General features: G+C 66.0%; 55 protein-coding genes and 4 pseudogenes (1 of these 59 cut by a window edge). 33 read left to right on the top strand and 26 right to left on the bottom strand.

Annotated elements, in window-relative coordinates; genetic code table 11:
* Positions 1-314 precede the first annotated feature (314 nt).
* The 3 genes from ACWEKS_RS31560 to ACWEKS_RS31550 all read left to right on the top strand — a co-directional run bounded on the left by ACWEKS_RS31560 (position 315) and on the right by ACWEKS_RS31550 (position 2,417).
* A complete protein-coding gene (locus ACWEKS_RS31560; protein WP_452343460.1) occupies positions 315-1,070 on the top strand; it encodes a hypothetical protein in 756 nt (251 codons plus the stop codon).
* 449 nt (positions 1,071-1,519) lie between these two features.
* Complete coding sequence (locus ACWEKS_RS31555) at positions 1,520-2,278, top strand: hypothetical protein (protein WP_452343459.1); 759 nt, start codon at positions 1,520-1,522, stop codon at positions 2,276-2,278.
* A gap of 4 nt (positions 2,279-2,282) precedes the next feature.
* Positions 2,283-2,417, top strand: coding sequence for a hypothetical protein (locus ACWEKS_RS31550; protein ID WP_452343458.1), 135 nt, complete (start codon positions 2,283-2,285; stop codon positions 2,415-2,417).
* 44 nt (positions 2,418-2,461) lie between these two features.
* Here ACWEKS_RS31550 and ACWEKS_RS31545 read toward each other — a convergent pair whose 3' ends face one another.
* The 8 genes and pseudogenes from ACWEKS_RS31545 to ACWEKS_RS31510 form a co-directional block, all read right to left on the bottom strand.
* Positions 2,462-2,797 carry a hypothetical protein gene (locus ACWEKS_RS31545; RefSeq protein WP_452343457.1) on the bottom strand — a complete coding sequence of 112 codons (336 nt, stop codon included), beginning with the start codon at positions 2,795-2,797 and terminating at the stop codon, positions 2,462-2,464.
* Between the two features lie 170 nt (positions 2,798-2,967).
* The gene (locus ACWEKS_RS31540) at positions 2,968-3,345 is read right to left on the bottom strand and encodes a hypothetical protein (RefSeq protein ID WP_452343456.1); all 378 of its coding nucleotides are present in this window, start codon (positions 3,343-3,345) and stop codon (positions 2,968-2,970) included.
* Positions 3,346-3,927: 582 nt separating this feature from the next.
* A pseudogene (locus ACWEKS_RS31535) lies at positions 3,928-4,146 on the bottom strand (hypothetical protein); the annotation flags it as partial.
* Positions 4,147-4,559: 413 nt separating this feature from the next.
* Positions 4,560-4,742: a hypothetical protein gene (locus ACWEKS_RS31530; protein ID WP_452343455.1), complete on the bottom strand. Its 183-nt coding sequence runs from the start codon at positions 4,740-4,742 to the stop codon at positions 4,560-4,562.
* Positions 4,739-5,170 carry a PIN domain-containing protein gene (locus tag ACWEKS_RS31525; RefSeq protein ID WP_452343454.1) on the bottom strand — a complete coding sequence of 144 codons (432 nt, stop codon included), beginning with the start codon at positions 5,168-5,170 and terminating at the stop codon, positions 4,739-4,741. Before ACWEKS_RS31525 ends, ACWEKS_RS31530 begins: the two co-directional genes overlap by 4 nt.
* Entirely contained in the window at positions 5,170-5,427 is a 258-nt protein-coding gene (locus ACWEKS_RS31520; RefSeq protein WP_452343453.1) for a FitA-like ribbon-helix-helix domain-containing protein, read from the bottom strand. The genes ACWEKS_RS31525 and ACWEKS_RS31520 overlap by 1 nt, the downstream gene beginning before the upstream one ends.
* A gap of 157 nt (positions 5,428-5,584) precedes the next feature.
* The gene (locus ACWEKS_RS31515; RefSeq protein WP_452343466.1) at positions 5,585-6,106 is read right to left on the bottom strand and encodes a transposase; all 522 of its coding nucleotides are present in this window, start codon (positions 6,104-6,106) and stop codon (positions 5,585-5,587) included.
* Positions 6,007-7,041 (bottom strand): hypothetical protein, encoded by a 1,035-nt coding sequence (locus ACWEKS_RS31510; RefSeq protein ID WP_452343467.1) that lies wholly within the window; start codon positions 7,039-7,041, stop codon positions 6,007-6,009. The genes ACWEKS_RS31515 and ACWEKS_RS31510 overlap by 100 nt, the downstream gene beginning before the upstream one ends.
* A 335-nt stretch (positions 7,042-7,376) precedes the next feature.
* On the opposite strand from ACWEKS_RS31510, the gene ACWEKS_RS31505 reads away from it, so the two are divergent.
* Positions 7,377-7,706: a hypothetical protein gene (locus tag ACWEKS_RS31505; RefSeq protein WP_452343452.1), complete on the top strand. Its 330-nt coding sequence runs from the start codon at positions 7,377-7,379 to the stop codon at positions 7,704-7,706.
* Between the two features lie 717 nt (positions 7,707-8,423).
* Here the strand turns inward: ACWEKS_RS31505 and ACWEKS_RS31500 are convergent.
* From ACWEKS_RS31500 to ACWEKS_RS31490, 3 genes and pseudogenes are all read right to left on the bottom strand, one after another.
* Positions 8,424-8,549, bottom strand: coding sequence for a hypothetical protein (locus ACWEKS_RS31500; RefSeq protein ID WP_452343451.1), 126 nt, complete (start codon positions 8,547-8,549; stop codon positions 8,424-8,426).
* A 416-nt stretch (positions 8,550-8,965) separates the two neighbouring features.
* Positions 8,966-9,357 (bottom strand): annotated as a pseudogene (locus ACWEKS_RS31495) (DDE-type integrase/transposase/recombinase); the annotation flags it as partial.
* Positions 9,358-9,374: 17 nt separating this feature from the next.
* Positions 9,375-9,848, bottom strand: a complete 474-nt coding sequence (locus ACWEKS_RS31490; RefSeq protein ID WP_452343450.1) for a hypothetical protein — start codon at positions 9,846-9,848, stop codon at positions 9,375-9,377.
* A 200-nt stretch (positions 9,849-10,048) separates the two neighbouring features.
* Between ACWEKS_RS31490 and ACWEKS_RS31485 the strand changes: the two genes are divergently transcribed.
* Positions 10,049-10,657, top strand: a complete 609-nt coding sequence (locus ACWEKS_RS31485) for a GNAT family N-acetyltransferase (RefSeq protein ID WP_452343449.1) — start codon at positions 10,049-10,051, stop codon at positions 10,655-10,657.
* Between the two features lie 187 nt (positions 10,658-10,844).
* Positions 10,845-11,009 (top strand): annotated as a pseudogene (locus ACWEKS_RS31480) (transposase); the annotation flags it as partial.
* 143 nt (positions 11,010-11,152) lie between these two features.
* Here ACWEKS_RS31480 and ACWEKS_RS31475 read toward each other — a convergent pair.
* Positions 11,153-12,016, bottom strand: a complete 864-nt coding sequence (locus ACWEKS_RS31475; protein WP_452343448.1) for a LysR substrate-binding domain-containing protein — start codon at positions 12,014-12,016, stop codon at positions 11,153-11,155.
* Positions 12,017-12,375: 359 nt separating this feature from the next.
* Here ACWEKS_RS31475 and ACWEKS_RS31470 point away from each other — a divergent pair, with 359 nt between their 5' ends.
* The 10 genes and pseudogenes from ACWEKS_RS31470 to ACWEKS_RS31425 form a co-directional block, all read left to right on the top strand.
* Positions 12,376-13,905 (top strand): ABC transporter substrate-binding protein, encoded by a 1,530-nt coding sequence (locus ACWEKS_RS31470; RefSeq protein WP_452343447.1) that lies wholly within the window; start codon positions 12,376-12,378, stop codon positions 13,903-13,905.
* A 76-nt stretch (positions 13,906-13,981) separates the two neighbouring features.
* Positions 13,982-14,929, top strand: a complete 948-nt coding sequence (locus tag ACWEKS_RS31465; RefSeq protein WP_452343446.1) for an ABC transporter permease — start codon at positions 13,982-13,984, stop codon at positions 14,927-14,929.
* The gene (locus ACWEKS_RS31460; RefSeq protein ID WP_452343445.1) at positions 14,926-15,804 is read left to right on the top strand and encodes an ABC transporter permease; all 879 of its coding nucleotides are present in this window, start codon (positions 14,926-14,928) and stop codon (positions 15,802-15,804) included. The genes ACWEKS_RS31465 and ACWEKS_RS31460 overlap by 4 nt, the downstream gene beginning before the upstream one ends.
* Before the next feature lie 107 nt (positions 15,805-15,911).
* Positions 15,912-16,658 (top strand): ABC transporter ATP-binding protein, encoded by a 747-nt coding sequence (locus ACWEKS_RS31455; protein WP_452343444.1) that lies wholly within the window; start codon positions 15,912-15,914, stop codon positions 16,656-16,658.
* Positions 16,655-17,470, top strand: coding sequence for an ABC transporter ATP-binding protein (locus tag ACWEKS_RS31450; RefSeq protein ID WP_452343443.1), 816 nt, complete (start codon positions 16,655-16,657; stop codon positions 17,468-17,470). The genes ACWEKS_RS31455 and ACWEKS_RS31450 overlap by 4 nt, the downstream gene beginning before the upstream one ends.
* 13 nt (positions 17,471-17,483) lie before the next feature.
* Complete coding sequence (locus tag ACWEKS_RS31445; protein WP_452343442.1) at positions 17,484-18,824, top strand: NtaA/DmoA family FMN-dependent monooxygenase; 1,341 nt, start codon at positions 17,484-17,486, stop codon at positions 18,822-18,824.
* The gene (locus ACWEKS_RS31440) at positions 18,824-20,530 is read left to right on the top strand and encodes an FAD-dependent oxidoreductase (protein WP_452343441.1); all 1,707 of its coding nucleotides are present in this window, start codon (positions 18,824-18,826) and stop codon (positions 20,528-20,530) included. The genes ACWEKS_RS31445 and ACWEKS_RS31440 overlap by 1 nt, the downstream gene beginning before the upstream one ends.
* Positions 20,531-20,616: 86 nt before the next feature.
* Positions 20,617-21,372 (top strand): alpha/beta hydrolase, encoded by a 756-nt coding sequence (locus ACWEKS_RS31435; RefSeq protein ID WP_452343440.1) that lies wholly within the window; start codon positions 20,617-20,619, stop codon positions 21,370-21,372.
* A 15-nt stretch (positions 21,373-21,387) separates the two neighbouring features.
* Positions 21,388-21,816 carry a cupin domain-containing protein gene (locus tag ACWEKS_RS31430; RefSeq protein WP_452343439.1) on the top strand — a complete coding sequence of 143 codons (429 nt, stop codon included), beginning with the start codon at positions 21,388-21,390 and terminating at the stop codon, positions 21,814-21,816.
* A 323-nt stretch (positions 21,817-22,139) separates the two neighbouring features.
* Positions 22,140-22,633, top strand: a pseudogene (locus ACWEKS_RS31425) (IS701 family transposase); the annotation flags it as partial.
* 355 nt (positions 22,634-22,988) lie between these two features.
* Here ACWEKS_RS31425 and ACWEKS_RS31420 read toward each other — a convergent pair.
* The 11 genes from ACWEKS_RS31420 to phnG form a co-directional block, all read right to left on the bottom strand.
* Entirely contained in the window at positions 22,989-23,690 is a 702-nt protein-coding gene (locus ACWEKS_RS31420) for a hypothetical protein (RefSeq protein ID WP_452343465.1), read from the bottom strand.
* Positions 23,691-23,992: 302 nt separating this feature from the next.
* Positions 23,993-24,562 (bottom strand): hypothetical protein, encoded by a 570-nt coding sequence (locus ACWEKS_RS31415; protein WP_452343438.1) that lies wholly within the window; start codon positions 24,560-24,562, stop codon positions 23,993-23,995.
* 652 nt (positions 24,563-25,214) lie between these two features.
* Positions 25,215-25,760 carry a phosphonate metabolism protein/1,5-bisphosphokinase (PRPP-forming) PhnN gene (gene phnN, locus ACWEKS_RS31410; protein WP_452343437.1) on the bottom strand — a complete coding sequence of 182 codons (546 nt, stop codon included), beginning with the start codon at positions 25,758-25,760 and terminating at the stop codon, positions 25,215-25,217.
* Complete coding sequence (locus tag ACWEKS_RS31405) at positions 25,757-26,923, bottom strand: alpha-D-ribose 1-methylphosphonate 5-triphosphate diphosphatase (protein ID WP_452343436.1); 1,167 nt, start codon at positions 26,921-26,923, stop codon at positions 25,757-25,759. Before ACWEKS_RS31405 ends, phnN begins: the two co-directional genes overlap by 4 nt.
* Entirely contained in the window at positions 26,920-27,591 is a 672-nt protein-coding gene (locus ACWEKS_RS31400) for a DUF1045 domain-containing protein (RefSeq protein WP_452343435.1), read from the bottom strand. Before ACWEKS_RS31400 ends, ACWEKS_RS31405 begins: the two co-directional genes overlap by 4 nt.
* Positions 27,588-28,316 (bottom strand): phosphonate C-P lyase system protein PhnL, encoded by a 729-nt coding sequence (gene phnL, locus ACWEKS_RS31395; RefSeq protein WP_452343434.1) that lies wholly within the window; start codon positions 28,314-28,316, stop codon positions 27,588-27,590. Before phnL ends, ACWEKS_RS31400 begins: the two co-directional genes overlap by 4 nt.
* A 3-nt stretch (positions 28,317-28,319) precedes the next feature.
* Positions 28,320-29,096 carry a phosphonate C-P lyase system protein PhnK gene (gene phnK, locus ACWEKS_RS31390; RefSeq protein WP_452343433.1) on the bottom strand — a complete coding sequence of 259 codons (777 nt, stop codon included), beginning with the start codon at positions 29,094-29,096 and terminating at the stop codon, positions 28,320-28,322.
* Positions 29,093-29,950, bottom strand: coding sequence for an alpha-D-ribose 1-methylphosphonate 5-phosphate C-P-lyase PhnJ (locus ACWEKS_RS31385; RefSeq protein ID WP_452343432.1), 858 nt, complete (start codon positions 29,948-29,950; stop codon positions 29,093-29,095). The genes phnK and ACWEKS_RS31385 overlap by 4 nt, the downstream gene beginning before the upstream one ends.
* Positions 29,947-31,110 carry a carbon-phosphorus lyase complex subunit PhnI gene (locus tag ACWEKS_RS31380; protein WP_452343431.1) on the bottom strand — a complete coding sequence of 388 codons (1,164 nt, stop codon included), beginning with the start codon at positions 31,108-31,110 and terminating at the stop codon, positions 29,947-29,949. Before ACWEKS_RS31380 ends, ACWEKS_RS31385 begins: the two co-directional genes overlap by 4 nt.
* Positions 31,111-31,728, bottom strand: coding sequence for a phosphonate C-P lyase system protein PhnH (gene phnH, locus ACWEKS_RS31375; protein ID WP_452343430.1), 618 nt, complete (start codon positions 31,726-31,728; stop codon positions 31,111-31,113).
* Complete coding sequence (gene phnG / locus ACWEKS_RS31370; RefSeq protein WP_452343429.1) at positions 31,725-32,195, bottom strand: phosphonate C-P lyase system protein PhnG; 471 nt, start codon at positions 32,193-32,195, stop codon at positions 31,725-31,727. Before phnG ends, phnH (ACWEKS_RS31375) begins: the two co-directional genes overlap by 4 nt.
* A gap of 289 nt (positions 32,196-32,484) precedes the next feature.
* On the opposite strand from phnG, the gene ACWEKS_RS31365 reads away from it, so the two are divergent.
* The 6 genes from ACWEKS_RS31365 (at position 32,485) to ACWEKS_RS31340 (ending at position 38,645) form a co-directional block, all read left to right on the top strand.
* Positions 32,485-33,354 carry a MurR/RpiR family transcriptional regulator gene (locus ACWEKS_RS31365; protein ID WP_452343428.1) on the top strand — a complete coding sequence of 290 codons (870 nt, stop codon included), beginning with the start codon at positions 32,485-32,487 and terminating at the stop codon, positions 33,352-33,354.
* A gap of 175 nt (positions 33,355-33,529) precedes the next feature.
* The gene (locus ACWEKS_RS31360; RefSeq protein ID WP_452343427.1) at positions 33,530-34,807 is read left to right on the top strand and encodes an ABC transporter substrate-binding protein; all 1,278 of its coding nucleotides are present in this window, start codon (positions 33,530-33,532) and stop codon (positions 34,805-34,807) included.
* Positions 34,804-35,754: a carbohydrate ABC transporter permease gene (locus ACWEKS_RS31355; protein WP_452343426.1), complete on the top strand. Its 951-nt coding sequence runs from the start codon at positions 34,804-34,806 to the stop codon at positions 35,752-35,754. Before ACWEKS_RS31360 ends, ACWEKS_RS31355 begins: the two co-directional genes overlap by 4 nt.
* Positions 35,744-36,595, top strand: a complete 852-nt coding sequence (locus ACWEKS_RS31350; RefSeq protein WP_452343425.1) for a carbohydrate ABC transporter permease — start codon at positions 35,744-35,746, stop codon at positions 36,593-36,595. Before ACWEKS_RS31355 ends, ACWEKS_RS31350 begins: the two co-directional genes overlap by 11 nt.
* 10 nt (positions 36,596-36,605) lie before the next feature.
* Positions 36,606-37,532 carry a CehA/McbA family metallohydrolase gene (locus ACWEKS_RS31345; RefSeq protein WP_452343424.1) on the top strand — a complete coding sequence of 309 codons (927 nt, stop codon included), beginning with the start codon at positions 36,606-36,608 and terminating at the stop codon, positions 37,530-37,532.
* Between the two features lie 36 nt (positions 37,533-37,568).
* Positions 37,569-38,645 (top strand): ABC transporter ATP-binding protein, encoded by a 1,077-nt coding sequence (locus tag ACWEKS_RS31340; RefSeq protein WP_452343423.1) that lies wholly within the window; start codon positions 37,569-37,571, stop codon positions 38,643-38,645.
* Positions 38,646-38,960: 315 nt separating this feature from the next.
* Here the strand turns inward: ACWEKS_RS31340 and ACWEKS_RS31335 are convergent, their stop codons facing one another.
* The 3 genes from ACWEKS_RS31335 to ACWEKS_RS31325 form a co-directional block, all read right to left on the bottom strand.
* Positions 38,961-39,686 carry a hypothetical protein gene (locus ACWEKS_RS31335; protein ID WP_452343422.1) on the bottom strand — a complete coding sequence of 242 codons (726 nt, stop codon included), beginning with the start codon at positions 39,684-39,686 and terminating at the stop codon, positions 38,961-38,963.
* A 497-nt stretch (positions 39,687-40,183) separates the two neighbouring features.
* Entirely contained in the window at positions 40,184-40,426 is a 243-nt protein-coding gene (locus ACWEKS_RS31330) for a hypothetical protein (protein WP_452343421.1), read from the bottom strand.
* Positions 40,387-41,157, bottom strand: coding sequence for a Gfo/Idh/MocA family protein (locus ACWEKS_RS31325; protein WP_452343420.1), 771 nt, complete (start codon positions 41,155-41,157; stop codon positions 40,387-40,389). The genes ACWEKS_RS31330 and ACWEKS_RS31325 overlap by 40 nt, the downstream gene beginning before the upstream one ends.
* A 484-nt stretch (positions 41,158-41,641) precedes the next feature.
* Here ACWEKS_RS31325 and ACWEKS_RS31320 point away from each other — a divergent pair, with 484 nt between their 5' ends.
* From ACWEKS_RS31320 to ACWEKS_RS31270, 11 genes are all read left to right on the top strand, one after another.
* Entirely contained in the window at positions 41,642-42,715 is a 1,074-nt protein-coding gene (locus ACWEKS_RS31320) for an ABC transporter ATP-binding protein (RefSeq protein ID WP_452343419.1), read from the top strand.
* Positions 42,715-43,431, top strand: a complete 717-nt coding sequence (locus ACWEKS_RS31315; protein ID WP_452343464.1) for a GntR family transcriptional regulator — start codon at positions 42,715-42,717, stop codon at positions 43,429-43,431. Before ACWEKS_RS31320 ends, ACWEKS_RS31315 begins: the two co-directional genes overlap by 1 nt.
* On the top strand, positions 43,428-43,859 hold the full coding sequence (locus tag ACWEKS_RS31310) for a phosphonate C-P lyase system protein PhnG (protein ID WP_452343418.1): 432 nt from the start codon (positions 43,428-43,430) through the stop codon (positions 43,857-43,859). The genes ACWEKS_RS31315 and ACWEKS_RS31310 overlap by 4 nt, the downstream gene beginning before the upstream one ends.
* Positions 43,859-44,434, top strand: coding sequence for a phosphonate C-P lyase system protein PhnH (phnH, locus tag ACWEKS_RS31305; protein ID WP_452343417.1), 576 nt, complete (start codon positions 43,859-43,861; stop codon positions 44,432-44,434). Before ACWEKS_RS31310 ends, phnH (ACWEKS_RS31305) begins: the two co-directional genes overlap by 1 nt.
* Entirely contained in the window at positions 44,434-45,549 is a 1,116-nt protein-coding gene (locus ACWEKS_RS31300) for a carbon-phosphorus lyase complex subunit PhnI (RefSeq protein WP_452343416.1), read from the top strand. The genes phnH (ACWEKS_RS31305) and ACWEKS_RS31300 overlap by 1 nt, the downstream gene beginning before the upstream one ends.
* Positions 45,536-46,429 (top strand): alpha-D-ribose 1-methylphosphonate 5-phosphate C-P-lyase PhnJ, encoded by an 894-nt coding sequence (locus ACWEKS_RS31295; protein ID WP_452343415.1) that lies wholly within the window; start codon positions 45,536-45,538, stop codon positions 46,427-46,429. The genes ACWEKS_RS31300 and ACWEKS_RS31295 overlap by 14 nt, the downstream gene beginning before the upstream one ends.
* On the top strand, positions 46,426-47,211 hold the full coding sequence (locus ACWEKS_RS31290; protein ID WP_452343414.1) for an ATP-binding cassette domain-containing protein: 786 nt from the start codon (positions 46,426-46,428) through the stop codon (positions 47,209-47,211). The genes ACWEKS_RS31295 and ACWEKS_RS31290 overlap by 4 nt, the downstream gene beginning before the upstream one ends.
* A gap of 2 nt (positions 47,212-47,213) precedes the next feature.
* Positions 47,214-47,921: an ATP-binding cassette domain-containing protein gene (locus ACWEKS_RS31285; protein WP_452343413.1), complete on the top strand. Its 708-nt coding sequence runs from the start codon at positions 47,214-47,216 to the stop codon at positions 47,919-47,921.
* Positions 47,918-49,087 carry an alpha-D-ribose 1-methylphosphonate 5-triphosphate diphosphatase gene (locus ACWEKS_RS31280; RefSeq protein ID WP_452343412.1) on the top strand — a complete coding sequence of 390 codons (1,170 nt, stop codon included), beginning with the start codon at positions 47,918-47,920 and terminating at the stop codon, positions 49,085-49,087. The genes ACWEKS_RS31285 and ACWEKS_RS31280 overlap by 4 nt, the downstream gene beginning before the upstream one ends.
* 289 nt (positions 49,088-49,376) lie before the next feature.
* Positions 49,377-50,207, top strand: a complete 831-nt coding sequence (locus ACWEKS_RS31275) for a carbohydrate ABC transporter permease (protein ID WP_452343411.1) — start codon at positions 49,377-49,379, stop codon at positions 50,205-50,207.
* Positions 50,204-50,949 carry the 5' portion of a carbohydrate ABC transporter permease gene (locus tag ACWEKS_RS31270; RefSeq protein ID WP_452343410.1) on the top strand. Its footprint extends 88 nt past the window's final position, so the window shows 746 of its 834 coding nt (coding positions 1-746); the start codon lies at positions 50,204-50,206; its stop codon lies beyond the right edge, outside the window. The genes ACWEKS_RS31275 and ACWEKS_RS31270 overlap by 4 nt, the downstream gene beginning before the upstream one ends.

Here is a 50,949-nt window from a genome sequence, read left to right as displayed (position 1 = left end):
GCAATGAGGTGCAAGTCACTGTCAGGAATCCACGACTGGACTCACTACGGTTACGAATGGTTCGCTGAGCCGTCACCATTCGAAGGTTGGAGGCGGCCCGCCACGCGCCGACCCGGGGCGGGGGATGCGACGGTGGGGCGTGCTGGTTGTTCCCTCCGCTCGGGCGCCGCGGAATTGGTTGCGCTGCGTCTTCTCGAATTCCGGTGTTCGGCTGGAATCCGAATACGATGGCGCTGTTTGTTTTCAGGAATTCGGTTCCCCGGGCTTGTCTGCAGGCTCGAGCGGGGCCCGGGAACGAAGGAGCGCGCCCGCTCATGACCGCGGATGTGGTGACGACGGTGACGACCAAGCAGATGCAAAAGCAGTTCTCGCCGTTGTCCAAGCACGCCGCCAGCCACGGGTTCGTGGTCGTGACGTGGGACGGGGCACCAGGCGCGGTGATGATGTCGCCGGAGGCATGGGCGAGCGCGCAACGCGAGGACGAGCACCTGGTGGTTCCCGACACCGAGTGTGAGCAGTGGGCGGCCACCGACGTCCCGGCCAAGCTCGCGGCCTTGCACGAGACGCTGACCGCCGGGCGGCATGTGGCGGCGTCGGCGCGGGGCCGGTTGCGGGCGATGATCGCGCCCGCGCGGTGGGCGCGGCAAGCGTTCCCGCTGCTGGGATTGCCCGATCCGGACGCATCGGAGCCTGCGGCCGCCGATCAGGTGCTGGTCATGTACCGCAGCCGCCGGGCGGTGCAGGCGTGGCGGGACGAATTCGCCGCGTCACCGGATCCGGACTGGGAGATGGATCGTCGCCTGTCCGCGGGCCCGACCGCGATCCCGCTGCCCCGGCGCGCGCAGCTGCGCGCGGTGGTCTACGTACTCGAAGGCGAGGTGGTGCGGGTTCGTGCGTTGGACCCGGCCGGGGAATGGGTCGAGCTGCCCGGCGGCACGCTCAGCCTCGCTCCGGTCTCGGATGCGTTGAGCCGCAGTGAGATCGATGCGCTCGTTCCAGGCCTTGGCCTGTATCCCGGGCAGGCGCGGCCGCCCGCGCCGGGCGTGCGCCGCGAGTTCATCGACATCTGAGCCGGGCTGCGGGCAACACTCGCTGGCAGTCGGTGCCCTGGTGTGGTCTGGCACTGACACTGCGGGTGTGGCCACCTTCGGCGCATGCTGGCTGTGAGGTGAGCCTGCGGGAGCTGCGGGTCGGCGGGAGGGCTCGGTGTCGCGGCAGCTCAAGGCATTTGTGGTTGAAGCCGTGCTGGGCACGGGCCCGCTCGCTGGGCCGCCGGTCCTGGTCTGCCGCGGATTCGCCGAACATACGACCGGTTTCGGCATGCCCGTGTTCTCGGATGCGTGGATAACGCCGGGGATTCGCTGCATCGACAAATGTCGATGTCGGCTGCCCGCGGCGCTGTCCCGTTCATGGTGGCAGCGTTGCACGCAGCGGGCGTTCATGACGCTGGCTGACTCGCGGACGGTGGTTGGATTCCGTGCTGGCCAGCGTGGTGCACATACAGCGGTAGCGCCCGGTTGTGGACGCGTTCGGCTCGGTGAGTGCTCGGGTTTCGGAGATCGCCCGCTCGGAGATCTCCCGGATCGGGTTGCCCGGCGATTATCTGCACGCGATGGCCAACGAGATTCTCAGTCGTCGCCGGACCGAGGCCGGCTGGTGGTTGTCCGATTTCGTGGATCCGGACCAGCCCAGTCTGCTCGCCGGTCTGGATGAGCGCCTTGATGCGGATCGTCATCGGTGGCTGGCGGCCGCGGCGGTGCGCTCCAGGGATTGGGTGCTGGCGTTGGTGTGTGAGCGTCGGCATGATGCGGGGAGCTCGGAGTCTGCCGGCCAGTTGTTCGTCGCCCTCGGCCGCCCGACGCGTGGCCCGAATTTCCGCAGTTCGACCTTGATTTCCTGTCGAACTGCGGGATTGGTGCGCCTGAAACTGTTGTGCCGCACGCTATCCCGCGCTGACGCGCTGGAAGGATTAGCGTGGGACATTATCTTTCTCCTGATGCCAAGTCCCGAGTGCTTGGTGTTCGTGTTCGTGATGATGTCGCTGCCGGTGGCGACGCTGGCGTACGCGGTGCTGCTGGTGTCGCTGTTCGCCGCGCCCGACCGCGCCGTGCATGCCCGGCGGGTGCTGGGTGACGTGCTGGCGGCGTTGCTGAAGTGGGGTCGCCGGTGGGGGCGTGGGCAGGCCGATGCTGTGTCCGCCCGAGGTGCTGGCGCGCGTGGTGGCCCTGGATGTCGCGGGGCACTCCGATTCGGTGATCAGTGCCGTTTTCAATCGTGAGGGGGTGCCGACGCCGGCGGGTGGGTCGCGGTGGCAGCGCTGTCACGTGTGGCGGCTGCGCAAGACGGCGGGCGCGACGCGGCTGCTCATGTTCGAGGGCGTGGCGGGTGGGTGCGGGTGGCCTGATCTGGGCTGGTAGGCCCAGGGTGGCGGGGCCCCGCCTTAACAACCGGTGTAGTGCAGTTATTTGATCGGTGCGGTATTCACCTGGTCTTGGGCTGGGGTGGCGACGTGGTCGAGCCAGTTGCGTTTGGCCCAGTTTGTCGACTCGACGGCGTTGCTGATGCTTGTGCCGGTGAGGTCGGCCAGGACCGAGGCGGGGAGTTGGCTGGCCAGGGCGTAGCGGGCGCTGTTGCGGGCGTCACGGACGGTGATGCCGTGCTGGGCGAGCATGCCGCGGAAGTTGGTCTGTGCCATCGGCCGCGAGGGGTAGGGGCCGGGAAACAGCCGGGTCGACGTGCCGGCTGCGCGGTTGAGTGGCCAGTAGCTGGTGGGTTGGTGGCGTAGGTCGCGGAGCATGTCGGCGAGTTTGGGTGGGCGTTCGAGCTGGTGGTCCTCGATTGCGAGGGTGACGTGGTTGCCGTCGTTGTGGGGGTTGGCGCGGGTGAGGTGAGCGATGCGGGTTTCCCTGGAGTCTGAACAGCAGGGTCAGTGCGTCGCCGATGCGGATCGGCGAGGGCAGGGTGGTGTCAAGTGAGGCAGCGTCGCAGTTGGTCTCGTCTGTCGGCGTCCAGGAGGGCGCGGGCTGGTTCGCGGCTCCGGCGCCGGGGGACGCTGATGTCGGCGAGCAGGCTGCGGGTGTTGGCCCGGTTGACGAAGGCGTCGATGTGGTGGCGGGTGGTGGCGCCTTCGGATAGCCATTGCTCGAAGTCGTCCTGGGTGAGGGTGTCGATGGTGAGGTGGTGTTCGTCGGTCCGGGCGAGCAGTTCCATGGCCCGCCGGAGGCGGGAGCGGAGGTGATCGGCGGAACTTCGGCTGTGGCTGCCGCGGCGGCGGGCCCGACGTAGCAGATACCGGTGGACGAACGGCGGGAGCAGCTGCTGGTGGTGCGCTGGGGTGTTGGCCAATAGGGGTCTGCCCAAGTGGGGATGGCGTCGATGTATTCGTTGTGGATCGGCAGGATGCCCGCGGTGATCAGCAGTTCGCGAATGTGGTCGCTGGCCGGTGTTGCCGCGCGGGTGTCGAGCCAGTGGTGGGTGATCGGTTCGTCGGCGGCCGCCGAACGGGTTCGATGTGCGTGGGGATCGTCGCGTCCGGCTTTGCGAGGAGAGCGTCGACTGGGCGGTCAACACGCAGCGGGCGCATTGCTGGTCGTGGAAAGCTCGCCGGTGTTGCCGCAGCTACGGCAGGTGTAGGTGATTTCGACGCCAGCTCAGGTCCACTGATCGGTGTGGCGTCGTCGCGCGGCCACGTGCATGCCAGCCATACCTCCCATCCGCTATCCCACCGGACCACTGAAGTTCCACTGCGAACCAAGCAAATGGGCAGTGCCATTGCGCCCGGAAGGACCTACTCGCCGTTGAGTGGCGCGGGGTATTCGAGCCGGTGGATGGCCGCGCCCGCCTCGAAAAGAATCGGCGCGGCCACCCGGTACACCGCGGTGCGTTTCGGATGACGCTGATTGGCTTACTCGGGAGAACTCGCCGGGAAGGGCTGGTGAGGATGGTGAAATACTGGACAGCGGCGATTACCGTTACCGGTGCGGTCACCAATAGTTGCCCGGCCAGGGCTCCCACGGCAACGATGCTACCCAGGCAGCCGACGACGGCGGCGGGAACGAAGGGCCCGAACATGCCCACGATCGTGGCGGCGGCGGTGGCGTCGGCGATGCCACCGAGAGCGCACCCGACCGCGCCACCCGCCACTCCGCGCGGTGACGGCCTGTTCGTGGACATCGCGGCGCAGTGAGCCGCCGCGTCGGAGCTGATCCCGCCAGCGGCGGTGAATGGGTCGGCGAGACATCGAGCAGGCTGGCGTGTTGTAAGATCTCACGGACTTGGCGGCTGTCGTACTGCAGATCCTCGAGCGAGTCGATGGCGACCAGGTCGCGGCCATCGGCATCACGGACCGCTAAGGCGAGCTGAATCATCATCTGGCATTGGGACTTCCATGGCCTGCTGTAGCGGCGCTCTCGTCGCGCGGCGGGAGCATTCGCGCCGGCCCAGATCACCGCCTGATAGATCGCCACGGTATCCATGCCACGGTCCTCGAGCACCACCGCCGGAGTCGAGCGCAGCCCAGCTCAGATCCAGCGCGAGCCCGGCCCCGCCGGTCGGGGTGCTCATTTGGTGATCTTCTGCAACGCGATGGTGCGGGCAGCGGCGGGTCGCTCGATCGGGCTCGCTGGCGGCTCCCACTCGCGATTTAGCCAGTTGAGTGCTTCGGCCATCGCACCTATGCGGGCATCGTGGAGGCTGGCAGCAGCGTTCATGAAACAGCTGTCTTGGGGTGGTCGGTACATCATCGCTGGAATCCTTCCGTCTGCCACGGGTTGATGACGGGCACGCCGGTGGCTTCGAATGCGGCGTCACGGGTGGCGATGCTCATTCCGGCGGCTTTGGCGGCGGCGGCTATGTAGCCGTGGGATCGGCCGATGGTGATTCCGGTGGCGCGGGCGGTCGCCATGAGTTCGGCGTAGGCGTCGGCGTCGGCCAGGTCGAATGCCAGCACGCGCCCGGCGAACAGTGGCAGGATTCGGGTTTCGAACCGTTCGCGCATTCGGTCGCGTCGCGCACCGGCGGGCATGATTGCCAGGCCGTATCGGAGCTCGGCGACGGTGATTGCCGAAATGTACAGGGTGCGAAAGGGGTTGGCGTCAAGCCATGCGGCCACGTGCGGGCTCGGGGCCTTGCGCATGGTCTCGGATATGACGTTGGTGTCGAGAACGATCACTAGTCGAACTCCAAGGGTGTGGCGTCGTCGTGGTCGCGGGTGTTGATCAACTCGTATTCCTCGTCGGTGAGTTCGAAATCGCGCCCGATCTCCACCAGCAACGAACCGAGTTTGATGTCATCGGGTAGCGCGGGTGTAACGGCCTCGGTCAGGATCGCACGTACCTCGGCCTCGGTGCTGCGGCCGTTGGCGGCCGCGCGCAAGCGCAGTCGCTCGCGTACGTCGTCGGGTAGATCGCGCACAGTCAGTCTCGCCATAGTGGTTCACCACCTCTCAAAATGACGCTATTGGCGTCAATGACTCCATTGATGTCAAGCGTATGGCGAACTTCGCAGCCTGGCCACCTCGGCGAGTCCGGCCCCCTACAACGATGCTTCCAGCTTGACTCTGTCGGTGATCTTGGAAACTGCGAGATCAACTGCCGGCAGCTCGCCAGGACCGTGGTCGGGGAATTCGCTTGTGGTCCAAGTAGTTTTGGAAGGCCGTTGGTGGTCGGGGCGGAAACGGCTCGTCCGGTAGTAGTCCTGCGCTGAGGCGTTCGATGTTCACGGCGATGGCGGTGAGGACGTGCTGGACGTGGGTCTTGGTCTGGCCGCGGTAGCGGCATTGCCGCGTGCCGTGCCCGTTCGCGAATTCGCAGACGGTGCCCTCGATGCCGGAACGCACGGCATACCGCTGCCGCCAGGCCGGGCTCTGTTGCTCGTCGCGGGTTCGAACGTGCAGGTCGAGTAGTTCTCGCGGGGGAAATCCCACGTTGCGTGCGCTGTCGCGGGAGGTGGTGCATTGGCTGCGGGCCGGGCATGGCTGGCACTGGGGGTTGGTGAACCGGGCCACGATCAGTGGGGCGGCGGTCGGAGACGACGTCGGGTAGGGGCCGTGCCAGCCCTGGCTGGCCTGGCCGCGAGGACAGGTGACCTGTCGGCGGTCGAAGTCGATGTGGGGAGTCGTCTCGGCCGAAGCCGTCGTTGTCGCGGTGGGGGGCGGGTGGGGTTGCCCGGCAGTGGGCCGGTGACGGTGACCTTGTGTTCGCGGTCCGCCCGCGCGACGTGGACCAGGGAGGTGTAGCCGCCGTCGACCAGGTGCTCGGCCGGCAGCAGCCCGCGGCGCCGCAGGCGGGTGTGGATTCCGGGAAGGGCCTGGGCTTCGTTGGTGGTGGTAGCCGGGGTGGTGACCACATCGGTGATCACGTTGGCGCCCTCGGCCGCGCAGGTTTCGGTCAGATGGACCAAGAACCCCTTCCACCGGGTGACCTGGCCTCGACGCGCGTAACGGGCCGAGGTGTCGTAGGGAGAGACGATCGCCACCGACGAGGACGGCAGACCGCCGTCATCGTCGGTGCGCCAGCGCAGACGCCCCTTCTCGTCGCGGTAGTAGTTCTGCACAACGATCTGTCGCAGGGCCTGGACCCGAGGACCGGACAGGTGGTCGAGTCCGTGTTCTCGCAGGTGCTCGAGTAGCTTGCCAGTGTCCCCGCCGGCGGTGAGGATCCTGGTCTTGGGCCGAGTTGGGTTCTTGCCCAGGCGAACTGGACGGCCGTAGCGGCGTCCCCATTCCTCGTCGACCAGGCCGGCTGCCAGATACGGAGCAGTGCGGGCGAGTTCTTCGAGTGCGGCGCGGACGGCCTCGGTGATCAGTTCGAGCCGGGTCAGGTCGCGCACTGCGGCCAGGATGTGGGTGGAGTCGGTGCGCGCGGTGGTGCGTTCGCGCACCAGCCCGGCCTCGGTGAGTCGGGCCAGAGCCAGATCGAGCAGCCGGTCGGCGCGGTCGTCTTCGGTGAGCCAGCACGTACTGCAGCAGGCACACGGTGGCCAGCTGGGCCGGGGACAGACCGGGCCGGCCGTCGCGCGGATACCAGTCGGCGAAATCCTCATTGCTCCACAGGCTTTCGAGCCGATCACGTATCCACATCGCCGTGGTGCCGCGGGGATTGCTGGCGCGGGCCACCCGCGCCGTCAGCGGCGGGACCGTCGTGGCCGGTCCTGCTCCGAGTGACATTCACCTGATCCTTCGAGGGCGCAGCGCTTTTCACGCCTCGCAGTGTGGCAACCCGCCAGCCGCGACATGCCGAATTCCAACATCACCGACAGAGTCAAGCTAGGCGGGCTCAGCCACGTGGGCAATAGGGGCGCTACCCGTCCTGTGTTGTTGTCGCGTCGCCCTGTGTTGCGACCCTTCGATGTGGAAGGTTCCGCCGTATGTTGGGAGGATGGCTGAACCCGCTGCATATGTGTACCTGTCCGAGACTGCGCTACCGTTGACGAAATCCGCTCACGGCCGCGCCATCACATCCGCCGCCCGCAATTGCATCGCGGTGGAGACGTTCACTATTCGCCAGGACGGTTGGTTGCTCGCTCGCGCGATTCTGTCTCCGGCCGAGGCGGATGCCGAAGGCACGGCGGATATCTGGCTGCCTCCGCACACGGTCGCGGGGATTGTTGACGCCAAGGCGCAAACCACGGACGGCAGCGTGCCCGAGGTATGGGTTCTGTACATGAGGCCCAGCAGTCTCGAATTCGTCACCGGTCTGACGATCTGATACGGCTACCCGTCGTGAATGCACTGCCCATCCGGATCGGGCGACGCTCACCAGCTAGATGGTCGGTCTGAAAACTGGCATTGAGCTGCGGTAGCAGTCGGCCTACCGGCGATTACCCTGCGCGGCAAGCGGATTCGTCGAACTGCTGCGGGGTGGCCGTAGTGCGGCGGGCGGGCTGAGTGATGTGGGGCAGGGGTGACAGCGTGAGATTGCTTCCGCCGGTGCCTGTACGGTCAAGGCTCGGTTTGCCTGCGCGGGCATGGATTCGGGTTCGTCTGCGGGCGGCGGGGTGGCCGTGGACGCGGTAGAGCCTTATGCGCGTTTGTGCCCATTTCCAGCGGTCGGCGACGGTTTCGGGTTGCGGCCACATCTGGGCTACTCGGGTGCTCATGCCCTGGGTGGACGGTGGGGCAGGATCGGTTCCGTGCGTGGGCAAATTCGGCCGCCGCCGCGCGTCCGGTTGGGTGGCGTGGCGGTCGGGCCACCGTATTGGGATGGGTCGGGCACGCGGGCGGGGTACGGCCGGTGGCTGCCCTCCGAGGAAAACTCAGCATGGAGCGCAGCGGATTTCCGTTTCCGCCGCTCGCGCGCTGGTCGGACTCGGTTCGGGCGGGTCTGGCGCGGGGCAAGGCGGTCACCAGAGAGTGAATTGGGTTCCGGCCTGGGGGTTTTGCGGGTCGGGTGAGGTGTTGCCTTCGCCGGTTCGGGATCGCGCCATCATGGGGCCTTGGTGGTGACGCGGGTTCTGATCTGCTCGAGGCGTTCGCGGATGTCGTGCCAGCGGCGCCGGGCCCCGGCAGCGGCTTCGTCGAGGTCGTCGATGGGGGCGAAGGCCTCCGCCATCTGGGCTATGCGGGTGCCGTGTTCGGCGTGGGCGCGGCGGTAGGTGTCTTCTAGGACTCGTTCGGCGGCGGGCCAGGGGTCGGCGGCGATGCGGGAGGTGTAGACCGTGGCGATGTAGCGGACTATGGCCAGGTGGGAGGGTTGGGGGCGAAGGTAACGGGCATCGCGGGGCTGGGTAGGGCTGCCCCCGACATGCCTTGATACGGGTGTGAGACTGGTGGGATCGCGTATTCAACTGGCGACGCACCGGAATCATCGCCGCGGTCACCTACAACGACAAAGGCGAGAACCTCTACCCACCACCAGAACCGGACAAACCACCCAACCGACCCCGCATCGGCCGACCACCCACCCAACAGTCCTGACCAGCACAAACATAAACAACCATCGAATCACGCGAGAAAGGTGCAGTATGCAACCCGAGGTTTGTCCTTGGGTTTCCCGCGCCGCGCCGGATCCACCAGAGCGCCGTAATGATGGGCGAGTTCGGCATAGGAGCGGTAGACTTTCGGGTCATACAGGTCCGGGCGCGCGACCCCGGTCCGCAGATTGTCGGGCACCAAACGTCTCGGGACACCGCCGAAGAACACGAAGGCCTCCACATGTGCCTCGGTCCAGGCGCGTTGATCCATCGTCAAAACGGGCCGCACGAACATCAACCGCGAGCACGCCAGCACCATCACGAACGCCCAGATCCGGCCGCCGACCGGCTCCACCCACGACCCCAAATACCCGTAATCGATCTGGGCTTCCTCCCGGCTGGCGGATCCTCGCGCAGCACCGTCACCCGCGACCGGAGCGTCTCGTCGGGCAGGTTGGCGTCCATCAGTAGTTCCGAGAGCAGTTTTCCGTCGAGAAGATTGAGTGCGACACCGTACTCTGCCTTGGCCCATTCCTCCAGGTCGTGCCGCAGCCGGTGGGGACATTCGCGGTTGCGAAGATGTAGATCCTGTCGACCGGAGTTCCTTGGTTGCAGATGGACTCGATGTCGTGCTTGAACTTGGCCCGCAGATCGTCTCGCTGAATCGTGCACGCGAATGCAACGGTGTCATCGACTGCGAGCGCCAAAAAGCCGATGCTGAAAGGCAACTCGCTGGTCAGGTAGGTGTGGAAGGTCTCGAAGTCTCGTCCTTGATCACCGCCGGCCGATACGGGCCCGGTGGCGGGCAGTACATTGCTGGCGAGGCGCTTCTTCGCAATCCAGCGACATGCATGCTCGAACGAGTGATGAGCGTTGTCGCCGGCCAGGGCCCCCAACGCCAGCTCGATCATCTTGGCGCTCTGGGTAGGATTGGCCATCTCCACCTCGCCTCAGTTCCGGTTCGAAGACCCATCATTGAACACCACGGCATCGTCTAACTGACCGCTCCCGACTCACACGATCCCGTGCTCCGGCGGAGCCCGACCAACACCCTCAACGAACCTCCCCTGCCCCCGGGCGGATGTCACATCGGCGGTCCGTCAAGGGCTTGTCGGTCGTTGACGACATAATGGCGCGCGTGACCCCTGAAATCTGGCTCGACGATATGACCGATGTCGACGCGCCAATCATTAACTCGTGGTTCCGGCATGATGAGGCCACCGCCCATGAGCACTGGTTCCCACCCGACTATCGAGTCGATGACGAGCTGTCTCAGGCGCACCAGGCCAAACTGTTGAAGCGCAAAGACCGCAGGGAAGAGGCAGTCGAGCTGATCAGTGCACACGCGTGGGTCGTCCGCGATCCTCACACTGATGCGCCGATCGGGTGGATCGGAGGAAAGGTGTGGCCGTGCCACGACCACCACAGCGACATCACTTGGGGCCGACTACCCGAGGATGCCGACGATCTTCCGTCCGGGACGTTCGAGTTGTGCGTGTCTCCGTCGCACCGGGGTCAGGGGTATGGGACAGCAATGCTCACCGCGGTCGCGAACCATCACACGCTGCGGAACACCCAGCTCTGGCTAGGTATTGATATCAAGAACGCGGCAAGCCAGAGCGCTGCCGAGCGGGCCGGATTCAAGCATGAATTTACGACGGCGCACTACCGGATCCAGGCCGGCGACAAGATCCGGATCGACTTGCGGAAGCACATGGCGCACTTCCGTCGTACTGCGGCGGACTAGGGCAAGTAACAGTGTCGATTGCGGCACCTCGCCACGCCTCGCGATACCGCTCTGAAGACGGTCAAATCGGGATCATGCAGGACAACCGTCGAGCCTGTCGTACTCGTCTGGCATCCTGGCTGAGGCTTCCCCCGGATAGTGGACACCGATTTGGCAGGACCGAAGGTCCTGCTGGAAGGATGTCCCCATGCCTCCTCGCAAGCGCCGGTCGTTCACGACCGAGTACAAGGTCGAGGCTGCCCATCGGGTGATCGATTCCGGACGCACGATCGCCGACGTTGCCCGGGAACTGGGCTTGAACGAGGGCTTGCTCAGCAACTGGGTCAAAGACGAACGGCGCAGGATCGCCGCCGCCGAGGCCCATGGCGAGAAGCCCCTGGACTCGGCCGAGCCGAGTTGCTGCGGCTACGAAAGCAAGCTGGATTGGCAACGGACTTGGTCCAGGAGAATCTCACCGATTGGCCTGGGTGACGGTTACAAGCACGAATTCCCCTGTTATGCCTCGGACTCGACCGGTCCCCCATCGAGTAGTTGGCGCAGCGACTTTACGGTGTGCCCGGAGACGACCGGATCCAGTCCTTGGCGGCGCCAGACCGTGAGTGGAAGAGGGGTGGGGACCGGTAGGTCGTCGCGTGCGACGAGCCCCTGGGGTGTCTGCCCGAAAGTGGCGAGCAGGGCCACTCCCAGGCCCGCTGCCGCTGCGGCGTGGACCCCGGCCAGCTGGTTGGCTTCGGCGCCGATTTCGGCGGGAATGCCTTGCCCGGCAAGCGTTTCCAATGCACTGGTGCGGAGTGCGCAAGGGCTGTCGAACGCGACGAGCGGTACCGGGCCCGCCGGGCGGACCCATTCAGGTGCGGAGTACCACACCAACTCGAGTTCGCCTACCGGGGTGGCTCGCGGGTCATCGGATGCGCCCGGCAGCAGCGCGAGGTCGAGCGTGCCCGTGGCGAGTGCTTCGTGAAGCGCTGTGCCGCGATCGAGTCGGTATCGGACGCGGTGGTCGGGCAATAGATCTGCCAGTGTGCTGCTCAGATGCGGAAGAAGTTGTGCCGCAGCGTGTTCGGTCGAGCCGATGGCGAGCGTCTCCTCCCTGTCGAGGCCGAAGCTGCATAGCGCTTCGTCGTGCAAGGCGAGGATCCGCCGCGCATAGCCGAGTAACTGCTCACCGTCGGCGGTGAACCGGGACCGTCGTCCATCACGAGCGACCAGCTGCCGCCCGGTCGCCGCTTCGAGCCGCCGGGTGTGCTGGCTCACAGCCGCCTGGCTAAGGTGCAGATACGTTGCGGCGCGCTGGAATCCGCCGCGGTCGGCCACCGCCACAAAGCTGCGCAGCGGCACGATGTCCAGTATCTGGTCCATGCGTGCGATGCTACCGGACGATCCATCACGAACCGTTATGAATCCATATCGTGAAATGGAGTTGGACATTTCACGCGTCGACGCTGGAGTATCACTCTTATGGAACAGCCTGCCGACGTCGCGCGCTTGTCGCTGACAAGCCGTCGTTGGCTGGACTTTGCCCGCTGCAGCGCCGCGATCTGTCCGGTCTCCCGCTGAACGATCGGCTGCACGCCTCCTGAATTCACCGGCCCCCGGCCGGCTTTCGCCACGCCCGAGCACGGTTACACCGCCGCCCGGCGCGGGGTTGACGAGATCGCTGTCGCCACGCCCCCGCTTGCCACCTGACCGCGCGCGGTCCCCATTCTGTAAGGCAGAACATGTCCCTGCGAACCCCTGCTCGCCGCGTCCGCTGCGCTTTAGGACTCCCACTCGTCGCCACACTGGCCACCGTGCTCACCGCGTGCGGTGGCGGTGCGGCCGGTTCGGGCGGCGGTGCGACGCTGGCGTGGGCCAGCTCGTACTTCCCGACCCATTGGGACCCCGTGGTCGGGGGCAGCGGCGCCCAATTCCGGGAACTGGCACTGGTTTACGCGTCCCTGACCCGCACCGACGACCAAGGCCGCGCCGTGCCCGACATCGCGCAGAGCTGGGACTACAACGCTGCGGGCGACCAGGTCACCTTCCACCTCCGTCCCGGCCTGAAGTTCAGCGACGGCGAACCGGTCGACGGCGCGGCCGTGAAGGCTGCCATCGACCGGGCGAAGGGCCAGAAGAACTCCGCGCTGTTCGGCGACCTCACCTCCATCAAGGCGGTCACCGCCAGCGGCCTCGACGTGGTCGTCGAGTTGACCCAGGTGGATCACCAGATCCCGCAGCTACTCGGGGAGCGGGTACTGCAGATCGCCAGCCCCAAGGCTGCACAGGACCCCGCGAAGCTCGACCAGAGTCCGGTCGGCGCGGGTCCCTTCGTCGTCACCCAGTTGATCCCGGGCACCAAGGTCGTGCTGAAGAAGAACCCGGATTACTGGGACGCCAAGGATATTCACATCGACAACGTGGAGCTGACCTCCGCACCGGACGCGTCGACGGTGGTGTCGGGTCTGCAGACCGGCGTGTACAACTTCGCGGACATCGCTGCGAGCCAGGCCGATTCGGCGAAGAAGGCGGGCCTCGACATATTCGTGCAGCCCGGTTTCAACGCGTCCAATATCAGCCTCAACATCAACAAGGCGCCGTTCACCAACAGCAAGGTCGTGGACGCGGTGCGCTACGCCATCAACCGGCAGGAGTTCGCGGACAAGCTGACCTTCGGCTACGGCGCGGCCACCGACCAGCCCTTCCCCGAGAATTACATCGCCTACGACCCCCGGTCGAAGAACCTCTACCCCTACAACCCGGACAAGTCCCGGCAGTTGCTCACAGAGGCCGGGTACAAGCCCGGGGACATCAAGCTCGACCTGGTGGTCTCGACCGCCGATCCCGCCGCCGAGATCGTCCAGTCCCAGCTCGCCGCGGTGGGGATCACCGTCAATATCAAGGTGGACAAGAACTGGGCGACACCCTTCTTCGCCAAGGATCTGACCTTGTCCCTCTACGGCACCACCGGCCGCGATTCGGCGCTGCAGACATTGACTGCGCACTTCGGACCCAACGGTCCGCTGAACCTGAGCACTCCGTACGAGCCGGCCGGTTTCGAGGACGCGGTGGCGACGGTCCGGCAGACGCCGCTCGATGCACCCGACTACGCGCAGGTGCTGCAAGCCGCCACCCGCGCAGGCCTGCAGAGCGGGGCGTTGATATTCACCTACTCGCCACCGAATCTGTTCGCCAAGAGCAAGACGATCTCGAGTCTGCCGGGCAACCCGGCACACATCGACTGGACGGGCGTGACGATCGGTGGTCACTGACACGTTCGTTGCCCATACCGGGGCCGTGCGCGGCCGATCCGGCTGGGCGAGCAGGGCGCAGCGGACCGGAACCCAGGTGCTTCTGACGCTGGCGCGGTCGGTGGCGATCTTCGTGCCGGTGTTCTTCGTAGGCACGCTCGTGACCTTCGGGCTGCGCAACCTGAGCGGGCTCAGCCCCGCGCGGTTCCAACTGGGCGAGGACGCCACCCCGCAGGCGATCCACCAGATCGAGAGCCAGTGGGGCCTCGACCGGCCGTTCCTGGTCCAGTACTGGAGCTGGCTCACCGCGGTACTGCACGGCGACCTCGGTACCAGCTGGTCCAAGGGCGCCGACATCTCCACCCTGATCGGCCTCGGCCTCGGGGTCAGCTTGTCGGTGGCGCTGCTCGCGCTGCTGATCGGGGTGCTGGTGGGCTTCGCGCTCGGCACCGTGGCGGCACTGCGCCGCACCACGTGGATCGACCGCGCGATCACCGGCTTCGTCACGGTGGTCTCCACCATGCCGGCGTTCGTGGTCGGCATCGTGCTCGTCGAGATCTTCGCGGTGAAGCTCGGCTGGCTGCCCTCGGGCGGCTACGCGCCGGCCGCGAACGGCGTCGGCATATGGCTGGCCCACATCATCCTGCCCGCACTGGCGCTGAGCTTCGACATCGTCGCCGACCTCGCGCGGCAACTGCGCACCGGGCTGGTCAGCGCCTACCAGCAAAATTACGTGATCGGCGCCGTGGTGCGCGGACTGAGCCCACGGCGGATCTTCTTCCGGCACGTGCTGCGCAACGGCATCGGCCCCGCGCTCGCGACGCTGGGCCTGCGCTTCCCGATCCTGATCGGACAGTCGGTCGTCGCGGAGCAGATCTTCGGCCTGCAGGGCTTCGGCCGGTTCGCCAACGATTCCGCACAGGCCGGTGACGTGCCCGCCGTACAGGGCGTGCTGGTGGTGTCGGTCGTGCTGGTGGTGGCCTTCAACCTGATCGTCAATGTCGTTCTCGGTCAGGTCATCCCGGCCTCACAGAGAGGAATGTGACGGTGCTGCAACGGGTTTTCGCACTCACCTCCGCCCGACTGGCCACGGGCATTCTCGTGCTGATCGTGCTGCTGGCGATCTTCGGGCCGCTGCTGGTGCCCCAGAATCCCCTGGCGACCAGCGTCCAGACGCTGGCAGGTCCCTCGGGCGCACATTGGCTGGGCACCGACAACCTCGGCCGCGACGTGTTCAGCCGGCTGCTGCAGGGTTCCCGGATCAGCGTCCTCGGCTCGCTCGAGGTGGCGTTGATGGCGCTGGTCGTGGGCACGATTCCCGGCATCCTTTCCGTCTATGTGGGCCGGGGGGCCGAATGGCTGACGCTGCGCCTGGCCGACACACTGGTCGCGCTGCCGTTCCTGCTGTTCGCGGTGGCGGTGACAGCATTGCTGGGCAACGGGATCAGCCAGGCGATGCTGGTGACTGGCGTGCTCGTGTCGCCGTTGTTCTACCGGGTGGCGCGGGCGGCCACCCTGTCGGTCGCGCAGTCACAGTACGTCGAGGCCGCGCAGATCTCGGGCGCTTCGCTTGGCTGGATCGTACGGCGGCACGTATGGGTGAAGGTGCTGCCGCCCATCGCGGTCGCGCTCGCACACCTCGTCGGCGTCGGTTTCATCGTCGTGTCCAGCCTGAGTTTTCTCGGTATCGGCGTGCAGCCGCCGACTCCGACCTGGGGCGGCTTGCTCGCGTCTGATCTCGGTTTCCTCAGCTATCAGCCGTGGGCCCCGTTCGTGCCGGCAGTGCTGATCATGCTCACGGTGTGGGCGTGCAACATGCTCGCCGACGCCATCCGGGACGTGTCGGGTGAGGCCGGTCGGGCCCTGGTCGGCACCCGGAAGGTCCGGGTTGACCAGACAGTCGCCGGAGGTGGGTCATGACCGCCCTGGCCGAAAGCCACGCTGTGACCAGCCCTGCCGATCCGGTGCTCGTCGTGTGCGATATCCGAGTCGCCGGCCCCGCAGCGGATCAGGAAATTGTGCGGGGAATGAGTTTCGAGCTCATGCCCGGCGAGACGGTCGGCATCGTGGGGGAGTCGGGTAGCGGCAAAACCATGACCTGCCGGGCGATCCTGGGTATCCTGCCCGACCGCTTCGAGACCACCGGCGGATCCGTGCACCTGGCCGGACACGACATCTCGACGCTCACCCCGGCGCAGTGGACAGCGTTGCGCGGCTCGACGATCAGCGCCGTGTTCCAGGATCCGGCGTCCTACCTGAACCCGTCGATTCCCGTCGGGCCGCAGATCGCGGAGGTCGTCCGGGTGAAGAAAGGACTGCGGCGCCGGGATGCTCGCCGCCGCGCGCTGGAGCTGCTCGCGGCGGTACGCCTGCGCGACCCCGAGCTGGTCTACACGCAGTACACCTTCGAACTCTCCGGCGGGATGCTGCAGCGGATCGCGATCGCGGCCGCCATCGCGGCGGACCCGCAGGTGCTCATCGCCGACGAGGCGACGACCGCACTCGACGTGACCGTGCAGGCGGAGATCCTCGACCTGCTCGCGGATCTGCGCGAGCGCACCGGCCTCGCGCTGGTCGTCGTCTCGCACGACCTGGCCGTTGTCGCGCAACTGTGCGACGAGGTGCTGGTCATGCGCGATGGCGAGGTGGTCGAGCAGGGCCCGACGACACGGGTGCTCTACCACCCCGAACACCCCTACACCCGGCTGTTGATCCAGGAGCACGAACGGTACGGCCTGGATGCCTTCTTCGAACGGACGGAGGTCGCGTCATGATCCTGCAGATCAGTGAGTTGGAAGTCTTCTATGGACAACGGCGGCGTAGGCGGCGGGCGCTTTCCGGTGTGTCGCTGAGTGTTTCGGCGGGCGAGATCGTCGGGTTGATCGGCGAAACCGGCTCCGGCAAGTCCACACTGGCCCGGGCCGTGCTCGGACTGGTACGTGCCTCGGCCGGGCGGATCGTCATCGACGGCGAGGACGTCACCCGCTACGGCTCCCGCCAATGGCGATCACTGCGTCGCCGCGGCGTCGTCCAGTACGTGTTCCAGGATCCGCTGCGAAGCCTGGATCCGGACCTGTCCGTGCAGGATTCGCTGATCGAGCCGCTGCTGGTCGGTGGTGTCTCGCGGGCCGAGGCGATCGAGCGTGCCCGCAGGTATCTGGGCCGGGTCCAACTGGACGAGGAGCTGCTCGATCGGCTGCCCGGCCAGCTGTCGGGCGGGCAGCGGCAGCGCATCGCGGTGGCCCGCGCGCTCGTCACCGAACCGAAGCTGGTGATCCTCGACGAGCCGGTCAGTGCGCTGGACTCCGCCAACCGGGTGCAGATCCTCGAGATCGTGAAGGAACTGCGGGCGGCGGGCGTCGCGTTCGTCTTCATCTCTCATGACCTCGGCTCGGTGGCCGGAATCGCCGACCGAATCGCGGTCCTCTACCGGGGCGAACTCGTCGAGACCGGCGCCACCGGCGACGTCATCACCAAACCCGCGCACCCCTACACCCGCCTGCTCGTCAGCTCGGCGCCGACGCTCCACCGGACCGCGGCAGGGCGTGCGGAGCGTGAAGCGTTGCGTTCGCTGCTGAATGTCTGAAAGGAAAACCTCGATGAGCCGCAAGATTCATCTTGCCTTGCATCCCTACGGAGTCGGTGGCCCCGGCCAGCACGGTCTCTGGAAAGACCCGAGTGTCGCGAAGAACTCCAGCACCGACATCAACTACTACATCCAGCTGGCACAGGCGGCCGAGCACGCGCTGTTCGACGCGCTGTTCATCGTGGACAGCCAGTTCATCAACGCCACCTACCCCGCGCACTACCTCAACCGGCTGGAGCCGTTGACGCTGCTGTCCGCAGTCGCCACGCACACCAGGCACATCGGGCTGGTGGGGACGGCGAGCTCGACCTACAACTCGCCGTTCAACCTGGCTCGCCGGTTCGGCTCACTGGACCACATCAGCGGTGGCCGCGCGGGCTGGAATGTCGTCACCAGCTTCGACACCGGCACCAGCCGGAACTACGGTCTCGAGGAGCACTTGGACTACGGCACCCGCTATGGCCGTGCGCTGGAGGCGGTCCAGGTGATCCGCGGGCTGTGGGACTCCTATGAGGATGATGCCTTCCCCGCCGATGTCGAGCGCGGTGTCTTCCTCGATCCGGAGAAGCTGCACGCGCTCAATCACACCGGCGAGCACTTCCGTGTGGACGGTCCACTCAACCTGTCCCGGTCTCCTCAAGGCCAGCCGGTGATCTTCCAGGCCGGCGTCTCCGAGGAGGGCCGCACCTTGGCGGCACAGGTGGCCGAAGGCATCTACGCGCCGGGCGGGTCGTTCCAGGACGCGAAGGCCTACTACGCGGATATCAAGCAGCGCACCGCCGCCGCCGGTCGCAACCCCGACCACATCAAGATCTTCATTCACGGCGGGCCGATCGTGCGGGGCAGCGACGTGGAAGCGCAGCGGCGGGCGCGCGAGATATTCGACGAGGACAGCGATTTCGACGCGAGCCTCGCGTTGCTCGGCCGCGCGTTCGGCGCCCACGACTTCAGCGGGTACGACCTGGACGCGCCGTTCCCCGACGTGGCGCACCTGGCGGAGCGAGGCGGGCGCACCGGCGCGGCGAAGATCATCGAACGGGCGCGTGCCGAAGGGCTTTCGCTGCGCCAGGTGGCCCAGACCTTCAACGAGTTCCGGCCCTCGCCGTTTGTCGGCGCCCCGGATACGGTTGCCGACACCATCGAACGCTGGTTCGCGGCCGGCACTTTCGACGGGATCAACCTCGCCTTCCGCAATACCGAGGATCTGGAGCGGTTTATCGACGGCGTGGTGCCGCTGCTGCAGCAGCGCGGCCTGTTCCGGAGCGAGTACGAGGGCACGACGCTGCGGGAGAATCTGGGTCTGCCGATTCCGGTCAGCCGCTACACCCGTGATCGCAATCCGGTGGGCGCCTGATGACCCAGCGTGATGTTCACACCGTCGAGTTTCCCGTCGCCACCCCGCCGGACGAGGTCGAGGTGCTGATCGTCGGCGCGGGGCCGGTCGGGCTCTCGGCAGCGATCGAACTGCACGCACGGGGTATGCGCGTCGCCGTCATCGACCAGGGCCGTCAGGTGACCTTGATCCGCGCCGGAGCGATGGGGCACACGCCCCGCGTGGTCGAGCATTTCCGCCGGTGGCGGGTGCTGCAGGAGATTCGCGACGAATGGACCTTTCCACCCGAATGGAACAGGGGTATTCGCCTGGTCACCTCGCTGGTCGGGCACGAGCTCGTACCGGGCCCGCGACCCTCCTTCACCTGCGCTGGCAGCGGTTCGGCGGAGGAGGCGCTTCGCCGTCCCCAGACCGCCCTCGTGCAGGTCTTCTTGCGCCACCTCGGCCGTCAGGGCGTGAGCGTGGCCGGGGGATGGCGGTTGACGCAACTGCGGGAGAAGGCATCAGGAGTCGAGGCTGTCGTCGCCGCGGCCGATGGGCAGGTTCGGGTGATTCGGGCGCAATACGTCGTCGGCGCCGACGGCGGTAGCAGCACCGTGCGTCGCCTGGCCGGGATCGAGCGGCAGGGTGAGCATGCCACCGAAAAGCGGTTGCGGCTGGTAGTGCGCACTGGTGATATCGCCGACCGCGTCGGTCCGGCGCCCAGCGGCACGAACATCGTGTTCAACCAGCGGGCGGATGGTTTTCTGGCGGCGATCAGTCCCCGTGAATGGCGGGTCTACGCCGGGCCGTATCCGCTCGAGTACGAGCCCACCGAGCAGGAACTGCTCGACACGGCGCGGGCGGCATTCGGCTTCGATCTCGACCTGGAACTGGCGTCGGCGACGACGTTCTACCATGCCTCTCGTGTCGCCGAAACCTTCCGATCGGGCCGGGTGCTCTTGGTCGGCGACGCCGCGCATGTGCGGACGCCGGGCGGCAATCTCGGGGAGGGCTTCGGCGACGTGGTCAATCTCGGTTGGAAGCTCGCCGCCGTGCTGCGTGGCTCGGCGCCGGGGGACTTGCTGGACTCCTACGACTCCGAACGCCGCAGGCACAACTGGCGGATCGCCGACTACGCACTCGAGCGGTCTCAGCGGATGCAGGCTGCGCTCGCCGACATCCGCCGCATCGGCGTGCCGGACGACGACGACTCCAGCGCCGACGCGCAGCGGCGACGCGAGGCCATCGGTGCTCGTCTGCGCGAGGGTCGTCTCGGCGCCGAGGGGGTCACCTTCGACGAGCGCTACGACGACTCGACGGCGATCTGGTACGAGGACGGCCAACTCGACGCCGAGTTGCCGTGGCGGGCCGATGTATACGAAGACGACGCGCGCCCCGGGCACCGAGCGCCGAACGGCGTGATCGATCCCTATGGCGGCACGCTCTACGACCGGATCGGCAACGACTTCGCGCTGCTGGTGCTGGCCGCCGACCGTGCGGCCGAGCAGGCGTTCGCCGCCGAAGCGCTCGCGCGACGGCTCCCGTTCACAGTCATCCATCTGACAGACCCCCAGGCGCGGCAGGTCTACGGCGCAGACGTTGTGCTCGTACGCCCCGACCAGCATGTCGCATGGCGTGGCGCGACCCTGCCCGTGGGGGGCGCAGCCGCGGTGTTCGACAGGGTCCTGGGCGGCCGACCGGTCGAGCCGGCCGGTGAACTCGTCTCGGCGAGCGCACGCGAATGACCACATCTGTATCCCATGTTCGGGCTCGGCTTCGTCATCCGCGTCCAGGCTCGCGGTCCCATTGAACATTGAAAAGGAGTACGACATTGAGCAACTACACCGAGTTCCACGCGCCCGGAGGGCTCCGCACCCGAGGCACCGTGATCATCGTGCCGGGCCGCGGTGAGACGCAGCGAACGTATACCCGGCTGGGGCAGCGGCTGGCAACTGACGCCTACGACGTGCGCATCGTCGACGGGCCCGGCATCGACGCGGCCGATGTCGCTGGTTCGCTGGAGCGATTCGCGACCAACCTGGCCGCCGCGGCCTCGGGAACCGAGCCGGCGCGTCCGCTGGTCCTGCTCGGTGCCGACGCCGGTGCCACCGCGATCGCGGCGCTCCTCGCGCGCCGCGACACGACCGCGCCCTGGTGGCCCGAGGCCCTCGTGCTGGCCGGGCCGGCGGGACACACGACCGGGGAGACGCCCGGCTGGGACGAGGAACTCGACCTCAGAACCCACTGTCCCGTACATCGCGTCGTGCTGACCGAGGACGCGGGTCTCGAGCGTGGCGCCCTCGCCGTGGCGGTCCCGGAGGAGGTGCTCGGCGCGGCTTACGGTGGGGTGCTCGATATTCCGCTGCTCGTGCTGGTCGGCGACTCGGATCCGCTCGCGGACCGGGAGGGGCTCGCACGAGCCGTTGAAGTGTCACCGGCGGCCCGCCTGTCGGTCGTGCACGGTGCGCACCATGACGTGCTCAACGACCAGCAACACCGTTCCGTTGCGGCGGAAATCATCACCTTCCTCGAGACACTCGGCAACAAGCTCGTTCCGGTGATCTCCGTGGAATCCAGCACCTGGTAGGAACGGACTCTTTTCATGACCGACCACTGGCACCAGCCGTTGCGGCACATCAAGGGCAGTGACCTGTCCGGCGACACGACACAGACCAGCGGAATGCGCCGATTCGAGGCCGTGTCGGGCAAGACGGTGGGCTCGGAGAAGGTGTGGATGGGCGAAACCCACGTCGGGCCCGCCACCAATTCCGGGGATCACCACCACGGCGAGGCAGAGACCGCGATCTACGTGAAATCCGGCCATCCGGTCTTCGTCTTCGCTGACGGCGGCGAGGAGATCCGCGTCGAAACCCGCCCGGGCGACTACATTTTCGTGCCACCCTATGTCCCCCACCGCGAGGAGAACCCTGGCGACGAGGACGCGGTTGTCATCATCGCGCGCAGCAGCCAGGAGGGCATCGTCGTGAACCTGCCCAGCCTCTGGGCTCCCGTCGAGAAGCCCGGCGAATGAAGTGGGCTTCGCGCCGGGTGGCGGCGGGCACTGGCGCCGGCGGAGGTGCGTGACCTTCGGGAACTACAGGCTCCGGTGACCGAGGATGAGATCGCCGCGTTCGAGACTTATTTGCTGTCGGGTTCGTGTTCACGCGGGCGCCTGCTGTCGAAGCAGGGGTGTCTGTGTTCACGGTTGACGACCGGCTACTCGCGAATGGCGAAATCTCTGGTGGCGGCGGGGATCTCGTTCAGCTCGTACATCACACCCTTCGCGCGGTCGAACAGCATTGTCAGGCCCGCGTTCGTCACCCGGGCGACCGCATGCGGCAAGAGCGCAACCCAGGCCGGATCGAGAATTGCCAGCTGGGCGTGTTCTGCGCCTACGCCATCAGTAGGGCCGCACGCTGATCGATCGGGAACTGTTTCTGCCGAAGTCCTGGGCCGAGGACCGCGGCCGCTGCGCGGAGGCGAACGTGCCCGATGACGTTGAGTTCGCCACCGAGGCGACACGGGCCAGAAGGATGCTGGCCCGGGCATTCGATGCCGGCGTCCCGGCGCGGTGGGTGAGTGCCGATGAAGCCTACGGTGGCGGCTACAAGTTCAGGACTTGGCTGGAGGGTCGCCGCGGCGGGTATGTCGTGGCTGTGCCGCGTAGTCAGACGATCCCAGTCACTGCGGGCTGTAGCCGAGCGGATCATCTTGTCGCACAAGCTCCTTCGCAGGCATGGAAGCGACGTAGTTGTGGTTCGGGCGCGAAGGGACCGCGGATGTTCGACTGGGCGGTGGCCTCTCTGCCGGTCTACGAGTGGACCACTGCCGCGGGCTGGAGCCGGTTCTGACTCAAAAGATCCACGTGCCGATCCTCACCCACGGGTGTCGGGGGGCACAGCGGCATGGTTGGAGGTGGTCTCGCCCGGCTGAGGTCAGGGCCGGGCGAGACCGTTTCTCCGGCACGGCGATGTACCGGGGCTTGGGTGACAGGCAGCAACTGCCCCGCCGGAAGGGCGTGTTGATGTCGCGGACGTATTGGATCGACGTGATCGCGGCCTAGCTATGACCTGCACCGTCGACCAGGCAGGGTGTCCACGGCGACGCACCGGTCCGGCCCGAAATAGGGGTCGCGCCCGATTCGGAGAACCGGCCAGGCGCGATCATCGATCCGCCCGCGAGGTTTTCTTGGGGGCTTGCTGCCTATTTGGCCGGTGTGAACGGCTGGTTGATGGTGGTGAAGTACTGCGCCGCCGCCAGGATCGCCACCGGAGCAGTCACCAACAGCTGCCCCGCCAGGGTGCCCAACGCACCGACCGCGACGATGCCACCCAGGCAGCCGATCGCCGCGGCGGGAATGAACGGACCGAACAACCCGACGATGGTCGCCGAAGCCACCGTCGCACCCGCGATACCGCCGAGCACGCAGCCAACGGCACCACCGGCGATACCACCGACGAAGGTGCCGATCGTGGCACCGGTGCTGACGGTGGAGGCCATACGGTTCCAGGCAGCCTGCTCACGATCGTAGGGGGTCTTCCAGGGCGCGGTGTCCTCGTACGGCAACGCCACCGGCTTGTACACCGCGTGCGCCACATCGAACTGCGGGGTCAGTGTCGCGGTGCGGTCATGGATGTCCGCGGCGATCGGGAACACGAAATCATCGACACGGAACGACAACTGCGTGCCCGCGACCACCGTCCCATCGGCTGCCTCGATCTTGAACACACCGTCGTCGTTCACCAGCGAACCGGCATCGGTCGTGATGATCGTCGAGGTCGGTGTCCTGGCGGCCGTATAGTTCACCACCCCGTCCCCGGGTGCGGGAGCGGGGTCGGCTGTCGCCACACCGGCGGGCAACAACGCCGCGGTAGACAGGGCCGCGCAGAGCAGAGTTTTCCTCATCATTGTTTCGACTTTCTTTCATGCCCCCTCAGGGGAGCTTCTGTTATTGTTTTCTGGCATGAGCGAACAAACGTCGAAATGGGTTGTCGACGCTTCGCGGAGATTGTCTTGTCGAGATCTAAGGTTTTAGTCAAGGGGTCATTGGTGACAGATTTTTAGTTAGAGCCGTCACGAGCGACTGGCACGCGATCGCGAAATCTGGTCTTTTATGCGGCCAGTCTTTTCATTCTTTTTCCTGGATCAGTGTCGAATGCCGATGCAAAACGCTCGACATGGATACGCCAGCCGAGCGCCTGTGTGATCTACTGACCACCAACTAAAACCGACCCCGTATTGCGAGTCATTTGGGCCATGAACTCGACCGCCTGGATGGATTCCGAGCGCGCCGGTCCAGTGGCGTAGTGTCCCGAGGAGCAGCCGAGAACGGATCCGCCGTTGCTCTCCACCATCGCCTGAAGAACGTAGTTATCGCCGGGAAACTGCTTCAGGCCAATGGCCTGAAGACCCGTGACCGACTTGATCTTGGCCGCGGCCGGCAGGTCAGCGTTGTAATAGACCATGGGGTCGTACAAGGCGAACGGGGTTCCAACCTGCACTGCCTGCAGCAGTGCGAAATACCCGGTGAAAGTGCGGATCTCGATCTCAATGTTCGGGTTGATCGTGGTAAAGGCGTCGGCCAGTTGCTGCGTAGTCGACACACATGGTTCGGCGCCGCTACCAAGCCAAAGGTTCACGACGGTGCGTCCGTTGCTGGTAGAGGCACCATTGCCAGTACCGCAAGCCTGCAACCCGGGCATGCCGGCCCCGGCGAGTCCGGTCACTGCTGGTGCTTTGCCAATGAATGTTCGACCCGAGGCTTCTACTTCGCCCATTCAACATCTCCTGACTTACGAGCCGGATAGCAGGCTCTCCGACGCGGAGCCATCCATCGATCGCGAAAAACGTTCGCAGAGTTGAGCGTAGTTGAGAAAAATATTTGCTGTAGGGTCTGGTCGGCGACGAGTGCTCGACGCCCTGGCAAAGGCTGGGTAAACAACCGGCGGGCGCGGGCGATCAGACTGTGTGCCGCTCGTCGACGAACACGGTTGCCTGTAGCGCTGGCCACACGCGATCTTCGTCGACGTAGGCAAGCGCCGTGTAGGTGGCTGTCGCCAGCGCCAGAGGGGCTAGCCTGCCGGCCAAGGTCGCCGGCCCGAACGCCCTGGCCATGCTGACTCTGCTGGCGACAACCCCCGGTCAAGCTCACTCTGACCGGCCGCGACCTTCTCCTCGGCCGCCGACTGCAACACGGCCAGGTGCTGCCCGTCATGCGCGATCCGAGGTGCTCGATCTTGCGTGGACCACGCGCTGGCGACCTCACCATCTGCACCGCCGTGCCCCGGCGCCGTCTTCACCGTCCTCGCACACGCAACGTCGGCAGCCTACGGCCCGAGATCGGTGCGCAGATCCGCACCAGATGGTGACTATCACCGCAGATCGCGGTGTTGTGTGCCTGCGCATGTGCGATTCGTGAGTCATGTCAGGTCATAGCAGCGTGTCTATGAACGCGATGAAGGTGTTGCCGGCGTTTTCGAGCGTGCCGTCGTTGACGATGTCGAGGTCGACGGGGTGGTCGGGGGCGGGGTCCGCGCGGAGGATGCGTGCGGCCGCGTCGGCTGCGTCTTCCCGTGCCCGGGCTGCTAGACGGGTTCGGCGCACGTCGTCTGACACGGTGATGCGGACGATTCGTGTCTGCGTAAAGTGTTGCGGCAGTTCGGCGAGGACCGCGCGGGAGGTGTTCGCGATGACGACTGCGCCGCCGCGCACAGCATCGGCGTCCTGCGTCGGAATGCCGTACTGGAGGCCGTGCGCCCGCCATGTGATGGCGAATTCGCCGCGTGCGTGGGCGGCGGCGAATTCGTGCTCGGTGGTGGGTGTGTGGTCTTCGCCCGGGCCGGCGGGGCGGGTGATGGTGCGGGTGACGAAGATCGGGCCATCGGGGTTGTGGGAGTAGTGGTCACGGGCGTAGTCGAGGATGGAGTCCTTGCCGGCTCCGCTGGGGCCGATGACGGCGATGAATACTCCGGTCATGCGACGCGGTGTCCTTGGCGCCAGACGCCGCGGACGACCGGTACCGGTGTGCCCAGTGGGTGCTGGTCGGCGGGAAGATCCTTGTATGCGCGGACGCGGATGAGATCGGCTCGTTTTCCGGGGGTGATTGTTCCTCGGTCGGTGAGTCCTACGGCAGCGGCGGGGTTGGCGCTGACGAGTGCTGATCCTTGGTTGAGGGTGATGGTCTCGGTGCCGTGGAGGTGGAAGATGGCTTGCAGGGGGCTGGCGGGTACGTAGTCGCTGGAGAGGATGTCGAGCAGGCCGAGTTCGAGCAGTTCGGCGGCGGCGACGTTGCCCGAGTTGGAGCCGCCGCGAACGATGTTCGGCGCGCCCATGAGCACGAGCTGGCCGGCCTCGCGGGCGGCTCGGGCGGCCTCGACGGTGGTGGGGAATTCGGCGATGCGTACGCCGAGTGCGGAAGACTCTGCGACATGCGCGCGGGTGGCGTCGTCGTGGGCGGCCATGGTGATGCCGCGGGTGGTGGCGCGAGAGGCCATCTCGGCGCGGTGTTGGTCGGAATACTTGGCGCGTTCGCGCATGAGTTCCACGTGCTCGTCGAACTCCGCGTGCGACATCTTGTGTTTGCCGATCATGAAGGTGCGGAACGTCTCGACGTCGGTGTGTTGGCGTTGACCGGGGGTGTGATCCATCAAGGACACGAGCTTGACGCGGTTATGGCCACCGACGCGGTCGAAAGTCTCGATGACGTCGAGACTGGCGACCTCGCAGCGCAGGTGGATCAGGTGATCTGCGCGCAGCAGATCGGACTCGCTCGCATGGGTGATGGCGTTGACGAGTGTGTGAGCGGACTCCGCCAGGGTGTGTTCGCCTGGGCCGCTGCCGATGCGTATCGCGTCGAAGACGGTGGTGGCCCCTGATGCGGCGAGTTGGGCGTCGTGGGCCAGGACTGCGGGGATGGGGTCCCAGAGTCGTTCGGGACGGGGGATGTAGTGGTGTTCGAGGTGGTCGGTGTGGAGTTCGACGAGGCCGGGGAGGAGGTAGTCGCCGTCGAGGTCGGTGCCGGGCAGGGTTGGGTCGGCGCTGATATCGGCGATGACGCCGTCGACGATCCGCAGGGAGCCGCGGATTGTTTCGTCTTCGAGCACGATGGTGGCGTTGCTGAGGACGGTTTCGCGGGTCATCGGGTGGTCTCCTGGGGGTTGAGGGGGTGGAGGGAGAGGAGCTCGAAAGGGCCGCCAGGGGTGGGTTCGACGCAGATGGCGAGTGCGGTGAGCAGGACGTCCACACCGATCACGGGGGAAAAGTGCGCGGCGATCTGGTGATCGATCTCGGTTTCGCGGTCGGGGGGGAGGTCGTCGGTGAGGGTGATGTGGAAGTGGTATTCATCGAGGACGTAGGGGTAGCCGTACTCGTCGAGAAGTTCGCGCTGGCCCGGTGTGAGTTGGTCGGGTCGGCGGCGGGTGTATTCGTCGGGGGTGAGGGGGGCGCGGAAGGTGTCGATCCGTCGCACCACCTCGGCGGCGAGGTGGTTGATGTCGTCCTGGTTTCCGGTGGGAGTGAGGACACGGAATCCGCTGATAACGGCCGGTTTCAGGCTGGGGATGGTGACGGGGTGGTGGCGTGCGACGACGGCGCTGGTGAGGGTATGGAGATCGGCCTCGGTGACGCCGTCGGCGAGGTGGAACGGCGCCTTCACCGTTGCGTGGTAGCCGTAGCGGCGGGCATCGATGGTGACCTCGCGCGTGTCGTCGCGGGCGAACCAATCGGTGACGACCTCGCGTAACCGGCGGGCGGGAGTGGGGGTGTGGTGGTCAGCTCCGGGGAGGGCGTAGATGGCGTATCGGGTCATGCAGCGCTGGTGGGTTGGGGCGTGAAGTCTTCGACGTTGACGGTGTCGTCGGCGACGGCCTCACGCACGTCGAGGTCGTGGAAGATTGCCAGCATGCCGACGCCACGGGCGAGGCTCTCGCGGATCAGTGCGATGACGACCTCACGGTTGCGGGCATCGAGAGATGCGGTTGGTTCGTCGAGCAGCAGCAGCGGACGTTCGGTCACGAAGCCTCGCGCGATGTTCACGCGTTGCTGTTCACCACCGGAGAAGGTCGCCGGCGGTAGCGTCCACAGCCGCTCGGGAATGCTCAGGCGTGCGAGGAGTTCCCCGGCACGCTCTCTGGCCTTGAGGTGCGCTTCGCCCCGTGCGATGAGGGGTTCGGCGACGACGTCGAGTGCCGGCACCCGGGGCAGGGCGCGCAGGAATTGGCTGACGTAGCCCATGGTGTCGCGGCGTGCGCCGAGGACCTGGCGGGGTTCGGCGGTGGCCAGATCGATGACACCGTCGCGGTGGCGCAGCAGAATGCTGCCGGTGTCGACACCGTAGCTGCCGTAGACCATCTTCATCACCGAGCTCTTCCCCGAGCCCGACTCGCCGCCGAGTACCACGCACGTGCCGCGCGGTACGTCGAATTCGAGGCGGTGCAGTACCGGGAGGCGCTGCGCGTCCTGTAGGTGCAAGGTGAAGGTTTTGCTGACGCCGCGCACCGAAAGCACAGTGTCGTGGGGGATTTCGTGTGTCATGTGTCAGCCCTGCAGGATCGAGGAGACGAGCAACTGGGTGTATGCGGCCTGGGGGTCGTCGAGCACGCGGTCGGTCAGGCCCGACTCGATCACGGCGCCGTCCTTCATCACCAAGGTGCGGTGGGAGATGAGGCGGGCGACCGCGAGGTCGTGGGTGACGATGATGACGGCCAGACCCAGATCGGCGACCAGGGAGCGGATGAGGTCGAGCAGGCGGGCTTGCACCGACACATCCAGGCCGCTGGTCGGCTCGTCCATGAAGACCAGGCGCGGACCGAAGACCAGGTTGCGGGCGATCTGCAGACGTTGGCGCATGCCGCCGGAGAAGGTGGCCGGCGCGTCGTCGATGCGGTCGATCGGAATCTCCACCCGCGCCAGCCATTCTTCGGCTTGCGCGCGGATCGCGCCGTAGTGACGGGCGCCGTTGGCCATCAGCGGTTCGCCGATGTTTCCGCCTGCGCTCACGTGCATGCGTAGCCCGTCGGCTGAATTCTGGTGCACGAATCCCCATTCGGTACGCCACAGCTGACGCACCTGGCGCTCGCGCAGGCTCGACAGGTCGGTCATCCCGCCGGGGGTGCGGTAGCGGATGTCGCCTTCGTCGGTGCTCAGTCGTTGGGAGAGCATGCCGAGGAGGGTGGATTTTCCGGAGCCGGATTCACCGACGACGGCGAGCACTTCGCCGGGCCACAGGTCGAAGCTGACGCCGCGGCAGCCGTAGGTGGTGCCGTAGCGGTGCCCGGCGTCCTGCACGCGCAGCAGTGGGAGTTCGTCGATCATGCGGTTGCCTCCTGCCGGGTTGCGGCGGTGCGTTCGCAGTGGTCGGTGTCGGAGCAGACGTACATGACGGTGCCGTTGTCGTCCATGACGATTTCGTCGAGGTAGACGTTGCGGGAGTGGCAGATTTCGCATGGCTGCTCGAATGTCTGCGGTTCGAACGGGTAGTCCTCGAAGCCGAGGCTCTCCACGTCGGTGTAGGGCGGGACGGCGTAGATGCGGTTCTCGCGGCCGGCGCCGAACAGCTGCAGCGCGGGGTTCTGATGCATTTTCGGGTTGTCGAAGCTGGGAATCGGCGACGGCGCCATCACGTAGCGGCCGTTCACCCGCACGGGGTAGTCGTAGGTTTTCGCGATGTGGCCGTAGGCAGCGATGTCCTCGTACAGTTTGACGTACATCAGGCCGTATTCCTCGAGCGCATGCAGCATGCGGGTCTCGGACTCCCTGGGCTCGAGAAGCCGAAACGGCTCGGGTGTGGGCACCTGGTAGACCAGGATCTGCCCTTCTGCCAACGGGGTCTCGGGAATCCGGTGCCGGGTCTGGATGACCGTGGCCTGATCGGTGCGGGTCGTCGACTTCGCACCGGTCACTTTCTCGTAGAACTTGCGGATCGACACGGCGTTGGTGGTGTCGTCGGCGCCCTGGTCGATCACCTTCACGGTGTCTTCCGCGCCGATCACCGACGCGGTCACCTGCACGCCGCCGGTGCCCCACCCGCGTGGCAGCGGCACCTCGCGGGAGGAGAAGGGGACCTGAAATCCGGGAATCGCTACCCCCTTGAGCAGTGCCCGCCGTACCACTCGCTTGGTCTGCTCGTCGAGATAGCCGTCGTTGTAGACGATCCGAGGCTCGTTCATGCGTTCTGCTCCTTGCCCCGTGCCGACGAGGTGACAGCTGTTGAGATGCTCTCGGTCGTGACCGTCGCGGCCGCTGTTGTCGTCGCCGATGTGTTGCGGGCCGAGTGTTCCCTGCGGAGGGTGCGAATGAGGGACAGCTCGGCCTGGAAGTCCACGTAGTGCGGCAGTTTCAGGTGCTCTACCAGACCCGCGGCCTGGACCGGGTCGGCATGGCTGATCACGAACTCCTCGTCCTGTGCCGGCGAGACCGCACGTTCGCCGAATTCGTCCTTGCGTAACGCGCGATCAACGATCGACATCGACATCGCTTTGCGCTCGGCGCGGCCGAACACCAGGCCGTAGCCGCGGGTGAACTGCGGGGCCGCGGCCGCCGAACCGACGAACTGGTTGACCATCTGGCACTCGGTGACCTCGATCCGCCCGATCGGCACCGCGTGTCCGATCTCCGGCGCCACGAACTCCACCTCCACCTCGCCCACGCGTAGCTCGCCGGCGAAGGGGTGATTGTTGCCGTACCCGCGCAGCGTCGAGTACCCCAGTGCGAGGAGGTAGCCCTCGTCGCCACGGGCCAACGCCTGCAGGCGCTCGGCGCGGGTGAGCGGGAACACCACCGGCTCGCGGGTGAGGTCACCGGGGTCTGGATCGGTCCAGCCCTCGGCGGGGCGATCCGGCTCGATCAATGCGTCGCCGCCGAGCAGATCGGTCACCCGAGGCATCGACGCCTCGGCCGCGGCGGTGAGGGGTATCTCGGGCGCGTCGAGCTCCTCGGCCAACAGCCGGTGGGTGTAATCGAAAGTCTCGCCCAACTGCTGCCCGCCGGGGATGTCCTTGAAGGTCGCGGACACGCGGCGCTGCGGCGGCAGGCATGAGGTGTCGAGGGCTTCGCTCACGCCGAATCGCGGCAGGGTGGTGCGGTAGGAGCGCAGCAGAGTGACGGCCTCGAGCATGTCGCCCTGCGACTGCAGGAGCGCTTTCGCGGCGAGGTCCGGGTCGTAGAGCGATCCCTCCGTCATCGCTCGTGCGATGGCGACGCCCATCTGCTCGCGTACCTGCTCATGCTCGATTCGCGGTGAGGTTTCCTGTCCGCGTCCCCGCTTGGCAAGCAGCGCATGGGCGTTGGCGATCGCCTTCTCACCACCCTTGACAGCTACGTACGACATTCAGACTGCCTCCTTCACTACGAGTTCGGTGGTGCGGGGAAGACCGACGACCGTGTTCTCCCCGGTCAGGAGCAGGTCTACCCCGCGCGGGAACAGTGCGTGGTTGGCCTGCCACTGCGGCACAAACCCGTCGGGGAGCCCGACGCTGTCCCAGGTGGTGGATCCGTTGATGCCCGGACCGCTCGCGGTGAACACCCCCGTAGGCTCGGCCGCGGTGGTGTCGATCAGAAGTGTCGAGGACCGGTGCGGCTCCACATCGCTGCCCTGCGCCAGCCGGGCCAGCGGTGGTACCGCCGACGGTGATGACGCGAACACGAACAGTGCATCGGCCGGATCCTCGACCAGCGGCGCGCCGGTGTGGAATGCGAGCCACGCGACCACATCGTCGCTGGCCCGCAGGGTGCGGTCGAGCCACACCGGTGACTGGGCGTCGCACAAGGTGAGTGCGATGGCCCCCGAGACAGTGCCCAGCGGCGGTGGCGGTGCGACCGCGGCGGCGATGCGCTGCGGGGTCGTCGGCCGCGCCAGGGCCTGCAACACGGCGCGGAACACGCCCTGGGCCTCGCTCGCCGGTTCGGCGAAGCCGGCGAGGTGATTGCGGCTCAATTCGATGCTCATTCGTGCTCCCTGGCTACGGTGAAGAAATCCACCGCCGTGCTGCGTGCCTGGCTCCGGCGCACCGCTTCGCGCTCGGCCTGCGCCCTACCCAGCGGCTCGATCACCGTGTTGAGCACCCGATCCCGCTCGCGGGTCAGCAACAGGGCGTCGAAAATCGCCGCCAGGCCGGCGTGGTCGGGATGGCTCCCCAGCACATACGAGGTGCCCACCGCCTCCGGAGCACCCTCAGGGCGTACGACCACGGTGGCGCGACTGACCGTCGCCTCGCCGAGATTGAACCGGTCGCCGTTGCCGCCGACCCGGCCCTGCACCATCACCAACCCCGCCTCCGGGCCACGCACGAACTTCACAAGCGGGCGCGTGGGCCATTGATCCCACAACGTGGCGAGCTCCGCAGCGCAGGAACCTGCCAGCACCCGCGCGGCGCGCCGCCGTTCCTCGACGCTGACTGTCGGACTGGTTGTCAATGGAAATCCTTCCCACGGGAGATGGCCCGCGACTGCCCATTCATGCCGTGAGTAGACGCGATGCGATGGTCCGGCGGACCTCCCTGGAGGGTGTGCCGCCGGTGAAGCCGGGATGCGGGATCTTCTTCGTGGACAGAAGGAGTGGCACCCGACAGAAGAAGTTCGCTAGCGAGAGATCGTAGAGCGAAAAACATTCGCTGACAAGCCTCGCGCACACCTGGACGCCGATGAAGATTTGCTAGCGTCGGTACAGGCATCGAATGCCGTTCTGTCGCGAGAGGAATGCCGAATGGATCAGGAAGTCTCACTCCCGGTGGCCGGCGAGGTCATCGCTGCGATCGCCGTTGCCCTGCCGGGGTTGGTGCCGAGTGACAAGAAGGTCGCCCAGTTCATCCTGAGTGACCCCGAGCGTGTTCTCGACATGCCGGTCGTCGAGTTCGCTGAGCTTGCTGGAATCGCCCCGTCGACGGTTGTGCACGCATGTAAGCAATTGGGATTCAAGGGATTCCAAGATCTCCGTCTCGCGCTGGCGCGCGATCTGGGTCGTCGTCACAAGCTCAGTCGCTCACCCCTGCCTGCCAAGCCCGGTCCCGCGCAGATCCTGCACAGCGTCGTGGAGAGCTCGGCTCGCACGCTGATGGCAGGGTTGCGCACTGTCGATACCGACGCGTTCGCCCAGGCGATCGCTCTGCTGAGTATGGCGCCGCGGATCCTTGTGATCGGCGGTGGTACATCGCGCGCTGCGGCCGACGACATCGCATACCGGCTGAATCTGATCGGGCGCGACGCCGCGGCTCCGGCTGACGTCCTCGCGCAGCATCAGGCCGCTCGGCGGCTGACCTCGAAGGATGCGCTGTTGGCCGTCAGCTACTCCGGCGCCTCCCGCGGGACGATCGAGAGTGTCGACATTGCCCTGGAGCAGAACGCGAAGGTCGTGGCGATCACCAGCCGCACGACATCGCCGCTGACACAGCGGGCGACGGTTGCGTTGGTGGCCGGCGCGCCGGAAGAGGACTTCCGCCTCGGCGTGATGAACAGCCGGCTGGCTCACCTGGCACTCGCGGCTGCCATCTACACCGCGCTCGCGTACGCCGACGAGCGCCGTGCACTCGATGCGCTGCAGGCGACGGATGCGATCGATGAGCGGCACACGTTGTGACGCCGCAGCCGTACACCCTCTGTTAATGATGCGGACACCATTGATTCCGGAAGTGGACCACTGAGGGCCAGCTAGAAAACTTTGTTCGCTAGTACTATCAGCGTTGCGAACAAGATTCGACGCCATCGGACGTTCGTTATGACTAGCCAGGCCACGGACCTCAGGAGGATCAGCGGTGTCCACACTCGCTGCGTCGCGTCGCACATTCATCACAGGCTCACTGGCCGCAGCTGGAATTCTCGGTCTCGCAGCGTGCGGGGGAGGCTTCTCCAACACCGGCGGGCGCACGACGCTGAACTTCTGGATCAATCCGCCCGGAAGCGTCGGTTTGCCCACGATGCAAGGGCTCGTCGACGAGTTCGAGAAGGCCAACCCCGACATCAAAGTCAAACTGCGGACCTTCACCGGCTATGCCGCATTGCTGCAGGCGGTGCAGTCCTCGGTCGCGGCCGGCCAGCCGCCGGATGTGGCGCAGATCGGATACAACTACATCAACTACGCCGCCAAAGCATATCCGATGGTGTCCCTCGACGATCTCGGTGTGAAGTTGGAAGGCTACCCGCGAAATATTCTCGCAATGGGGCAATCGGGTGGACGGCAGGTCGGAGCACCCTACGGACTTTCCGACCTGGTCGTCTACTACAACGCGGACGTTCTTGGCGCTGCGGGGTTGGACGCCACCAAGCCGCCGAGCACCTGGGAGCAATGGCGCCAGGCGGCTGCCGCGATCAAGGCTTCGCAGTCCATGCCCGCGATCACGTTCCAGCGATTCCCCGGGGACAACTACATTTTGCAGACCATGGCCGAAAGCAACGGTGGGTCGATCCTGGGATGTTCCAACGGCATATATTCCTCCGGGGTTGCCTCGGCGGAGTCGGTGCAGGCAGTGGAGTTCATGGTCCAGCTCATCAAAGACGGACTATCACTCGAGGTTCAGACGGCCCAGGCATCACAGAGCTTTCTCGCGGGTCAGACCGCGACTCTGATCACCGGCAGCAGCTCCACTCAGACGCTGCGGCAGCAGGCGGGCTTCAAGCTCGACGTTGCGCCTTTGCCGTCCTTCGGCACTAAACCGCGACGGATCCCCGGCGGCGGAAACAGCCTCTGCTCCTTCGCCAAGACCGATGCCGCAAAGCAGGCGGCCGGAAAGCTCATCAGCTTCCTGACCTCGGTGAACAGTTTCGAGACGTGGGTGCAGAAGACGGGGTACCTCTCGCCGCGCGAGGGAGTCGCGCGCGAGCGAGCCGCGTCTGACAAGTTCATCAGCGTGGCTGAGGCACAGATGGCCGATCTCGTCCCGTGGGCTTCGTTCCCGGGCCCGAAAGGCCTGCAGGGTTCGCAGGTTCTCGACGATGCGGTAACCGCCATCCTCGGCGGTCAGACCGACGCACGAGCGGGCCTTACGGAGGCGGCCCGCAAGCTCAACGAGTTGATCGGATCTGAACATTGTTGACCCTCGCGGCCGACCGGCGCCCGTCGTTGCCAGGCCGCAGATCCGAGGGAAAGACCACCCGGTCACGGCGCGCCGGCGGCGGCTGGCGGCCGTACGCCGCCCTCGCACCGCTTCTCGTGCTGCTGGTGGTTTTCCTCTACGGGCCGGTCGCCGCGGTCTGCGGATTGAGCTTTTTCGAGTGGAATCTGGTCGACGCGCAGCCACAGTTCGTGGGCCTGAAGAATTTTGACGAATTCGTCCACGATCCGGCAACCGTCTCACTGCTGGCTCAGACCGTAGGTTACGTCGTTGCGGCGTTGGTTGGTAACTTCCTGCTGCCGGTAGGGCTGGCGATGCTCACCCTGCGGCTGCGGCCGCGAGCCGCCACGCTCTACCGCACGCTGCTGTTCGCTCCGGCGGTGGTCTCCACGAGCATCGGCGCGGTGTTGTGGCAGTTCGTCTACCTGCCACGGGGCGGGCCGCTGAACCAGCTGCTCGAGCATCTACACCTGCCCGCCCAGAATTGGCTCAACGATCCGAATCTGGTGCTGCCGTCGGTGGCGACCGCGGCGGTGTGGAACACGTTCGGCTTCAGCTACATCATCGCGCTCGGCGGATTGTCGTCGATCCCCAAGGAACAGCTCGAGGCCGCCCATGTCGACGGCGCACGGGGGTGGGCGCTTCTGCGCTACGTCGTGATTCCCCTTCTCAAACCGACCTTGCTGTTCCTGGGGATCACGGCGGTTCTGCAGGCGATGCCGAATTCGTTCGTGGCGCTTCAAGTGCTCACCGCCGGCGGGCCCGATGGCCGCAGCGAGCATCTGCTCTACGACGTCTACGTGAAGGGTTTTCAGTTCTTTCAGGTGGGCCAGGCGTCGACAGTTGCCATCGTGTTGATGATCCTCATCTCCGGCCTTGCCGTGTGGCAGTTCCGCCTGCTGGATAGAAGGGTCGACTATGACCACTGAGGGGCGTTCCAGACGGCTGCACAATACACTCGCGAACTACGGTCGAAACATTGTTTTGATCGGGGTGGTCGCTATAACATTCTGGCCGTTGCTGTGGATGTTCGGGACCAGCTTCAAGAGTCCGCGCAACATCTTGGGGTCCGGTCTGAACCCGTTCCCCCTCGATGCCACTCTCGATAATTACAAATATGCGTTCGATACGAACGACACCCTGCACCAATTGTTCAACAGTGCTATGTTCGCCGGTGGGGTCACGCTTGGCCAGATCGTTGTATCGGTGCCCGCGGCGTATGCTTTTTCGCGGTGGACCTTCCGGGGCTCGGGTCTGCTCTTCGGGGCATGCATCATGACGCTGTCGGTGCCGTTCGTCGTGACATACGTGCCCAACTTCATTGTGTTGTCGAGGCTTGGACTCCTGAACACCTTCATCGGCCTCATCATGCCGCAACTCGCGACCGGGTACGGGGTATTCCTGCTTCGTCAGGTATTCCGCAGTTTTCCGTCGAGCATTCTCGAAGCTGCGACGATCGACGGGGCGGGGCATGTGATGACGGTGTTCCGGGTGTTGTTGCCCGCCACTCGATCGTCGATCGCCGCGCTTGCGCTGTTCGTCTTCATCAACACATGGAATGAATTGATATGGCCGATGCTCATCGCTCCGGATACCTCAATGCACGTGCTCACAGTGGGGTTGACGCAGTTCGCGAGCGCGGAGAGCGGCACGCAGTACGGACCGATCATGGCTGCGGCGGTACTCACGGCCGCGCCCACCCTCATCGCGTACTGGTTCATGCGGAACAGAATCCTCGCCGTCGTCCTCGATGGCTCGATGAAAGGGTGAATGAATAGCTATGGATGATCTTCCATTCGACAAACCGGGACGTTTCTTCAAGGGCAATCTGCACACTCACTCGACCGGTTCCGACGGGAAGCTGAATCCGGTCGATGTGATCGCACGCTACCGGGATCGCGGGTACGATTTCCTCGCCCTGACCGACCACTTCTGGTCGCTCTACGACTTCCCGGTGACCGACACGACCCCGTATCGCACCGACGGCTTCACAACCCTGATCGGGGCCGAACTTCACTGCGGCGGAACCCCCTACGGCGGCGGCTGGTCGAACGGCCTGTGGCACATCATCGCTCTGGGATTACCACTGGACTTCGCCCCGACCCGCGATGACGAGACCGTACACGAGCTCACCGCCAGGGCGGCCGCCAGTGGCGCCTGGATCTCGCTGGCACATCCGGGAAGTCAGGGATTCGAACCGCACCACGTGCTCGAGGTGGAAAACATCGACGCGGTCGAAGTCTACAATTCCGGCGCCGAGTACTACGACGAGCGTGGCGACGGGTGGTATCTCGCGGACGGACTCGCGGCCCGGGGCCGCAAGATCGGTTGCGTAGCAGTCGATGACGCGCATTTCGATGGGCGCCCGCACGAGTTCACCGGGTTCGTTCTGGTCAAGGCCGAAGAAGGCACGCCCGAAGCGCTTCTTGCCGCACTGAAGGCGCGGCATTACTACGCGAGCCAGGGACCGGAGATCCACGATATCGCTGTGGTGGACAACATGGTCACGGTTCGCTGCTCGCCTGCTGAATCGATCATCGTTGCCGGGCGTGGGTCGGCGGCTCCGCAGTGGCATTACGGCGAGAATGTCACCGAGCACAGTTTCGCATTCGACGGTGGATTCTGCGATGGGTACCTGCGAGTGACTGTCCGTGACCACGCCGGGCGGCGAGCCTGGTCGAATCCGTTCTTCTTTGGCCAATCGTAAACAGCAATGAATCCTCAATGAAAGGAACGGTCGCCCGTGGCGAGTATCACCTACGATCACGCGACGAGGAGATTCCCCGGCGCGCAGGCTCCCGCCGTGGACAAGCTCGATCTGCACATCGAGGATGGCGAGTTCCTCGTTCTCGTGGGCCCGTCGGGGTGCGGTAAGTCGACTTCGTTGCGGATGTTGGCGGGGCTGGAAGACGTCGACGGCGGGCGCATCGTGATCGGTGACCGCGATGTGACCGACGCCGAGCCCAAGGAGCGCGACATCGCGATGGTGTTTCAGAATTACGCCTTGTACCCGCACATGACGGTTGCCGACAACATGGGATTCGCGCTGAAGTTGGCCGGCGTCGGTAAGTCGGAGATCCGTCGCCGCGTCGGTGAGGCGGCCGACATGCTCGATCTGAGCGGATATCTCGATCGGAAGCCGAAGGCATTGTCGGGTGGCCAGCGCCAACGCGTTGCGATGGGCCGGGCCATTGTTCGGCAGCCGCAGGCATTTCTGATGGATGAGCCGCTGTCGAATCTGGATGCGAAGCTGCGGGTGCAAACGCGGACGCAGATCGCGCAGCTGCAGCGGCGCCTCGGCGTCACCACCGTGTACGTCACCCACGATCAGGTCGAGGCGATGACGATGGGCGATCGCGTCGCCGTGCTCAGGGCGGGCGTGCTCCAGCAGTGCGCGAGCCCGCGTGAGGTGTATCGGAAGCCGGTGAACGTGTTCGTCGCCGGATTCATGGGTTCACCGTCGATGAACCTGTTCACTGTGCCCGTGGTCGACGGGGGACTTCGCTGGGGCGAGCAGCTGATCGCCGTGGGGCGCGACACGGTGGCATCCGCCGGTCGGGAGGTCGTGCTCGGCGTCCGGCCGGAGCACGTCGAAATCGGCACCGAGGGAAGCGAATTAGAGGTCGACGTGGTCGAGGAGCTCGGATCGGAGGCCTTCGTATTCGGGCGGGTACAGATCGATGGGAACCGTCAGCCGGTGGTCGCACGCATCGATTGGCGCAATCCGCCGTCGAAGGGCCAGATTGTGCGGGTACGCATCGATCCGCAGCACGTCCACGTATTCGCCACAGGCAAAGAAGGCGAGCGACTCGGCCCGTAACCCCCTCAGCCGGGCGCGCCTGGGGTCCGTGGCCGTGAAGACGCAGCCGCTACTTCCGCTCGCATGATGCGCCCCGACCACCCGGTGGACCTCGAAAGCCGGGGGTGCGGTGAGATTCAGCGGTGAAATGACCGAGCAGATTGTTGAGGTACTCGATACCCCACCGGGCCACGGTGTCCTGATCAGACCAGGGCAGGTCATGGCCGGTGAAGTGCTCGAACATCTCCCGGTCATAGATCAACGCTGTAGTTCGCGGCGACCAAATTTCGATAGAGGGCGCGGGCTTGGTCGAGCATGTCCACAAGATCGTGGACGTCATCCAATCACGTCGGGGTGCATCCGGGCCGCGGAGTGGGAGAACCGGATTTCGTGACCGGGCTCCGGGCCCGCGTGCTCGCCCGGGTTACGGCTGGTCATGCCGTGCAACAGGTGCTGCAACAGGGAGAACATCTCCACCCCCATCGCGAAATTGTCGGTTTCGTCCTTGGGCAGATGCGCATGCGGCAGCGTCAGCGCGTTGACGATCCGCCCGGCATGCAGGCCGGGCCGGAACAATGCATTGATCAAAAAGGAGATCTCGAGCCCGTAACCGGGCGCGAGTTCCATTGCCGCCCAAGCCGATAAGGTCGCGCCCTGGTCACCGTGCAGTAGAAATGAGAAGCGGGCCAACCAGCGCTCGATCATGTTGTCCCGGCGACGGGACAGCCACAGCGACAACGCCCGTGAGGACCGCCCGCCGTGCTTGGTGCAGCGTTCCAGGACCGCCTCCAACTCCGCGAATCCCGCCGGGCCCAACGTATTTCGCAGCGCTTCCCGGGTCGGGACCGTCCCGCGTGGCAGACGTTCTCTGACCGGCGGGGCGTGCGGCACGCAGCGGGCCAGCGCCGCATCCAGCAGGTCGACGAACATCCAGGTGCTCTCGCCGTCCGGCTTGGACAGCTCCGGCCCGACCGCCAGGCGCAGGCTGCCGCCCTTGGCGAAATGCACTCCCGCGCCCCGGTCGTCACTGCACCCGCCGCGCGGCGCGGAAAACCCCAGCACCTACGGCGCATACAGGGCGAAGGCATCTTCGCAGTCATCGACCAGGTAGTCGTTGTCGATGAACACGACGAACTGCCGCTCATGGTCACCGCCGTCAGCCAGTAGCACGGCCAGGCACGACAACAGGTGCTCGGTTTCCCGACCGTCGGCATGAGCGCACCGGTATGCGTCAGCGGTTCATGACCGGCCAACAGCCGCACCCGAGCATCCAATTGCGCCGTCAGCGCCGTCAGCGCCGGGCCACCCTGATAGCTGACCGCCAGCCGCACGCCGGGATTGGCGTAACGCAGCGCAAGCAGGCGGCGGCATAGCCGCGCCGTGGTCGCGAACCGTGCCAGATCGTTGCCGTGGCACAACACGATCAGATGCACCGTCAGGCCCGTGGCAGCGCATCGCCGTCGCGACCTGCTGCGCGAAAGGCTCGCCCCGGACGCCGCCGGGCCCGAGCAGCCCGTCGAGGTCGATGTCGAGAATCTTGTCCGGCTCCGGCGCGAACATCACCGCACCATCGATTCGACGTGCGCGGCCGCCGCGTACATGCGGTCGATCACCTCGGCCACCACCGCGGCCTCCCGCCCCGGGCACAGTGGTTCACCGCCGGTTCGGACCGCCGCAGCGAAATCGGAGTACATCGACGGCACTGGACGCGGCAGATCGTCGGGTTCGATGTATTCGGGGTTGTTGCCCTCGCGCAGCACGGTCAGCAGATAGTCGCGGTAGGAATCACCAATATTGGACACCCGCAGTGCGCGCGGGTGCCGCGCAACTCCAGCACGACTTGCTCGCGACGAGGTAGATGCCCCAGAAACGACATCTCCACATCCAGCGTCACACCGCCCTCCAGGTGCAGCATCCCGACCGCGGTGTCTTCGACATCGCCACCGTCGGGCACCTGCCGCAACAGCCGCCCGCTCGTGGCCGCGGTCAGCTCATGCACCTGCGGGAATCCCAGCGTCCACAAAGCCATGTCGATGCGGTGAGTCCCCAGGTCCACCAGCACCCCGCCGCCGGCGCGTGCCCGCTCTCGATACCAGGACCCGGGCACGTTGTTCTGCCGGATCCACATCGTGCGCGCGTAGTACACCTCGCCGAGATCACCACAGCGCACCAGCTCCCGCGCTGCCCAGTGGGGCGGATCGGCGCGGAAGTCGTGCAGGGCGGCGAGCATCAGGCCACGCCCGGCGGCCAGCGTCACCAGCTCGCGGGCTCTGCTGCCCGTGGTCGTCATCGGCTTCTCCACTGCCACATGCTTGTTCGCGAGCAACGCACGCTCGGCGAGATCCGTGTGCAGGTCGTTGGGGACCGAGACCACCACGGCCTCCACCCGCGGACCCTCCAACAGCTCGTCGAATCGGGCCGTCGCCACGCATTCCGGCCCCGCGTGCGCCCGCGCGGCCGCAGGCGCTCCCGGCGTCCACGTCGCATACCGAAACCACGGTGCTTTCGCCAGGCCGCTCCCAACCGCGCACATGCCGCAGGCCATGGCGCAGGCTCACGACACCGATACGCACCGGCGACGCATGGGAATCTCTTCGCAGGATGTCAGTCGCCGAACCCTCCAGTTCGCCTATATCCATGGACTGCAAAAGAATTCAAAGATCGCCGCGACGCTTCAGCGCCCGGCCGGGCATCCGGGGCTGCATGGCTACCGGAAATGCGGCATCGTCTCGCCGTATTCCTTCCGCAACCGTGAACCACCGGAGCTTCACGAAGGGTTGGCTTGGCAGTCAAGTTGTAGTAATCACTCGACCGTACCGTCAGGTCCAGTTGTAGTAATCACTTCGCCAGTGGGTCATGAAATACATTACAAGAGAAGGGATTTCGATGTTCTCGCATCTGGCTAACGGGTTGAACATTCCCGCTGCTAGTGGTCGCCCGCGGGAGGCCGCCGACTGTGTCCCGCAGCGGACTTCAAGGGCGATCGAATGAGTGCGCCGTGGCTGGCGTGCCACAGCGTGAGCAAGAGATTCGACGACGGCACGGTCGCGCTCGATGAGGCGGATCTCACCGCGGAGTCCGGACGCATTGTGGTGTTACTCGGCCCATCAGGATGCGGGAAAACGACTCTCCTGCGTTGCATCGCGGGGCTGGAGGACCCATCTTCGGGCTCGGTCCGGCTAGGTGGGCGGGATCTGACCGCGCTCGAGCCCGCCGCCCGCAACGTCGCGATGGTCTTTCAAAATCACGGCCTCTACCCGAACAAGACCGCGTTCGGCAATATCGAGTTCCCGTTGCGGATGGCCAAAGTCCGGCGCGTCGAACGAGAGCGCCGGGTGTGCGAGATAGCGCGGATGTTGCGGATTGAGGATGTCTTGCATCGCAGACCAGCTGCGCTGTCCGGCGGTCAGCGCCAGCGGGTCGGCATCGGTAGGGCATTGGTGCGTGAACCGGATCTGGTGCTCATGGATGAACCGCTTTCGAGTCTGGATGCGGACCTGCGTACGGCGATGAGGGGTGAGATACGTGCGCTACAGCGACGGTTCGGCTGGGGCATGGTGTATGTGACACACGATCAGACCGAAGCCTTGGCGCTCGCGGATCAACTCGTGGTCATGCGGTCCGGAAGCATCGAGCAGGTCGGCTCGGCGCAGGAGGTTTTCAACCGCCCGCAAACCACGTTCGTCGCCGCGTTCCTTGGCGCGATGAACCTGCTCGAACAAGCCGACACGACCGCAGTGCAGATACCGCAACGTCTGGAATTCCGGCAGCCGTGGGCCCACTTGGGCATCCGGGCAGAAGACCTGCGGCTGGGGACAGCCGACCCCGATTCGCTCGAGCTGTGTGGACGTGTGAGCGAAATCGAACTGCTCGGCCGAGAGCATCTGCTGCATGTGCAACTCGATGACCGCGCCTCGGTGCGAGTCAAGGTCGGCAGCTCGGCAGGCGTGGGCGTAGGCGACCGGATACGGCTGCACGCCCACGCCGATGACGTGCATCTGTTCGACGAGGCCGGGCAGCGGCTGACCCCGCCCGAACGGCAAGAACAATATGCGGCGCCGAACGAGCGCCGTCTGGAAGGAGTGCGGTGATGTCGGCAGGGTCGACCTACCTGACGTTGGCAGATGGGCTGGAAAAGGTGGTTCGCGCCAGCCCGCAGGGAGCCCGGTTGTGGTCGGAGAACGAATTGGCCGACCAATACGGTGTCAGTCGCACCACCGTGCGCGGAGCGATGCTCGAGCTCGAGCGCCGGCACCTTATCCGGCGCACTCGCGGCTCGGGCACCTTCGTCGCGCGGCGCATGGAATATGTCATCAGCTCTGAGGTCGAACCCAGCTGGAGCGCGATGGTACGCAACGCCGGGCTCAACCCTGATACACGGATCCTCGACTGGACCACGATGCGGCCCTCAGCGGAGGTTCGCAACGCCCTCGAACTGAGCGCAAATGATCGTGTCGTACGGATTCAACGACTGGGCTTGATCGACGAGCAGCCCGCGACCGTCACGACGTCCTATCTGCCGACCGACCTGGCGCGGAAGCTGCGTGAGGCTCTACGGGAAACCGTCAGCTTCTATTCCGCGTTCCGTGCCCTGGGACTGGCTCCACGCCGGGTGTGGAACACCGCAGAAATGGCGGTCGCCGACGAGCACATTGCTGGACTACTGGAATACGAAGGACGGCCGGCGATCTGGCGAATCCTCAACTGCAACGAGGACGCCGTGACGGGGCGGCGGCTGCAATTCAGCATCGGCTGGAATCGGCCCGACGTCTACGCGGTGCGACTCGAGCTGGGGCGGCAGCGATGAAGGCAGACCTCACCCGCGAGAAGCGCTGCCAACTGCTGGCAGTGGCCGAACCGGCCGACCTGATCGCGCTGGCCGAGCGCGTCCTCAGCGAGGGCTCGACCGTCGAGATCGTGCACCCGCCACAAGTGGGAACAATGGCCCTGCAGGTGCGCGAACCCGTGGTGGGTGAACGTTTCCTGCTGGCCGATGTGCTGGTCACCGAGGTGAGAGTCGAGATCGACGGACACACCGGATGGGCGATGCGCCTGGGCGAGGACACCCTCGCCACGACCGCCGCAGCGCTGTGCGACGCGGCAGTCGAAGCCGCGACCGCGATTGCGCCGGACGTGCTGGATCTGTGCGAGGTGACCGCGACCCGGATCGCCGAGCAGTCGGTCCGAGAACGCCGAGAACTTGCCAGCACGATCGTTCAGTTCGAGGAGCGTTGATGACGACCTTGCAAAGGCTTACACCCGCGCACGCCCAGCAGGCGTTCCGAGCACTGCTGGCCGCAGCCGCCGAGCCTGGAACACTACACACACTTCCGGCCGCCGTCCGCTGGGCCAAGACGCTCATCGTGCCAGCGGTCCTGGCTGATGACACCACGTCGGTGGCCATCTGCGGCGACATACCCTCCCCGCAATTGTCCTGGCTGGAGACCACGACCGGCGCACGGTTGATCGACGACCCGGCCGCCGCCGACTTCGTCGTCCTGGCCGATGGACCGGCGGCGGTCATCCCGGCGCTCCGCCGTGGTAGCAACGAGCACCCCGAACACGCCGCGAAGCTAGTGATCGCCTGTACTCGCCTGGACACCGCCGACGGCGATATCGTCCTGCGGCTCACCGGTCCCGGCATCGCCGGAACAACGCGCCTGGCGGCAACGGGAATCGTCGCCGGCGCGGCGGACGCGGTCCGCGCGGCGAACCCACAGTTTCCGGTCGGCCTCGACGCCTGGCTGGTCGACGACCACGGCCGCATCGCCGCATTGCCCCGGAGTACCCACATCGAAAAGGAGCGCTGATGGGAGCGACATCGGCTCGCGGCGGCCTGGAAGCGATCAGAGCGGCAGAGCGTCTGTATCACGAGCATCAGAACTCTGTCGCAACACCACCTGTGCAACCCGACCAGCTCGTCGACCACCTGCCTACCGGAGTCGACATAGTCATGGCACACGGCGGATTGTGGGCGCCCCGGCTCACCGCCGCCGCTCTGCGGCAGGCCGGAGGTGACACACTGGAAGCCGCGCGCCTGATCAGGGCTCACCGCAACACGCTGCCACGACTTGGGACCACGGTGGCAACCAGCACCGACGATCTCGAGCTGCTGCGCCGTGTCGTGCCCGCCTATCGCGAACCGGCCGGGCCGCAGTTGCTGGGTATCACCAGCGATTACATGAGTCGGCTGCTGAACACGCAGGTACCCGCACCGGAAGCGAACCCGGCGCCACGACCGGTTGCCGACGCTCCGTTCACCGCGCCGCGCCTGTTGGATCTGTTGCGTGAGCAGAACCTGATCGTCGACCGCAGGCTCGCGACCGGTCAGGATCCCGACCCGGTCGATATCACCCGTACACCGGTCGAGACGGGAGCACCGCGCTCAGCACGGCTTTCCAGCCTGGCCCGCGCGGACATCGGCGGACTTGTCGGTCTCTGGTACCAATCCGTGCTCGGCCCGGACAAACGTGCTCATGAGGTCTATCTCGGTGAGGTGCGCCATGGCCGGCTTCCGGTTCGCGTGGTCCATCCCGTTACCGGGCGTGCTTGTGAGGTCGGGCAGGTTCGTGTGACCGAGGTCGAGGCGATCGAGGATCTCGATCGCCCGCACGAGGACACCTCCCGCTTCGACGTCGGATACGGTTTGTGCCTGGGCCACAACGAGCGCAAGGCCATCGCGATGGCCAATCTCGATATCTCGATCGAACGCGAACGCAGCTCCGGCGGCGGATGGCTCGAGCATCTGGCCCTGCGCACCATCGACGGCCTCGATTCGGCAGGACTGCTCGAACACCTCAAACTTCCCCATTACGTCAGCTTCCAGTCCCGGCTCGACCTCAAGGCCGCCGGCCTCGCCGCAGCGGATCACCACGGCGAGGACTGCGACTGTGAACTCCATGGAGCCCACCATGACCATCTCTGACATCAACAGCCCCGCAACCGATCTGGCCGCCTTCGTCGACGCCGCCGGTCCCTCCGGGGCTGTGGGATACCTCGACGAGGGCACCAAACGCGAATTGCGCCGTGCCGTGCTCACCGCGGTGTGCGTACCCGGATACCAGGTGCCATTCGGCTCCCGGGAAATGCCCATCGCACAAGGGTGGGGGTCGGGAGCGGTGCAGATCACGCTCTCCCTGATCGGCGACACCGACGTCGTCAAAGTCATCGACCAGGGCGACGACGCGGGAGTAAACGCTTCCAACATCCGCCGCTTCGTCACAGCGGTCACCGGAGTCGAGGAGACCACCGACGCGCACGAGGCGACGATCGTGCAAACCCGCCACCGCATCCCCGAGGACTCGCTGAAGCCCGGCCAGATCCTCGTGCTGCAGGTGCCGATGCCCGAGCCACTGCGAACCATGGAGCGCAACACCGCCGAGCAACGCCGTATGCACGCCGAACAGGACTACTCCCGCATGTGGGTGAACCTGTACGAGGACCAGGTCCGCAACGGAATGATCACCCGGGCGGTCGGCTACCCCTGCCTGGTCAACAACCGCTACATCATCATCCCCTCGCCAATTCCACGCTGGGATGTGCCGAAACTGCACCGAGCCGCCCACCTGTCGCTGTTCGGCGCCGGACGCGAGAAACGCATCTATGCGATACCACCGCATACCGACGTTGCTCCGCTCGTCTTCGAGGACATACCGTTCAAGGTCGAGGAGTTCCCCGGTGCACGATGTGTGGCCTGCGGCGCGGACACCTCCTATTTGGTTGTACTGCCCGAGACTGGTGAGTGGATCTGCAGCGACACCGCCTGGTGCGCCCGTACACAGGACACCGCGGAGGTGAGCGCATGAACGCCGCCCTGCGTGTGCATCGGCTCGGCAAGCAGTTCGCCGCTGTCGGAGACCGCCAGCCCGGACTGGGCTGCTGGGACGTGTCCTTTCAGATCGTCGCGGGCGAGGCGCTCGGCGTCATCGGCGAGTCCGGATCCGGGAAATCCACGATACTGCGGTGCATCTCGGGAGATCTTGCCGCCACCACCGGCGAAGTCTGGCTGCGCAACAGCGACGGCACCGAAACCGAAATCGTGGGCCTGCCCGCCGCGGCGCGGCGCGGCATGCGGGTGGACCGTCTCGCGATCGTCTACCAGGACCCCGCCGAAGGGCTGGACCTATCACTCACCGCAGGCGGCAACATCGCCGCCGCCCTGACCGCCGCTGGCTGGCGCAACTTCGCCGCCATTCGCGAACGTGCCCGAAACCTCTTGGACCGCATGGAAATTCCAGCAGGCCGGATGGACGATTTGGTGTCCAGCTTCTCCGGCGGCATGCGCCAACGTGTCCAGCTGGCCAAGGCGCTGGCCAATGACCCGCGCGTGCTGCTGCTCGACGAACCGACGACCGGTCTGGACGCCTCGGTGGCGGCAGGAGTGCTCGACCTCATCCGCGATGTCCTCGCCGAGTCCGGGGTCAGCGCCCTGGTCGTCACACATGACTTCGCGGTCGTGGAAATGCTCACCGACCGTGTCCTGGTGATGCAGGGCGGCCGCATCGTCGAATCGGGACTCACCGACCAACTCCTGGAAGACCCCCACCACCCGTACAGCCAGCGGCTCGTCGCCGCAGCAAGAGGATGACCATGCCCGCAGCCGAACTGCGCATCAGCAAACTTTCGAAAACATTCACCCTGCACCACCTCGGCGGGCACATCGTGCACGGCCTGGACCAGGTGTCGCTGCACGTGCGCCCCGGTGAACACGTCGTACTCGCCGGCGACAGCGGCGCCGGCAAGTCGACCCTGCTCAAGTGTGTCTACCGCAGCTACCTGCCCACCGCTGGCACCATACACCTCGACGACACCGAGCTGACGTGCCTGCAGGACAGCGAACTGTCCGAAATACGCCGTCGCGCAATCGGTTACGTCTCTCAGTTCCTGCGATCAGAACCACGTCGCACAGCCCGTGACGTCGTGGTCCGGGCAGCGCTACGCCGCGGTCTGGGCGCAGCGGAGGCGGCGCAGACAGCCGAGCAGGCGCTGACCCGATTCGGGATCGGTACCCGGCTGTGGGGGGTGTATCCGACCCTGCTCTCCGGTGGCGAGAAACAGCGAATCAACCTCGCCGCCGCGATCATTCGCCCACCGCGGCTGCTGTTGCTCGACGAGCCGATCTCCGCCCTCGACCCGCAGAACCGCCGCCTGGTGCTGGCCGCCATCGAGGCACTGCGCCAGCACGACGTCACCGTCATTTCCGTACTGCACGATGTCGAAGCGATGCACGCGGTGGCCGACCGCATCGTCACCATGCGCAACGGACGGATCGTCGCCGAGCAGGAGAACGCCGCATGACCATCGTGACCGGTGGCAGCATCGTGCTGCCCGACCGAGTGATAGACACCGGCAGCGTCGTGGTCGAAGACGGGCTGATCGTCGACATCGTCGAACACCGCGTCCGCGGCGCCGATGTCGTCGACGCAGAGAGCGGATTGATCATCGCGGGACTCGTCGACGCGCACATCGATGCACTAGAGCGCCAGATCCGACCACGTACCTCCGTGGAATTCCCCGCCGACCACGCACTGCTGGCCTTCGAAGACCGCCTGCACGCCGCAGGCATCACCACTGCCTTCCACGGGGTCAAATTCGACGACGAGCCACACCGCAACCGAACACTCGACATCGCAACGCATGTGTGCGCCCAGATTCAGGCTCGCCAGGCCGACCCTGCACGCCGCTGCGAACACCACATCCTGTATCGAGTCGAAACCCGCTGCGACGGGGCGGTCGAGTCGTTGCAGGCCGTCTTGGAGCGCGACGGCGCCGACCGGGCCCCGGTACTGGTGTCCTACGAAGATCACGCACCGGGCGGACGGGGCGTCTATGGCAGCCTCGACCTCTACCGCCAGCATCGCGCCGCCGAGCTGGGCACTGGGCCCGAGCTGGACCGCTTCCTCGACGACAAGATCGCTGGAACTCGCGACAGCGAACCACTACGACTACGCCAGCAGGCCGCGTTGGCCCAGCTCGTACGCAACGGCACCGCGCGACTGCTGGCCCATGACCCCCGCGACCCGGCACACGTCGACGACGCCGCCGAACTCGGCGCCAGCACCGCCGAGTTCCCACTAGGCCTCGACGCCGCCAAACACGCCCGCCACCACGGGATGTCGGTGATCGCCGGCGCCCCGAATTCGCTGCGCGGACACTCCCATAACGGCTCCGTCGCCGCCAACGACATCATCTCCGCCGGTTTGTGTACCGCCCTGGTGTCCGACTACGAACCTTCGGTCCTGCTGCCCGCCGCACTGCGCATCGCCGAAGCCGGCTGGCTGTCGCTGCCCCAGGCATTGGGGCTGGTCACCAGCGGCCCGGCAGCCGTCGCCGGGCTGACCGACCGCGGCCGCATCGCGCCCGGAACTCGGGCGGATCTCGCGATCGTCAACACCACCGGCGCATGGCCGCGCGTGACGACCGTCCTGCACGGTGGCCGTGTAACCCAGTGGGCACGCCGATGACTGGCGCAGCCCGACTCTCCTACGCGAAGGCGGGCCTGAGGACCACACGGCCGCGTCGAGGTCCGAGCCAAGCCCACTGCGAACGTTGTAGCGGCATGTCCCGGGCCCCTAGTCGACGGCTTCCGCAGGGGTGGCCGTCGACGCCACACGATCGTGAACACCGCGTACGGCCCAGCCGCCCATGTCGAACAAGCGAGCCGATCCCATGACACTGCTCGAAAATCGCGCCCCCACCCTGAAGCGGCCAGCCAGACGTGCCGACCGATCGGCGTGGCTAGCGGTCCCCTCGATGGCACTGCTGTTCATCCTGGTTCTCGCCCCCTGCGCGGCCGTACTGGCCTTGGCGTTCTTCAGCTGGGATCCCCTGCGCGGCACAGCCCGATTCGTCGGAATGGACAACTTCGTGCGGGTACTGACCCGCGCAGACCTGCTGCACGCCACAGTCAACACGGTGGCTTACACCCTGATCACCGTGCCGACCACGGTGCTGCTCGGATTGGCTGTCGCGCTGGCAATCCACCATGTTTCGCGGGGCGGATGGCTCTGGCGTACAGCCTATTTCATGCCGATCGCCGCCACCCTGGCCGCCACCTCAGTGGTGTGGAAATGGCTGTTCTATCCCCGTGCGGGGGTCATCGATTCCACCATCGGTCAGCTGCTGGGGGTCTCGGACTGGCTGAACTCCTCCGCCCTGGCGCTACCCGCAGTCGGCATGGTGGGCTGCTGGCAAGGCATCGGCTCTTCGGTCGTGATGTTCCTGGCCGGATTGGCGACCATTCCTGACGCACCTCAGGAGGCCGCCCGGCTCGACGGCGCCAACGCGTGGCAACGGTTCCACCACGTCACCTGGCCCGCGCTGGGCCCTGCCGCCGTGTTCGCCGTCGTCATCGCCCTGCGCGACTCCCTGCAGGTCTACGACCAGGTCCGGGTGATGACCAACGGCGGGCCGATGAACAGCAGCGTCACGCTGGCCTACCTGATGTGGAAACGAGGCATCACCTACCTCGATGTCGGCGGAGCCTCCGTTGTCAGCCTGGTACTGCTCGCTTTGGTGCTCGGGGCAACCTGGCTGCAGTTGCGTCTTTTCGGTCAGCGATGGGAATCGGCGGGGACACGATGAATCGTCGCCGAATCCGCACCATCGCCGTTCAGGTCGGCCTGCACCTGCTGTTGGGACTCGGTGCGGTACTGATGTTGGGGCCCTTCACCCTGATGACATTGGCAGCCTTCTCACCCGAGGATCGTGTCGATGCCGCCGACTTCTCACTCGGCGCGCTGACCCTCGCCAACTTCCGCACCACCCTCGCCGAGGTCGACTGGCTCCAGCTCTACCGAAACTCTTCGATCGTGACAGCCACGATCCTCGTGATCCAGATCCTTATCGGCCTACCCGCCGGATATGTCTTGGCGCGCAGCAGGTTCCGGCTCAAAGCGCTGCTCCGCTGGCTGGTCCTGACCTGTCTGATCATCCCCCCTCAGGTCACCGCGATCCCGTTGTTCCTCGCCATCTCACGCGCTGGATTCGCCGATTCACTGCCAGGCCTCATCACACCCTTCGTGGTGTCCGCCTTCGGCATCTTCCTATTCCGCCAGTTCATCCTCACAATCCCTGCCTCGATCTTCGACGCTGCCCGGATGGACGGTGTTGGTCATTTCGCCGTGATCTGGAGGATAGTGCTGCCCAACGCCTGGCCCGCGGTGGTCGCATTCTCCACCTTCAGCGTGATCGCTCACTGGAACGACTTGTTCTGGCCATCGGTCGTCGTGCGCACCACCGACGCCGCGACCGTTCCCTACGGCATTGTGCGCTACTCCGGCAGCGACACCGGTGCGCAATACAGCGTGCAGATGGCTGCCGCGCT

It is taken from the genome of Nocardia sp. NPDC004711 (assembly GCF_053601595.1).
Note: the sequence above shows the minus strand (reverse complement) of the source record. Positions and strands in the feature narration are given on the sequence as shown.

Bases quoted from the DNA above. Each gene is read 5' to 3' on its own strand.
- ACWEKS_RS31560 (WP_452343460.1), top strand. From the start codon at position 315: ATGACCGCGGATGTGGTGACGACGGTGACGACCAAGCAGATGCAAAAG.
- ACWEKS_RS31545 (WP_452343457.1), bottom strand. From the start codon at position 2,797: ATGCTCCGCGACCTACGCCACCAACCCACCAGCTACTGGCCACTCAAC.
- ACWEKS_RS31530 (WP_452343455.1), bottom strand. From the start codon at position 4,742: ATGATGTACCGACCACCCCAAGACAGCTGTTTCATGAACGCTGCTGCC.
- ACWEKS_RS31520 (WP_452343453.1), bottom strand. From the start codon at position 5,427: ATGGCGAGACTGACTGTGCGCGATCTACCCGACGACGTACGCGAGCGA.
- ACWEKS_RS31510 (WP_452343467.1), bottom strand. From the start codon at position 7,041: ATGAGGATTTCGCCGACTGGTATCCGCGCGACGGCCGGCCCGGTCTGT.
- ACWEKS_RS31505 (WP_452343452.1), top strand. From the start codon at position 7,377: ATGGCTGAACCCGCTGCATATGTGTACCTGTCCGAGACTGCGCTACCG.
- ACWEKS_RS31500 (WP_452343451.1), bottom strand. From the start codon at position 8,549: ATGGCGGAGGCCTTCGCCCCCATCGACGACCTCGACGAAGCCGCTGCC.
- ACWEKS_RS31490 (WP_452343450.1), bottom strand. From the start codon at position 9,848: ATGGCCAATCCTACCCAGAGCGCCAAGATGATCGAGCTGGCGTTGGGG.
- ACWEKS_RS31475 (WP_452343448.1), bottom strand. From the start codon at position 12,016: ATGGACCAGATACTGGACATCGTGCCGCTGCGCAGCTTTGTGGCGGTG.
- ACWEKS_RS31470 (WP_452343447.1), top strand. From the start codon at position 12,376: ATGTCCCTGCGAACCCCTGCTCGCCGCGTCCGCTGCGCTTTAGGACTC.
- ACWEKS_RS31455 (WP_452343444.1), top strand. From the start codon at position 15,912: ATGAGTTTCGAGCTCATGCCCGGCGAGACGGTCGGCATCGTGGGGGAG.
- ACWEKS_RS31450 (WP_452343443.1), top strand. From the start codon at position 16,655: ATGATCCTGCAGATCAGTGAGTTGGAAGTCTTCTATGGACAACGGCGG.
- ACWEKS_RS31445 (WP_452343442.1), top strand. From the start codon at position 17,484: ATGAGCCGCAAGATTCATCTTGCCTTGCATCCCTACGGAGTCGGTGGC.
- ACWEKS_RS31440 (WP_452343441.1), top strand. From the start codon at position 18,824: ATGACCCAGCGTGATGTTCACACCGTCGAGTTTCCCGTCGCCACCCCG.
- ACWEKS_RS31430 (WP_452343439.1), top strand. From the start codon at position 21,388: ATGACCGACCACTGGCACCAGCCGTTGCGGCACATCAAGGGCAGTGAC.
- ACWEKS_RS31420 (WP_452343465.1), bottom strand. From the start codon at position 23,690: ATGAGGAAAACTCTGCTCTGCGCGGCCCTGTCTACCGCGGCGTTGTTG.
- ACWEKS_RS31415 (WP_452343438.1), bottom strand. From the start codon at position 24,562: ATGGGCGAAGTAGAAGCCTCGGGTCGAACATTCATTGGCAAAGCACCA.
- phnN (WP_452343437.1), bottom strand. From the start codon at position 25,760: ATGACCGGAGTATTCATCGCCGTCATCGGCCCCAGCGGAGCCGGCAAG.
- ACWEKS_RS31405 (WP_452343436.1), bottom strand. From the start codon at position 26,923: ATGACCCGCGAAACCGTCCTCAGCAACGCCACCATCGTGCTCGAAGAC.
- ACWEKS_RS31400 (WP_452343435.1), bottom strand. From the start codon at position 27,591: ATGACCCGATACGCCATCTACGCCCTCCCCGGAGCTGACCACCACACC.
- phnL (WP_452343434.1), bottom strand. From the start codon at position 28,316: ATGACACACGAAATCCCCCACGACACTGTGCTTTCGGTGCGCGGCGTC.
- phnK (WP_452343433.1), bottom strand. From the start codon at position 29,096: ATGATCGACGAACTCCCACTGCTGCGCGTGCAGGACGCCGGGCACCGC.
- ACWEKS_RS31385 (WP_452343432.1), bottom strand. From the start codon at position 29,950: ATGAACGAGCCTCGGATCGTCTACAACGACGGCTATCTCGACGAGCAG.
- ACWEKS_RS31380 (WP_452343431.1), bottom strand. From the start codon at position 31,110: ATGTCGTACGTAGCTGTCAAGGGTGGTGAGAAGGCGATCGCCAACGCC.
- phnH (WP_452343430.1), bottom strand. From the start codon at position 31,728: ATGAGCATCGAATTGAGCCGCAATCACCTCGCCGGCTTCGCCGAACCG.
- ACWEKS_RS31365 (WP_452343428.1), top strand. From the start codon at position 32,485: ATGGATCAGGAAGTCTCACTCCCGGTGGCCGGCGAGGTCATCGCTGCG.
- ACWEKS_RS31350 (WP_452343425.1), top strand. From the start codon at position 35,744: ATGACCACTGAGGGGCGTTCCAGACGGCTGCACAATACACTCGCGAAC.
- ACWEKS_RS31345 (WP_452343424.1), top strand. From the start codon at position 36,606: ATGGATGATCTTCCATTCGACAAACCGGGACGTTTCTTCAAGGGCAAT.
- ACWEKS_RS31325 (WP_452343420.1), bottom strand. From the start codon at position 41,157: ATGTGCGCGGTTGGGAGCGGCCTGGCGAAAGCACCGTGGTTTCGGTAT.
- ACWEKS_RS31315 (WP_452343464.1), top strand. From the start codon at position 42,715: ATGTCGGCAGGGTCGACCTACCTGACGTTGGCAGATGGGCTGGAAAAG.
- ACWEKS_RS31310 (WP_452343418.1), top strand. From the start codon at position 43,428: ATGAAGGCAGACCTCACCCGCGAGAAGCGCTGCCAACTGCTGGCAGTG.
- phnH (WP_452343417.1), top strand. From the start codon at position 43,859: ATGACGACCTTGCAAAGGCTTACACCCGCGCACGCCCAGCAGGCGTTC.
- ACWEKS_RS31300 (WP_452343416.1), top strand. From the start codon at position 44,434: ATGGGAGCGACATCGGCTCGCGGCGGCCTGGAAGCGATCAGAGCGGCA.
- ACWEKS_RS31295 (WP_452343415.1), top strand. From the start codon at position 45,536: ATGACCATCTCTGACATCAACAGCCCCGCAACCGATCTGGCCGCCTTC.
- ACWEKS_RS31290 (WP_452343414.1), top strand. From the start codon at position 46,426: ATGAACGCCGCCCTGCGTGTGCATCGGCTCGGCAAGCAGTTCGCCGCT.
- ACWEKS_RS31285 (WP_452343413.1), top strand. From the start codon at position 47,214: ATGCCCGCAGCCGAACTGCGCATCAGCAAACTTTCGAAAACATTCACC.
- ACWEKS_RS31280 (WP_452343412.1), top strand. From the start codon at position 47,918: ATGACCATCGTGACCGGTGGCAGCATCGTGCTGCCCGACCGAGTGATA.
- ACWEKS_RS31275 (WP_452343411.1), top strand. From the start codon at position 49,377: ATGGCACTGCTGTTCATCCTGGTTCTCGCCCCCTGCGCGGCCGTACTG.